Consider the following 56203-nt stretch of genomic DNA (forward strand, 5'->3'; position numbering starts at 1 on the left):
TCTCACCGAGCGGCAAAAGCACCGCTTAGAGATGTTGTGGGCCACCGATGATGACTACGTGGCCCTAGAAGTAACGTGGTTGGTCTACCAAGACATGATCGCAGCGTACGCGCATCCGAAGAAATCGGAAGGCAAAAAGCTCATGGAACGCATCATCCACACCCTGCGTAAAGGATTACCAAAAGGCTTAGAAGAGCTCGCCCAACTGGGGCGCACCCTGTGGCGTCGGCGCAAAGATGTGCTTGCCTACTTTGATATCGGTGCGTCCAACGGCCCCGTCGAGGCAATCAACGGCAGACTCGAACACCTACGCGGCATCGCCCTAGGATTTAAAAACCTCAACCACTACATCTTGCGATGCCTAATCCACTCCGGACAACTACAGGACAAAATCAACGCACTCTAAAACCGGAAGGGCCCGAAAAGCGCTAAGCCATGCACGTGGCTTAGCGCTTTGCTTCTTTAGCGTGGGTGCTACACGATCATGATTTCCGCGTTGTTACCGCCGGTGCAGCGGATGATCTCGCGGTCGTCGGTCCTGCATGCGAGGTCGTAGGACTGGGGGGAACCGGACTGGTGACCGAGATTTGTGGTGGGACGTATCCGCGTAGATCTTCCAAAGAGCTTATGGTGAGCCCCATGAGGTGGCCGGCAGTCGAGCGGGCAAAATCACAGCTGGTATTCGGCCCTGCGAGGATGTAGGTGATGTTGTAGCCATCACCTGTCTGGCATACCGTGGCAGGGGTGCCGAAGACATCGACCTTCGCGCCGTTAATCTGCTTCTCTGGCAGCTGCTCGTGGATGTGGTTGATCGAACCAATGCGCGCGGATTCAATTGTTTTCCGGCTTCCAGGTGGCATGACGTACTGTCCGGGCTCTACTCCCTGAAGGTGGGGAGGCGTCGTTTGTGGTGCCTGCCGTTGTGCAGCTTGCTGCTGTGCGCCTTGCTGCTGTGCGCCTGCTTGTCCTTCTGGAGCGGAGCCACCGGGAACGGTGGGCTCGGGGCCTGCAGGCACCTCGGCGTGGGAGTCGTCTTTAAGCGGCTGGAAAGCCGGATAGGTGTTTTTGAATGATGGCTCTGTTGCCTCAGAGGTGGCCGGGGCCGTGTCTGGGGCGGCGGTCTCGGTGGTGGTGGAGGAGCAACCAGCCGCGAGTAGACCCGCGGCGGCTACGGCGGTCAATGCCGTGAGGAATCGGCGTGCGGAGGAAGGGGTCTGCGGGGAAGTCATGACCCCACACTAACGCCCGCCTAGCCATATGGTGGGGGAAAACGGGGAAAGCTGCCCAACCCTCAGTGCAGAACACCGAGTAGGCGGGCAGCAAAAGTCTGTGCTAGCGAGTCTGTGCTAGCACGAGGAGCCTTAGTGGCAGTCCCAGTGACCGTCGTGGGCTGCGTGGCGGTGGCCATCGTGCAAGTAGTCCACGTGATCGCCGTGCGGGATGGCGACGTGACCGCAGCCCTCGCCGTGCTCGTGATCGTGGTCCTCGTGAATGTGGTGCTCGGACGTCTCGCACTCGTCCCAGTGGCCCTCGTGCTCACGGTGGATGTGACCGTCGTGCAGGTAGTCAGTGTGATCGTCGTGCGGGAAGGCAACGTGGCCGCAGCCCTCGCCGTGGGTGTGCGTGTGCTCGTCGTGGATGGTGTGGGTCATGATTCCTCCTCAAAGAATCGGGGATTTTCACTCCATTTTCAGTAGTTGATAGTTACAGTAAAGCGAATTTTCACTATGTTTTCAATAGTGGGGGTGGGTGGGGGTGCCCCACCCTGATGGCTGTGCACGAAGTGAAAGGTGATTCATATGTGAAAAGCGCTAGAGTAGGGAAATGATGAAAAAGTCTCTTCAGCACCGTTCTTCGCGCCTTCTGTCTGGCCTGGCTTCTGTCGTGGGCGCGTGCTCGCTGGCCATTGGGTTTGCTGCCCCCGCAATGGCTGGCGAGGGCGTGCCGGTTACCCAAGGCCAAAAGATTGTCGCCTCCGATGGTTCTCTGTGCAGCATCGGCTATGTTGAGGCCACTCGGGCATGGACCTCGGCGCACTGCGGTCTCAATGGCGAGCAGATGTATAACGACGCAGGTCAGCACGTAGGTACACTGCGCTGGTTCAAGCCCTCGGGTGCGGCGGGGCATGACCTGGCTTATATCCAGTTTGCCGGTGGGACCTACTCTGCGGGAAACCCGCTCACCGGAGATGGAATGGCACCCGTGCCTGGTGAGGGATCAACGGTGTGCTTCGACGGGCAGGCTACCGAGCGCCAGTGTGGCACCGCGGTGCGTGGCCCGGGGCTCTTCCCAGGAATGAACTACGTTGTGGACGTGGCGTTGGCGCCAGGGGACAGCGGTGGAGCAGTCTCCGTGCCGGGGCAGCCGGGTGTGGTGGGCATCTACCAGGGGATCACTCAGGCTAGCCGCGATGGGCAAACCATAACCTTCTCTAATTATGCTCGCATGCCGCGAGCAGACGAGCTGGCGCACTTGCCGCACCAAGGCTGGGTACCGCGTCGCCCCAACCGGGAGCCGGGAAACCCAGTGCGCCTGGTGCAGGAGAGGGGAGAGGCGCTGTCTTCGACGAGTAGCACGGGTCCGGAAGGGTTGCGCGGCCTAGCCATGTACTTCGGGCTGAGCATTTAAACAGCTGGCATCGAGACAGGTGGGAATTCGTGGGCGAGTTCTAGCGTCCCGCTTTTCCCGCAGCGTCGTGGGATAGCGCGGCGGTGAGGCGGGAGGAGGCGTCGACAAGCACGTCGGCGAACTTCTCCGCTGGGGAGGGGCGGAATCGTTCGGCGGAGCCGGAGACAGAGAGTACGGCGATAAAGTTGCCGGCGGCGTCGAAGACGGGGGCGGAAACGGAAGCGAGATTCGACTCGCGTTCCTCGATGGATTCGGAGTAGCCGTTAGTGCGTGCGAGCTCGACGTCGTGCTCGCTAAAGAGGGCATCGGGAACGTGTACATCCGCAAAAGCTGCGAAGATGCGGGCGGCTGAGCCGGACGTAAGGGGTAGCTGGCGGCCGACGGGTACGACGTTGTGCAGGCCAATCTCCGGCTCGCGTGTAGCAATGCACGTGCGGGTTGTTCCAGATAGCTCATAGAGCTGTACGGACTCACCGGTGGCCTCAAGGAGCTCTTCCATGATGGGCCCGGCGGTTTCAATGATGCGATCGCGGTTGCCGGGAAGGGCGGGGCCCGCACCCCACTTTCCGTCGGGTGTGCGGGTGAGGATCCGGTGTGCCTCGAGTGCTGTGGCGAGACGGTGTGCGGTTGCTCGGGGCAGGCCGGTGGTCTCACAAAGCTCGTTAAGCGTGGAGGGGCGGTTGGTCGCGGCCATCATGATGGCAACTGCGCGATCCAATACCTTTATTCCTGATACTGCGCTATACTCTCCCATATAATGAAATCTACGTCCCATTAATTGAGATTTCAAGTGGAGAGAAACATGACTGAGAAATTGACACTCGCAGAGAAGGTATGGCGCGACCATGTCGTGCGCAAGGGGGAGAACGGCGAGCCTGATCTCCTCTACATTGACTTCCAGCTCTTGCATGAAGTTACCAGCCCGCAGGCCTTCGACGGTCTGCGCCTGGCTGGACGGACGATGCGGCACCCTGAGTTGCACTTAGCCACGGAGGATCACAACGTTCCCACCGTGGGTATAAAGACCGGAAATCTCCTGGAGATTAAGGACGAAGTTTCCCGTACACAGGTGTCTACCCTTCGCAAGAACTGCGAGGAGTTCGGCGTACGCCTGCATTCGATGGGTGATGCCCAGCAGGGCATTGTCCACACCGTTGGTCCGCAGTTGGGTATCACCCAGCCCGGCATGACCATTGTGTGTGGTGACTCGCACACCTCGACGCACGGCGCCTTCGGCTCCATTGCCATGGGCATCGGTACCTCCGAGGTTGAGCACGTCATGGCCACTCAGACGCTTTCGCTCAAGCCTTTCAAGACGATGGCTATCGAGGTTAGCGGTGAGCTGGCGGAAGGTGTTTCCGCCAAGGACTTGATCTTGGCTATCATCGCCAAGATTGGCACTGGCGGCGGCCAGGGCCACATTATCGAGTACCGCGGCGAGGCCATTCGCAAGATGTCGATGGAAGCGCGCATGACGATCTGCAACATGTCCATCGAGGCTGGTGCCCGCGCTGGCATGGTTGCTCCGGATGAAACAACCTTTGAGTACGTCAAGGGCCGCGAGTTCGCCCCGCAGGGCGAAGACTGGGACGCAGCGGTCGAATACTGGAAGACGCTGCCGACCGACGAGGGGGCCGATTTCGATACCGTCGTCGAGATCGATGGCTCCGCCCTCACCCCGTTTGTCACCTGGGGCACCAACCCGGGCCAGGGTCTGCCGTTGAGCGCTGCGGTGCCCGACCCGGAGGAGTGCGGGGACGATGGCGAGAAGGCCGCAGTCGAGAAGGCCCTGGCGTACATGGACCTCACGCCGGGCACGCCGTTGCGCGATATCCAGATCGACACTGTCTTCCTGGGATCGTGCACGAACGCTCGCATCGAGGACCTGCGCGCCGCCGCCGAGGTGGTCAAGGGGCGCAGTATCGCGGCTGATACCCGCATGATGGTGGTCCCGTCATCGGCCGTGGTCAAGGCGCAGGCTGAGGAGGAAGGCTTGGACAAGATCTTCACCGATTTCGGCGCTGAATGGCGTACCGCGGGTTGCTCGATGTGCCTGGGTATGAACCCGGACCAGCTGAAGCCGGGGGAGAGGTCGGCGTCGACAAGCAACCGCAACTTTGAGGGCCGCCAAGGCCCCGGTGGCCGTACCCACTTGGTGTCCCCGGCCGTTGCCGCGGCGACAGCAGTCCTGGGCCACCTGGCCGCACCAGCTGATATCGACGATGCCGCCGTAGCCGGCGCCTAAGGAAAGGGAAAAGACAATGGAGAAGTTCGTAACTCATACTGGCGTCGGCGTTCCGCTGCGAGTTTCCAATGTGGATACCGACCAGATCATTCCTGCGCGCTATCTGAAGTCCGTCAAGCGCACTGGCTTTGCCGAAGGCCTGTTTTCTAACTGGCGCAGCGACGAGAACTTCATTCTCAACCAGGAACCGTTCAAGGAAGGCTCTGTGCTTTTCGCGGGTCCGGACTTTGGTACCGGTTCTTCTCGTGAGCACGCGGTGTGGGCGCTTGCTGAGTATGGATTCAAGGCGGTGTTTTCCTCCCGCTTCGCCGATATTTTCCGCGGCAACTCTGGTAAGGCCGGGCTGCTGACGGGGCTCATGGAGCAAGAAGACATCGAGCTCATCTGGAAGCAGTTGGAGTCCGGTGAAACCGAAACCACCGTGGATTTGGAAGCGCGCACGGTTACCGTCGGCGGCAACAGCTATACCTTTGAGATCGATGACTACACCCGTTGGCGCCTCATGGAGGGCCTCGACGACATTGGGCTGACCCTGCGCAATGAAGACGATATCGAGGCCTTTGAGGACAAGCGCCCGGGATTCAAGCCCCGCGTCGTGGCGTCTTAGCGTGGGCAATGGGGGTGTGGGAGTGTTCCCCGCCTCCTGTGGCACCGGCCACATATCGGCGTTAACATCCTCGGCATGAGCAATCCTTATCAAAGCTTTAGCGGGGACAGCGGCAATCAGTTCGGCGGTGCAGGCGGGCATAGTGGCTATGACTATCACGACGCCGCAGGTTATGGCTATCAGCAACCAGGCAGCTACGGCTACCAGCAGCCGGGAAGCTTTGGGTACCACCAGCCCGGCGCCGCGCCTGGCAATCCACAAGGCGGGGCTCCCGCGCAGCCCATCGACGCCATGGATATTGTGGGCCAAACCTTCAAGGGCTACCTGAAGCAGCCTGTGCCAGGGATGCTGGCCATGCTGGTGCATCTCATTATCTCTTTTGCTCTTCTTCTTGTGCCGGGAACCGTTTTAGGCGGCATCTCCGCAGCGATGGAAGAAAGCGGCAGGGACATTGAACCCCTGGTTCCTACCGTGGGGATACCTCTTATGGTGGTCATGGCGCTAGCCGCCTATGCTTATCTCTGCTGGATGATGGCGAACCTCTTCAATGGTTCCCGGAAGATCGCTGATGGGGAGAAGGTCACCTTCCGCGACTACTTTAGGTTTGCGCAGCTGAGTGGTTGCGCCGGTGTCTATGCTTGCTTCTTTATTTTGGTAACGCTCGGATCTATTGCGGGTGGCTTCCCCGGACTGATTCTCTATGCGCTCCTGTGGCCAGCGCCCGTGATCAAGGCTGATAACCCCGATAAGCCTCTCATGGACTGCTTCCGAGCGGCCCTCGACCAAATCATGGAGAATCTTGGGCAGTCGCTGCTCTTTATTCTGGTCTGTTCCCTCATCACGAGCTTTGTCGTATTTATCCCCATCGTCGGCTTCCTTGCCGCCTATCCGATCTGGGCGCTCGGGATGGTCCTTTTCACCCGCGCTATACAGCGCCGCCCTGCAGCACGGTTTGAATAAGGCAGCAGGGCGGCGTAGAAACTCCTGAGGGACGTGGGCGATGCCCTGCTCAGCGCACGGGAAGCGGGCTAGCTAGATAATCTGCGCCCGTAAGCTCACCGTCGTTGAAGGAAAGAACCCACACCGAAGCTTTCTTGAACTTGAGTTCTTCGATCGGCTCTTGAATGAACTTCGGTGCATAGGACTCGATGATGCCGGGGATTGTCAGCCCTTGGCTGACGATAACCGGAACGCCGCCGCCGTCGACAACGCGTTGGAAGGCGGCGCGGGCGGTCTCAGGTGATTCAGCAAAGACATCATCGCCGAATGCTTTATTCACGGCGATATCCATGCCGAGTTCATCGGCCAGCGGGGCAGCGGTGTGCTGGCAGCGCTGCGGCGGGGCGCTATAAATGGCGGTCGGATGGAAAGGCGTGAGCATCGGCACGAGCATCTCCGCCTGGCGGCGCCCCTTCTTATCCAGCGGGCGCAGGTCATCATCACCCTCCCAGGTGCGGCGCTGGTGCGCGCGGGCATGGCGCACGTAGAGAACGCGGGTCGTTGGTGCGAGGCGCAGGCGCTTCTTTGCCTTGGCCAAGACCTGTGCATCAACGTCATAAGAGAGCAGTGCGCAGGCATCATCGATCTTCATCCAGCGCAGCTCGTCGGTTTCCTGATTCGGGGTGTATTCGCCATCGAGCACCCGCGCCAGCCAGTAGTAGACCACCTTGGTGCGGCCTTGTACTGGGTAAGCTACCTTGCCGATGAGTTTGCCCAAGCGCACGGTATAACCGGTTTCCTCGAGGATCTCGCGCGCGGCGGTAACAGGAAGGGATTCGCCCGGATCCACCTTGCCCTTGGGCAGTGACCAATCGTCATAGTGCGGGCGATGAATGAGGGCGACTTCCGGATCGTGCGGGTCACCGCGCCAGAGAACCGCACCGGCGGCCAGGGTCGTGCGCTTAAACTCATCGGCCGGATCGACGGGCACTTCTTGGTGTCGGCCAGAAATAAAGACCTCGGATTTGATGTCTTTGTCCGTCTCGTGCATGTTCTTTGCCTTGGGCATGCTGCTCCTTTTGCGCCAGTAGCTTCTAACCTTTTTCCATTTTCCTCCACTCACTGCCGCGATGCAGCCTTACGCGCCGAGCGTGCTTTAATGCCGAGCGTGCTTTAATGGGGAAAGCCGATATACCGGGAATCTACAGTGAGGTGGCACATAGTGAACGTAGCAGTATTGGGTGCGGGCTCGTGGGGAACTACGCTGGCAAAGGTTTTTGCCGATGCCGGCAATGACGTCCGCTTGTGGGCGCGCCGTGAAGAGCTAGCCCAGGCCATCAATGCACGCCACGAGAACCCGGATTATCTTCCAGATCTTCCGTTGCCCGCCTCCATCCGCGCTACCACCGATCCAGCTGATGCGCTGGAGGGTGCGGACATCGTCATTTTCGGCGTCCCCTCGCAGACCTTGCGGTCCAACCTGGAAAAATGGGCGCCGTTGCTGCCGGAGGATGCAACTTTAGTATCGATTTCCAAGGGCGTGGAGAAGTCGACGCTCAGCCTGATGAGCGAGGTGATTGCCGATGCCGCCGGTGTTTCCCCCGACCGCATTGCGGTGCTCTCCGGGCCCAACTTGGCCAAGGAGGTGGCCCAGGAGCAGCCGGCAGCTACGGTTATTGCGTGCCGCGACGCCGACCGTGCCAAGGCTGTCCAGCATGCCGCCGCAGCACCCTATTTCCGGCCCTATACCAACACCGATGTCATCGGCGCGGAAATTGGCGGTGCTTGCAAGAACGTGATTGCACTTGCCTGCGGCATGGCTGCGGGTAAGGGGCTGGGAAACAACACCATGGCCAGCATCATTACTCGAGGTCTCGCGGAGATTACTCGTCTCGGCGTGAAGCTGGGAGCGGACCCGTTCACCTTCTCTGGTCTGGCTGGTATGGGTGACCTCGTGGCAACCTGTAGCTCGACGTTGTCCCGCAACCGCACCTTTGGCTACCGCCTCGGCCAGGGCGGCACCCTGGAGGAAGCCACAGCCGCCACCAATGGCCAGGTAGCGGAAGGCGTTATCTCTTCCGATTCCATCTTTAGGCTGGCGCAGCGCGCGGGCGTAGAGATGCCTATTACCCAAGCGGTCTTCGGTGTGTGCCACCGCGGCGTGACTGTCGACGACATGATCGTGGCTCTGATGGGTCGCACCAAGAAAGCTGAGTAAAGCCGAGTAAAGTTGCTCGGTATGACTGAAGCGAATCCTGTGCGCGTGGCCGTAGTGTACGGCGGGCGCAGCTCCGAGCATTCAGTGTCGTGCATCTCCGCCGGCGCAATCATGGAGCACCTTGACCCGGACAAGTATGAGGTTGTGCCGATCGGCATCACGCGAGAAGGTACCTGGACTCAGGGCAGTCGGGAGGGCCTCGGCATTGTCGATGGGCGCCTGCCCGAGGTAGAGCTGCACGATGAGCTGGCGCTTTCCCTCAACCCCGCCACGCGCGGACGCATCCACAACGTCACTCGCCATGAGCACTACACCGAAGTGGATGTCATTGTGCCGGTTCTCCATGGACCCTACGGTGAAGATGGGACGGTCCAGGGGCTTTTCGAGCTCTCCGGCATCCCTTACGTGGGCGCGGGCGTGCTGGCCTCGGCCGTGGGCATGGACAAGGAGTTCACCAAGAAGCTGCTGGTTGCGGAAGGTCTGCCTGTGGCGCCCCAAGAGGTGCTCACTGGGGAAGCCACGCTGAGCGACGCCCAAAAGGAGCGCCTCGGCCTTCCTGTCTTTGTGAAACCGGCGCGCGGTGGTTCCTCCATCGGTGTGTCCAAGGTTTCGGCGTGGGAGGATTTCGCGGACGCGCTGGCCCTAGCCTACGAGTCCGACGAGAAGGTCCTTGTCGAGCCGGAAATTCGCGGTGCAGAGGTGGAAGTGGGCGTCCTCGAGCACCCAGACGGTAGCCTCCAGGCTTCCGTTCCCGCCAAACTTTTGGGCACTACGGAGTCCGAAGAAGGCTTTTATGACTTCGATGCCAAGTACATCGACGAGGGCGTTTCGGCGGAAATCCCTGCGCCGTTGAGCGAAGAATTAACCGCTGAGCTCCGCCAGCGCGCTATCGAGGCTTTCCGTGCTCTGGGCGCTGCCGGCCTGTCCCGCGTGGATTTCTTCGTCAGCGAGGATTCCTACTGCATCAACGAGGTGAACACCTTCCCCGGCTTCACACCCATCTCGATGTACCCCCAGGTATTCGCCGCCGTGGGTGTGGGCTATGCCGAGCTGCTGGATACCCTCATCCAAACCGCGCTCGCGCGTTCCTAGTCCTTAGCCCGCCTAGTCCCTCAGCTGAGTGCGAAGGGCAGGCGGTAGAGGAGTAGGCCGCGGTTGCTACTGGGAAGGGGTGGCGGCCACGAGGGCGTCGCTCAGCCGCACCAGCGCGGAATTGGCTGCCTCCTGCGGAGCAGACAGCGCGAGATCCTCCGCCCGGCCGAGCGCGAACCACGTGCCGGCCGTGGTGCCCTCCGCCAGGGTGGTGTCCTCGAACCAGGGCACGTCATTGACCTGCTGAAGCTGGACACCTGCACGGTAGTTCTCCGGTGCAGCCGCACCACAACGCACGACGATCTCTTCCTGGCCCGGCGCGCTGTAGACCCAGGTGTTCTTGTCACCGACATCCTCGCGGCGCGAGTAGCCCTCCGCGAGGGTCTCCGGCAGGGCCTTTTCCAGCCGGCTGCACATGGAATCCGGGCCCGCCTTCAGCTGCGATAGCGGAGCGGCATTGGGCTGTTGCTGTTTCTGTTCCAAGTGGTCGAGAGCATCACCGAGACCCTCCGGGGCGTCGTCGCGCGCGTTGTCGGAGGTGGTGGTGACCGCGACGGCGGGAACGCGCTTGGTGCTGTACCACGTCGTGAGATTCGAGCCGGGAGTGGCGTCGACGACCTGCAGCCAGGATTCGCCGTCGGCCTCGACGGTCTGGGAATACTCAGTAAATTGCTGCGGCAAGTCAACACCGCAGCGCAGCGTTATCTTGTCCTCCGAGCTCTTCGCCCACGCCGCAGCACCCGCGGGAGCTGGCTCGACAAGATCGACGCGTGGGTACCCCAGTAGTTTGTCTGGCAGCGCATCGACCACGGCGGCGCACTCGGGGGAATCCGCCGCCTCAGATGGGGTGGGAGGCAGCGCCACCGGTTGCTGGGCAGCGGTGGTGAAGACGTATTTTGCCCCAAAAATCACCGCGAAGACCATCGCGATGGCGATCCCGAGTGAGACGTAGATTGCGGTGCGGTTAAATTGGGTATCCATAGGGGCTTATCCTATCGCTGATAGTCCAGGAAGAACGAACGTGGACGGTGCGCACGCGTATAGTGCGTGGCCCGCGCAACACAAAGGAGTCCGTGACGGTGGGTTTATCGCATACCCTCGACCAAGCCGGTGAGCGGCAAGTCATCCATGAGATTGTCACCGCCGCCCCGAGCGCGCTCAACGGTGACGATGCCGCGGTGCTGTACCCGGCAGCGCCCAATTCCCGCACGGTGGCAGCGACAGACATGATGGTGGAAGGCAGGCATTTCCGCCGGGATTGGTCGACTGCCGCAGAAATTGGGCAGAAGGCCATCGTGCGCAATTTCGCCGATATCGAGGCGATGGGTGCCCGGCCCACCGCAGCACTGCTGGCTATTGCCGCGCCAGGGGAAACCCCGGTGGATTTCGTGCGGGGGATTGCGCAGGGCATCGCTGAGCGCTGCGCGGTCTATAACGCAGAGCTGGTCGGCGGCGACCTTACCCGCAGCGACAGCTTGGTCATCAATGTCACGGCGATGGGTTCCTTGGGAGGAAGTGGGGCGCCGCTGACCCTGGATGGAGCACGCGCGGGCCAAAAGCTGGTGGCGCACGGCAAGATTGGGTACTCCGGAGCGGGCCTTGCTCTGCTTCAGCGCTTTGGCCGCGCGCTGCCCCCGGAACTAGAGGAGCTGTGGCCGCTGATCGACGCCCACTGTGCACCCACCCTGAGCCCTGGGCGTGGCGTTATCGCTCGGGCAACGGGTTCGACCGCGATGACAGATAATTCGGATGGCTTAGTGCGTGATGTGGGGCATTTGGCACAACGCTCCGGGGTGCGCATCGACCTCGACCGCGCAGCCATTGCCCCGGATCCGCTCCTAGCTGCTGCCGGCGCGGTGCTTGATATCGATCCGTGGGAATGGGTCCTAACGGGAGGGGAGGATCACACGCTGTTGGCCACCACGTACAAGGCCGCTCCCTCTGGGTTCCGGGAAGTAGGCCGGGTGATGCGCGGCAGGGGTGTCACCATCAGTGGAGAAGAGCCTCGCTATCGCGAGGGCTGGGAGGGATTTGCGTGAGCCACATCGATACCTCTCGCATTCACTATTCGTGGATGCCCCACATCCGGCAAGCGCTGGAGGAGAATCTGCCGCGCCTTGAGCAGCAGATCGGCCAAGACTTCCTGCCCCCGGCCGAGGACGTATTCGCTGCCTTGTCGCTGCCCCTCGATGACGTACGTGTCCTCATCGTGGGCCAGGATCCCTATCCCACCCCGGGCCATGCCATGGGCTTGTCCTTTTCTACGCGCCCCGGGGTGCCGGCTCCCCGCTCGTTGCAGAATATTTACGCCGAGCTTCACGACGACCTCGGGATCACCGGCCGCGCGGATGGGGACCTGCGGGCGTGGTTCGACCAGGGCGTGCTGCTGCTGAACAGGGTGCTTACCGTGGCCCCGGGCCAGGCCGGCTCGCACCGGCGGATGGGCTGGGAAGCGATTACGGAGGCCGCCATCAGAGCGTTGGCGGGGCGCGATATCGTGGCCATTTTGTGGGGGCGCGATGCCCAAACCTGCCAGGCCTTCCTGCCGGGTACGGAGTGCATCACCTCCCCGCATCCTTCACCCCTGTCAGCACGACGCGGCTTCTTCGGATCGCGTCCATTTTCCCGGGCGAATGCGGCCTTAGAGGCCCGTGGCGTCTCGACAGTGGACTGGCGCTTGTAGACTAACCAACATGTCTTATCCCGCCGAGTTGGATGCCCGTGGCCTGCACGAGTGGGCCGCGCGAACCGTTAAGGAGCTACAGCGCCGCCGCGCCGAGATTAACGCCCTCAACGTGTTCCCGGTGCCCGATTCTGACACGGGATCCAACATGGCGCACACCATGGAATCTGCCCTGGCGGAGGCCGATAAAGGCGAGATGGACGTGGCTGAAGCCCTGGCCATCGGTTCGGTACGCGGAGCGCGCGGCAACTCCGGGATGGTGCTGTCCCAGGTATTGCGCGGGGTGGCTGACGCCACGACGGATTCGCGGGTGGATGGTTCGGTCTTGGCGGATGCCCTCTCGCTGGCCGTCACGCTGGTCGACCGTGCTCTGGCCTCCCCAGTGGAAGGCACCATCATCACCGTGCTGCGTGCCTCGGCCGCCGCTGCTAGTAAGGCCGCCGAGGAGTCCGGCGCGCAACTGCACGGTATTGTGGTCGCGGCGGTCGACGCCGCCCGGCAAGCCTTAGCGGAGACTCCTTCCCAGCTGCCGGCGCTGCGCGAGGCCGGTGTCGTAGACGCCGGCGGAGCAGGCTTCGTCATCTTGTTGGAATGCTTGCTGGCCCAGCTCACCGGTGAAGACACCGTCCCCGAACCTGTGGCTATAGAGACTGTAGGGGCAGAGCCCACGCAGAGCGAATCGCTGCCGTCTCACGGAGAGAAATGTGCCGCGCCACAGCCTGGGGCCGGCCCGGAGATTGAAGTCATCTTCTTCTTCGAGGGAGACCTCGCCCAGATCGAGGAGGCCCTCAACCCGTTGGGCAATAGCCTCGTCATCGCGCGAGTCACGGAGGATTCTGCGAGCGTGCACATCCATAGCTCCCAAGCCGGTGCGGTCATCGAACAAGCCTATGGCCTCGGAAAAGTCAGTAACCTGCGCCTCGAGGTGCTTCCCTCCGCCGGAGATACAGCGGCCGGCGAAATGCAGGCCATCGATCGTGCCGGGCGGCGAATCTTCGCCGCAGTGCCCGAAGGAGCCGCCCGCGAGCTTTTTGAAAAGGCCGGGGCGGATACCGTTAAGCCCGGCGACGGCCCTCGCGCCGCGAAGGCGGGTGATCTCTTCTTGCCCAACGGCTACGGCGGTGCGCCCGGCACAGCCACGCTTATCCCGACTGATTCCCTCGTCTCCGGGCTCGCCGCGCTGTCGGTCTACTCACCGGGTTCCACCCACACCGCCGAGGCAGTGGCCACCATGGCGGATGCCGCACGCTCGATGCGGGTGGTGCATCCGGATACAGAATCCATCGACGGGATTGTGGCGTCGTGCTGCAGCCAATTGGCCTACGGCGGGGAGCAGATCACCGTGCTCACCGGACTAGAGATCGATGAGGACGAGCTGGCGCAGCTCTTGGGCGTCGACGTGGTGGTGCTGCGGGTTCCCGGGCTGCGTACCGAGATCGGGGTGGAGTAAGCCATGCTGGGGTGGCAGGATGACCGTGCGCTGACGGAGATTCTGGCAAAGAAGGATGCCTCAGCGATCAAGCGAGCCTTCGGGTACACCACGTGCGGTGAGCTGCTCAGCCACTATCCACGCGACTACATCCGCCACAACAAGGACGTCGGCCTCGGCGGTGCCGAGGACGGTGACCACGTCACCATCACCGGTGTCATTGAGGATGTTCGCGTCAAGCACACCTCCAAAGCCATGGTCTTTATTCTCTACATGGATAGTGGAGTCCAGGCTTCGTTCTTTAACGCGCACTACGTGCAGCGCGTGCTGGGGCGCGGCATGCGCGTCATGCTGTCTGGCAAGCTGAAGTACTTTCGGGGATATCCCAGCCTGCAGCACCCTGACTTCCTCATCCTCGACCCCGGCCGTTATCAGGAATCCTTGCTGGATAGCACGTCCGGGCAGGGGACGGGCTCGCTGAAGAAGCTCTCCCAATTCGGGTCGCTGGAGACCTTCCTGCAGCGCGAGTGGATCCCCGTGTACCCAGCCAGCGGGAAGGTGACGTCGTGGTACATCATGGGTGCTATCCACAAGGTGCTGGAACACACGCCTTCGATTCCGGAGCCACTGGACTACCGCATGATGGTGACGCTGGACCAAGCCGTCCGCGAGATTCACGAACCGGGTGAGCACGGGCCCGAACGCGCCATCCAACGTTTGAAATACAATGAGGCGCTGTCGATTGGGCTGGTTATGGCCCTGCGCCAGCGCGATGTCAAGGCGCGTACGGCAACCCCGATGCCAGCGATTTTGGAGGGCTACCGCGACGAACTGCTCAGCGAGCTGCCCTTTGAACTGACTGCGGGCCAGCGCCGCGTCATCGCGGAGATCGACGCGGACCTGTGTGGCACCGCGCCCATGATGCGTCTGCTGCAGGGCGAGGTGGGCTCGGGCAAGACCCTGGTGGCCACGTGTGCCATGCTGCAGGCGGTCGACGCCGGTAAGCAGGCCGCCCTTCTCGCGCCGACGGAGGTGCTGGCGGCGCAGCATGGGGCGTCGATTAGCGCCAGCGTTCCCGAAGGAGTCACCGTCACCGTGTTGACCGGCTCGATGAAGACGGCGGAGAAGCGGCAGGCGCTGCTGGAGATTGTCTCCGGCGAGGCCGATATCGTCATCGGAACGCATGCCATCATCCAAGACACGGTGGAGTTCTTTGACTTGGGCCTCGTCATCGTGGATGAGCAGCACCGTTTCGGCGTGGAGCAGCGCGATAGCCTGCGCACCAAGACCCGGGAGGGCACGAGTCCCCACCTGCTGGTCATGACGGCGACACCGATCCCGCGCACGATTGCCATGACCGTCTTCGGTGATTTGGCCGTGTCCACTCTCAAGGAGCTGCCTGGCGGGCGAAAGCCCATTTTGTCCGCGGTGGTGCCCGAATGGAAACCGGAATGGGTGCGCCGCGCTATCGAAAGAATCCGCGAAGAGGTAGAAAAGGGGCACCAGGCCTATATCGTCTGCCCGCGGATTGAAGGAGAGGGCGGCGTGGAAACGATGTCCGTACAGCTGCGCAACCTGCCGCTGCGGGGTCTGCGGGTGGAGATGCTCCACGGCAAAATGCCCGATAAGGATGAGGTCATGGAGCGCTTCGCCCGCGGGGAAATCGACGTCCTCGTGGCGACGACCGTCATCGAGGTTGGCGTCGACGTGCCCAACGCCACCGTGATGCTCATCCGCGAATCGGAGAATTTTGGCGTCTCGCAGTTGCACCAGTTGCGTGGGCGCGTGGGGCGCGGTGGTAACGACTCCGTGTGCTTGCTGCATACCACCGCCGAGCCCGACAGTAAGTCCTACCGGCGCATCCAGGCCATAGCTGATACGCCGTCCGGTTTTGATTTGGCGGAGCTGGATCTTCGGCAGCGCCACGAAGGGGACATCCTAGGAACGCTGCAATCTGGCACCAAGCGCACTCTGAAACTGCTCGATCTCAGCCATGATCGGGACATTGTTGAGCGCACGCATGCTGATGCTGCCGCATTGGTGGAGCGCAATCCCGAGCTAGCGGAGGAGTTGACACACAATTTGAGTGCGGATGAGCAGGAGTTTTTGGAGAAGAACTAGGCCAGTCACCGCGCGCAGCTGAGGGGAGATAGGGTAGAGGCCATGACCAGAATCATTGCTGGGGAGGCCCGGGGGCGCACCATCAAGGTGCCGGAAGCCGGGACTAGACCTACCTCTGACCGCGCCCGCGAGGGCCTTTTCTCATCGTTGAACGTGCGTTGGGGTTTCATCGACTCCCGGGTGCTGGACCTTTTTGCTGGGTCCGGTGCCTTAGGTCTGGAGGCAGCCAGCCGCGGCGCTGAGGAAGTGGTCTTGGTGGAAAACAATCCTGCGGCGGTGAAGATCATCCGCCACAACATAGGGGTGGTGAAGCACCCGCGCGTCGAGGTACGCGAGATGAAGGCCTCGTCCTATCTAGCGACCGCCCCGCGCGGGTATTTCGATATGGTGCTCGCGGATCCTCCCTATGAGTTCGATGATGTGGATGGGCTGTTGGCCGCGATCGAACCGGTGTTGGATGATGCCGCAATCGTCGTCATCGAACGCCATGTGGATTCCCCACAAACGCAGTGGCCGGAAGGCTTTGAGCCCACCGGCCAGAAGCTCAAGAAACGGACCTTCGGCATCGCGCGTTTTGATATGGCGATTTATCACCGCGCTGAGGACAGCGACTACAGCGACAACGCGGGTAGCGAAGACACCGCCATGACCGAAATCAAGGAGGATTAGCCATGCCCACCCACGCCGTCTGCCCGGGATCTTTCGACCCCATCACGCTAGGCCATGTTGACGTGTTCAACCGCGCCAGCGAATTGTTTGACAAGGTCACGGTGCTGGTGACGGGAAACCCCGATAAGCCATCCGGGCTATTTAGCGTGGAGGAGCGCGTGGATCTCATCCGCCGTACCGTCGCGCCAGAGATCCAGGTGGACTGGTGGGGCGGCCTGCTCGTGGACTACACCAGTGCCCATGGCATCGACACCATTGTCAAAGGCCTGCGCTCCTCCTTGGACTATGAGTATGAGCTGCCGATGGCACAGATGAACCGGCGCCTTTCCGGAATCGATACGGTCTTCTTGCTCACTGATGAAAAGTACGGCTATATCTCCTCCTCCCTGTGTAAGCAGGTGGCACAGTACGGCGGTGATGTCACGGGCATGTTCCCAGAGCACGTTGCGGCCGCCGTGATGGAACGCTACCGAGGCTAAGGAGACATGTCTGTACTGGCAATACCTTTCGTCGTCCTCGTTACCGTCATAGTGGGCTCCTGCCTGCAGCGAGTCTCCGGCATGGGGTTGGGCCTCATTGGCGGGCCCATCTTGACGCTCTTCCTCGGCCCCGTGGAAGGCATCATGGTCATCAACGTTTTGGCCTGCATTAACGCCATCCTCACGACCTATTCGATGCGCGAGAATGTGGCGTGGGATAAGTGGCTGCGCATCGGCCCCTTCATGGTCCTCGGCTCAATCCCGGCGGCGCTGCTTATCGCGCGCATCGATACCTCGGCGTTATTGGTGCTCGTGGGCGCCGCCTTGTTGATCGCGCTGGGCGTGGTGGTCTTCGGCCGCAAATTCGTCCCAGAGATGCGGGGGACGGGGCCCGCGATCTCCGCGGGTATCTTGGGCGGTTTTACCAATACCCTGGCCGGCGTCGCCGGCCCCGTCATCACCGTGTACGCCCAGGCTGCGCGGTGGCCTAAGTCAATCCTCGCCGCGACCCTGCAACCCTGCTTTGTCATCGGCGGATTGTCCTCTGTTCTGACGAAGTACTTCCTGGGCTCCGGCGGTTTCGAGGGCCTGCACTGGCTGGTGTGGCCTTGCGGAATAATCGGCATGTGCGTCGGCATCCTTGTAGGCAAGAAGATCGCCGGGCACGTCTCGCGGGAGAAAGCCCACACGCTGTCGCTGGCGCTGGCTAGCCTGGGAGCGCTGAGTGCTCTGCTGCGCGGTCTTTCCACGCTGGGCGCTTAAAACACTGCCTGGGTAAGGTGGACCCATGGCGAAGTTCAAGATTGAAGACGCGCTCTCCCTGCGCGCAGGCAAGAATTTTCAGATCGACTCGGTCGATGCCTCCGCAACCCCCGGCTTCGACGGTGACAAGGACGAGCTCGATGCCCGTTTCACCAAGTACGATGACGAGCTCTATGAACTGCAGGAGCGGCTCTTTGCCAACGGTCGCAGCTATGGTGAGGACGCCCCAGCGGTGCTCATTGTGTTGCAGGGAATGGATACCTCGGGCAAGGGCGGTGCTATTCGCCACGTGCTCAGCACCTTCGACCCGCAGGGAACCACCACGGTTGGTTTCGGAAAGCCCACCGAGGAAGAGCTGGAACATGACTTCTTGTGGCGCATCCGCAAGCACGACCCGCAGCCGGGACAGATTGTGGCCTTTGACCGCTCCCACTACGAAGACGTCCTCATTCAGCGCGTGCACGAGTGGGTCGACGAAGAAGAAGTGGACCGCCGCATCGAGGCTATCCGGGATTATGAGCTCGACCTGACAGCGAAGGGTGTCAAGGTCATCAAGATCTTCCTACACCTGTCCAAGGAAGCCCAGAAGGAGAATCTGCTGGAGCGCACGGAGCGGGAAGACAAGTTCTGGAAATACGATCCCGCCGATGTGGAGGAGCGCGCCTATTGGGATAAGTACATGGCGGCCTACCAGGACGCCATCCAGCGCACGGATGAAAACTATGCGCCCTGGTATGTCATTCCTACCGATAACAAGAAATACGCCCGCATGGCGCTGAAGTTCCTCATCGTGGATCTCCTACGCCATCTTGACCTCGAATGGCCGGCGCCCGACTTCGACCCGGAGGTGGAGCGCCAGCGCATCGAGGACGCCGACTAAGAACTAGTCGCTCTGTGCCTCATCGACGTCGCTGGCGAGCTCACGGGCGGCGGCGTTGAAACTATCGAGGACGGACAACAGCGCTTCCTGGGCATTGATAATTCCCAGGTTGAGGGCGTGGAAGAGCTGGTCCTCGTTCAGACCCGCCGTGGTGACGAAGCAGGCATCACCACGCAGCTCCACCTCATCCTCAACGAGGCCAACGATCGCGCGCCCATCGAAGGCACTGGAATTGAACTCGTTGCACAAGACGTGGAAGATCGGGAGCATGTCCGCGTCGAGCTGCGTCGGCAGCACGCATTCCATGCGCACGAGGCCATCGTCGACGGTGATAACCCAATCAAGGTCATTGAGGCGGGCAACCGCCGCAGTGGGGTCCTCCGGGTGCGCGGTGGCCGCCATATCTAGTTCCGTACCGTTGAGCACGCTCAGCACGCTGTCCCGGCTGACGGCGGGCAGCGGAGACCCAGACAGGATGTCGAAAGGATCGGTGCCTTCGCTAGCGTTGTGGTTCATGCTTGCTCCTCCTCGTTCCAGGTGACCGCCTGGGGAAAACGCTGCGCCACGACGTCGAAAATCTCCGCGAAGCTGGCGAGCGAGCTCAGCAGGAAATGCCCCAGCTGGGCCAAGGACAAACCTTCGCCCACGGCCATGGCGCGGTTGGCGCCTAGGTGGATCTCCGCGTTGCCCTTCGCGTCCTCTTCGACGAGGAAGTTCAAGGTGGGCGCCACGCTGGCCCAGTTCAGCTCCGCCACGGCAGCAGCAACGTCGTGTTCGAGGTGCGCGGGAAGCGTGCCTTCCCAGGAGGCGAAGGCGCTCAATACGTCGCCTTCCGCGTCGAGGTCACAGTGCACCGCGATATGCGGCACACCGGTCTGCAGGACGCGGCGCGCGGGGGCGTTGTCGTCGCCGGCACCAGGAGCGTCGCCTTCCTCGGGGGCAGCTTCGATGAGCGCGTAGTCGGCATCGATAAGCTCGCTCAACTGCGCCAGCCGGTCAATGGTGACCGGCTCAACCACGTGGAGATCGGTCACTGCTGCTCACCCTGCGCGCCCTCAGCTCCCTCGCCCGCCTGTGCAGCAGATTCGGAACCGAGCTTGGCCATTTCCTCGGCGGCGGCGACCATGGCGTTCTGGGCGTTGATGACACCATCCACGGAGGCGCGCAGCGCGGCCGCGAGTTGTTCGTCGGTCATGCCGGCCGCGCACGGAATATCGGCCTCGGTGCGCACGAGCAACATGCCGTCGAAGTCAGCAATGACGGCGCGGGCCCCCATAGCCACGGAATTGATCTGGTTAGCCGCGAGGAAAAGGCCGGCGTCGGCCTTGGCGTAGTTGACGTCCGTTGGCACATCGCAGCGCACGATGGCAACGCTTTCCAGCACAGCGAACATGCACGGCAGGCCGTTGAGGTTGGCGGTGGCGGCGTCGTCGCGGCCGGTGACCGGCTCGAGTTCGATGTCGAAGGTCTTCATTGCCTCAATGATGCGGTCGAGGGTGACCTCCGGCAGTGCGTGCGGATCCTCGGCGGGGGTAGTCGCAGGATTAGTCATGGTTGTGCTCCTTCCAGGTGACGAGCTGCGGGTACTGCTGTTCAATCCACTCGAAGGACTGCAACACGGCATCCAGGGTGGACATGACGAACGCGCCTAACTGGTTGCGGGAAGCGCCGTGGGTCAGGTCGAGATCGCGCGCACCGGAGACTGCCAAGGCGTTGTCCGGAGCCTCAAAGAAGCGGAACGTCGGCGTGAAGTGATCCTGGTTCCAGGCGTTGATGTGCATGAGGAGCGCCGGGCCCTCGGAGGCGGGCACAGAACCGCGCCACACGGAATCAACGATGAGGGAGGAGCCAACCAGCTGGAAGGCAATGGCGGCGTTCGAGAAGCCGGTGCGCAAAAGGTTGACCGTCTGGCCGTCCTGCGTCTTTTGCTCTTCGATGCGGTATTCCAAGCCTTCTGACTTAAAGATCTCCGCAATGCGCTCGAGTGTGACCTCCTCAATCGGAGTATCGGGCTGCAGCTGGCGCTGCTGCGCTTCGTCGTGATTAGTGGTGTCAGTCAATTCTTCTACTCACTTCGCTACATTCTTCTTAATCTTTTCCGGCCCCGACACTACCGGAGCCGTCTTCCTGGGGTGCGCAGGTGGGGTCCTCGAAGAGTTTTTCCCCGCCCAGCTCGTGGGCAAGCGCTGGAGCGATCTCGGGATATCGGAAAGTATGGCCGAGCGCTTCCGCGCGCGTGGGCAGAACCTTTTGGTTAGCCAGTGCAAGCTCACGCGCACCTTCCTTGCCTAGCAGCAGCGCCGGACCGACGCTGGGAATCGGAATGATGGTGGGGCGGTGGAGCAAGGAACCAAGGGCATCAACATAATCGCGGTTGAGCACCGGAGTGGGGGAGACCGCGTTGATGACGCCGTGCCAGGCCGGGTCGAGCGCGGCGCGGACAAACATGTCAGAAAGATCATCTTGTGCAATCCAGCTATTCCACATGGTGCCTTTGCCGAAAGCGCCGCCAAGACCAGTGGAAAACAGCCCGCGTAGCAGCGGCAGGATCCCTGCATTGGCTGATTGCACAATACCGGTACGCAGGTTAACCACGCGCTTTCCAGCCTCCCGCGCCGGCTCACACGCCGCCTCCCAGTCGGCGACGACGTCAGCGAGAAAACCCTCGCCGCGCTCCGATTCCTCGGTCAGTTCCGTCTCACCCCTGTCCGGGCCGTAGATTCCAATGGCGGAGGCGCACACCATGGCGGTCAGGGACGGGGTCTCAGCAGCCAGCTGGGCCAGTAGGCGAGTAGGCTCGACGCGGGAATCGCGAATGGCCTCTTTATGCGCGGAATTAAAACGCCCAAAGATAGGTTCGCCGGCCAAGTGGATGAGAACGTCAACGCCCTCCAGCAGGTCCTTCGCTGGCAACTGTGGGCGCCAGAGGCGCTCGCCAGGCCCGGGGTTGGAGCGCACCAAAGGGATGACGGTGTGGCCCAGGGTGCCCAATTGCGCAGCCACAGCCGCGCCCACCGTCCCGTGCGTTCCGGTTATCGCTATCGTGCGGGGCTCGGCGTTGAGTGCGCCGAGCCTGTGGGCAAAGCGAAAGTCTTCGATGAGCTGCTGCTGGCGGTAAGCGAAGATCGATTCCAGGGCTCCGGCGGGGATGCGGGTCTCCACCTTGTCCGTGATGAGCGTGCCCTCCGGGTGATCCTCAAAGAAGTGCTCGTGGCGCCAATTCGCCAAGGAGCGGAAGGGGGCGTTGATACAGACATCCGCGAAGGACCGCCGCGGTTGGTAGCGGCTGAGGTCGTGGCGGGCAACCCATTTCAGGCCGCCGGGAAAGCCCAATATTGAGGTTCCATCGGCCAAGGACTCGGCTTGCTGAAGCGGGGTCATAAAACCGAAAGGTGGGGTGAGGCGAGCAAACGCCCCCTGGCGGGTATGCCACTGCCATACGTCTTCGCGCGGGGCGGGGACAACGTGCTGGGTAGTGAAACTCACTGTCTATAGACCTGCCTCAGGAGATTCGGGGGTGCGAGGGCGTACCAAGCACGCGTGAAGAGTGCTATGGTTAGTGCTGGCTTTCAAGCATAGACAAGTCCACTGAACCATTGTCCGACATCCTTTAAAGACCGCACCGTGAGGCGGGGAAGGAGGTCACGATGAGTGAATCCGGCACCCACGCGGAGTCCAACGAGCTGCTGAGCTCCTCAGACGTCGCGCGTACTGTCGCACGCATCGCGCACCAGATCATTGAAAAGACGGCGCTAGATTCGAGTGATTCTTCTCGAGTCCTGCTCTTAGGCATTCCCTCTGGTGGCGTGCCTTTGGCGCAGCGCCTTGCCGAAAAGATTGAGGAATTCTCCGGGGTGGAGATTCCCTGGGGCTCCCTCGACATCACTTTGTACCGAGACGATTTATATGCCCGCCCGCACCGTGCCTTGCAGCCCACGACGGTGCCTGACGGCGGGATCGATGGCGCCACCGTCATTCTTGTCGACGACGTCCTTTACTCCGGCCGCACCATCCGTGCCGCCCTCGATGCCCTCGCGGACATCGGCCGCCCCGACATCATCCAGCTCGCCGTCCTCGTGGACCGCGGACACCGCCAGGTACCCATCCGCGCCGACTACGTGGGCAAAAACATCCCCACCGCGCGGGATGAGGATGTCACCGTGTACAACGCCGACATTGATGGGCGCGATGCCGTCGTTCTCACCCGCTTCACTGCACAGCCCGGCAAGGAGGCATAAATGAAGCACCTCATTAACATCGCCGACCACAGCGCCGAGGAGATTCTCGGTCTGATGGATGAGGCCGACCGCTTCCGGGAGGCCCTGGAAGGCCGCGAGGTCAAGAAGTTGCCCACGCTGCGCGGGCGCACCGTTTTCACCTTGTTCTACGAGAATTCCACGCGCACTCGTTCCTCTTTCGAGACGGCGGGCAAGTGGATGTCGGCGGATGTCATTAACCTCTCCGCTTCGACGTCCTCGGTCAAGAAGGGCGAGTCCCTCAAGGACACCGGGTTGACCTTGGCGTCCATCGGGGCGGACGCCATCATCATGCGCCATCCTTCCTCCGGTGCGGCACAGCAGCTAGCTAGCTGGGTAGCGCCCGGCGGCCAGGGCCCGAGCGTGATTAACGCCGGCGATGGCTCCCACCAGCACCCCACGCAGGCGCTTCTCGACGCCGTCACGATGCGCCAGCGCCTGCACCTGGGCGCGGATCGCTCGGCAGCCGGCACCGGTTTTGAAGGTCTAAACGTGGCTATCGTCGGTGACTGCCTGCATTCTCGCGTGGTGCGCTCCAACGTGGACCTGCTCTCCACGCTGGGCGCTGAAGTCACGCTCGTCGCCCCGCCGACGCTGCTGCCTTTCGGCGTCGACACCTGGCCGGTGCGCGTCTCCCACGATTTCGATGCAGAGGTTGCCAAGGCAGACGTCGTCATGATGCTGCGCGTGCAAGCAGAGCGCATGAACGGCGGTTTCTTCCCCTCGCACCGCGAGTACGCCACTCTCTACGGGCTGTCCAAGGACCGCGCAGCGGCCATGAAGAAGGACGCCATCATCATGCACCCAGGCCCCATGGTCCGCGGCATGGAGATCAACTACGCCGTGGCTGACTATGACAACACCGCGGTACTCCAGCAGGTTAACAACGGTGTCCACGTGCGCATGGCGGCTTTGTTTACGCTGCTCACTAACGGCGAGAACGCCGGTATCTAAATCGATATGTCCCACTTAGCAACGAGGAGAGCTGAAGAATCCATGACTACTTATCCAGACACCGGCGTGCTCTCTGCTCCCGCGGCCGGCACTCTGCTCATCACCAACGTTCGCCCCTATGGCGAGGGTGAGCCCACCAGCATCCTGATCAAGGATGGCGTCATCGAAGCCATCGGTGCTGCCGCTGACGCCGGTGACGCCAGGGACGCCGGGGGCGTGACCCCGGCGGTCAAGGCGGACCGCACTATTGATGGTGGCGGCAACGTGCTGCTGCCAGGGCTGGTGGACATGCACGTTCACCTGCGTGAGCCGGGCCGCGAGGACACCGAGACCATCGAAACCGGCTCGCGCGCTGCCGCCAAGGGCGGCTTTACCGCAGTGTTCACCATGGCTAACACGTCACCGGTGACGGATCAGCCGATCATCGCCGAGTCCGTCTGGGCCAAGGGCCAGGCACGCGGCCTGTGCGATGTCCACCCGGTTGGCTCCATCACGAAGGGCCTCGAGGGCAAGACTCTGACCGAGTTTGGCATGATGGCCCGCTCGGATGCCAAGGTGCGCATGTTCTCTGACGACGGCAAGTGCGTCCAGGACCCGCAGCTCATGCGCCGTGCCTTGGAGTACGCGAAGGGCCTTGACGTTCTGCTGGCTCAGCACGCAGAAGATCACCGCATGACCGAAGGCGCTAGCGCCCACGAGGGTGAGGTCGCCGCCCGCCTCGGCCTGCGCGGCTGGCCGCGCGTCGCCGAGGAATCCATCGTCGCCCGCGATGCACTGCTCGCGCGTGACTACGGCAACCGCATGCACATCTGCCACGCTTCGACGAAGGGCACCGTGGAGCTTCTTAAGTGGGCCAAGGAACAGGGCATCCCGCTGACCGCCGAGGTGACCCCGCACCACCTGCTGTTGACCGATGACAAGCTGGTGACCTACGACGGCGTCTACCGCGTCAACCCGCCGTTGCGCGAGGAATCTGACACCCTGGCCCTGCGCCAGGCATTGCTCGACGGGCTTATCGACGTCGTGGCGACCGACCACGCCCCGCACGGCAGCGAAGACAAGTGCGTCGAGTTCGAGCACGCCAAGCCGGGCATGCTGGGGCTGGAGTCCTCCCTGGCGGTCATCGCCAAGCTTTTCGTCGCCACCGGTCTGGCCGACTGGCGCTTCGTTGCCCGCGTCATGTCGGAACGCCCGGCAGAGATCACCCGCCTGCCTGGCCATGGCCGCCCGATTGCCGTGGGAGAGCCAGCGAACCTCACCATCGTTGATCCGGAGCACCAGTGGGTATCCGATTCCACGCGCCTGGCATCGAAGTCGGAGAACAACCCATACGAGGGGGAGGAATTCGGCGCACGCGTGGCCTACACCATCCTGCGCGGTGCGGTGACCTACGACCTAGCGGCTGAAAGCGGCAGCGAGGCGGCCGAGTAATCGGGATAATCGACAATCAGAGTTGCTCACCACTTAAGTAGTCAACGCACACCAACGCACGTCCCCAACACAATCACCCTTCACCGAGAAAATTCACTGAAAGGTTCAACACACAGTGACTTCCACTACCACCACCCCCGCCATCCTGGTCCTCGCTGATGGCCGCACCTTCCGTGGCTTTGGCTTTGGCGCCACGGGTACGACCCTGGGCGAGGCCGTCTTTACCACCGCCATGACGGGCTACCAGGAGACCATGACGGATCCGTCGTACCACCGCCAGATCGTCGTGGCCTCCGCGCCGCAGATTGGTAATACAGGCTGGAATGATGAGGACAATGAGTCCCACGGCGACAAGATCTGGGTTGCCGGTCTGGTCATCCGCGACCTTGCCCGCCGCGTCTCCAACTGGCGCGCCGAGCGCTCACTGCCGGAGGAGATGGAAAAGCAGGGCATCATCGGTGTCAGCGGCATCGATACCCGCACCCTGGTGCGCCACCTGCGCAACCACGGCTCCATCAAGGCCGGTATCTTCTCCGGTGCCGATGCTGAGCGGGACGTCGATGAGCTCATCGCTGAGGTGAAGAACCAGCCCTCCATGGCCGGACTCGACCTGTCGGCAGAGGTCTCGACTGATGAGGTTTATACCTTCCCGGCCGTAGGGGAGAAGCGCTTCACCGTCGTGGCCTACGACATGGGAGTCAAGACCGCCACACCGAAGAACTTCGCCGAGCGCGGCATCGAGACCATCGTGGTTCCCGCCAACACCCCGTTCGAGGAGATTAAGCAGTACAAGCCGGATGGTGTGTTTGTCTCCAACGGCCCGGGCGACCCGGCTACTGCGGACACCATGGTTGGCATTGTCCGAGACATCCTCGCCGCCAAGTACCCGTTCTTCGGTATCTGCTTCGGCAATCAAATCCTCGGCCGTGCGCTGGGCATGGATACCTACAAGCTGAAGTTCGGCCACCGCGGCATCAACGTGCCGGTGCGCAACCAACTGACCGGAAAGATCGACATCACCTCTCAGAACCACGGCTTCGCCCTGGCCAGCCCCTCGGGCAAGGAAGACCCGGCCGGTGAGGAATTCGAGACCGACTTCGGCCCGGCAGTGGTGTCTCACACCTGCCTCAACGACAACACCATTGAAGGTGTTGCGCTCAAGGATGGCATGGCGTACTCCGTGCAGTACCACCCTGAGTCCGCGGCTGGCCCGCACGATGCTAACCCGCTCTTTGATCAGTTCATCGAGCTCATGACTGAAAAGTCCCCGAACAAGTAGAACGCAACCAGGAAAAGGAAGAAGAAACACATGCCAAAGCGCAACGACATCAATCACGTCCTGGTTATCGGCTCCGGTCCGATTGTTATTGGCCAGGCCTGCGAGTTCGACTACTCCGGTACCCAGGCCTGCCGCGTGCTCAAGGAGGAAGGCCTGCGCGTTACGCTGGTCAACTCCAACCCGGCAACGATCATGACGGACCCGGAGTTCGCCGACCACACCTATGTGGAGCCCATCGAGCCCGAGTTCATTGAGAAGATCTTCCAGAAGGAAAAGGAAGAGGGCAACCCCATCGACGCCGTGCTGGCAACCCTGGGCGGCCAGACCGCTCTGAACGCCGCGGTGCAGCTGGACCGCCTGGGTATCCTGAAGAAGTACGATATCGAGCTCATCGGTGCCGATATCGATGCGATTGAGCGCGGCGAGGACCGCCAGAAGTTCAAGGATATTGTCGCCTCCATCGGCGGCGAATCCGCGCGCTCCCGCGTCTGCCACACGATGGAGGAGGTCCACGAGACTGTCGCCGAGCTCGGCCTGCCGGTTGTCGTTCGCCCGTCGTTTACCATGGGCGGCCTCGGTTCGGGCCTGGCCTTCAACGAGGAGGACCTTGAGCGCATTGCCGGCGGCGGCTTGGCTGCATCCCCAGAGGCGAACGTCCTCATCGAGGAGTCCATCCTGGGCTGGAAGGAGTTCGAGCTCGAGCTCATGCGTGACGGCGACGATAACGTGGTGGTCATCGCGTCCATCGAGAACGTCGATGCCCTCGGCGTCCACACCGGTGACTCCGTCACCGTGGCGCCGGCCCTGACTCTGACGGATCGCGAGTACCAGAAGATGCGCGACCAGGGTATCGCCATCATTCGCGAGGTGGGCGTCGACACCGGCGGGTGCAACATCCAGTTCGCAGTGAACCCGGATGATGGCCGCATCATCACCATTGAGATGAACCCGCGCGTATCCCGCTCCTCGGCGCTGGCCTCCAAGGCCACCGGTTTCCCGATTGCCAAGCTGGCCGCCAAGCTGGCCATTGGCTACACCCTCGATGAGGTGCGCAATGACATCACCGGTGTTACCCCGGCTGCTTTCGAGCCGACTCTGGACTATGTCATCGTCAAGGCTCCACGCTTTGCTTTTGAGAAGTTCCCGGGCGCCGATGACACCCTGACCACCACCATGAAGTCTGTGGGCGAGGCCATGGGTATCGGCCGCAACTACATTTCCGGCCTGAATAAGGTCATGCGTTCCCTGGAATCCAAGCCCGCAGGTTTCTGGACCCAGCCAGATGAGTACTTTGCCGGGGAGCGCGGTACGGATCTCGAGGCCGTTCTCAAGGACCTGGAGCGCCCGACAGAGGGCCGCATGTACGACGTCGAGCTGGCCCTGCGCCTCGGTGCGACCATCGAGCAGCTGCACGAGCACTCCCACTTGGACCCGTGGTTCCTCGCTGAGTTGGAGGCGCTGGTCCAGTTCCGCGAGGAGCTCGTGAGTGCGCCGGTTCTGGACGCTGATTTGCTGCGCCGCGCCAAGGTCCTCGGCCTGTCCGATGCCCAGATCGCGGCTCTTCGCCCAGAGTTCGCTGGCGAGGATGGCGTGCGCTCCCTGCGCTGGTCCTTGGGTATTCGCCCGGTGTACAAGACCGTCGATACTTGCGCTGGTGAGTTCGAGGCGCAGACCCCGTACCACTACAGCACTTATGAGCTGGATCCGAACGCTGAGTCCGAGGTCCGCGCAAGCGACGAGAAGACGAAGGGCAAGGTCATCATCCTGGGCTCTGGCCCGAACCGCATCGGTCAGGGTATCGAGTTTGATTACTCCTGCGTGCATGCCGCCCTGGAGCTTTCCCGTGAGGGCTACGAGACGGTCATGGTCAACTGCAACCCGGAGACGGTGTCGACTGACTATGACACGGCAGACCGCCTCTACTTCGAGCCGCTGACTTTCGAGGACGTCATGGAGGTCTACCACGCGGAGGCCGCGTGCGGTGAGGTTGCCGGCGTCATCGTCCAGCTGGGTGGACAGACCCCGCTGGGCCTGGCTGAGCGCCTGACCGCTGCCGGCGTTCCGGTCGTGGGTACGTCTGCCGCTGCCATCGACTTGGCGGAGGACCGCGGTGAGTTCGGCAAGGTGCTTGCTGAAGCCGAGCTTCCCGCACCGGCCTTCGGCACCGCGACCTCCTTCGAGGAGGCCCGCCAGGTCGCCTCGAATATCGGCTACCCGGTATTGGTCCGCCCGTCCTACGTGCTGGGTGGCCGCGGCATGGAGATCGTCTACGACGAGGATTCGCTGCGCAACTACATCGAGCGCGCTACCGAGATCACCTCGGATCACCCGGTCCTCGTCGACCGCTTCCTGGATAACGCCATCGAGATTGACGTCGACGCGCTGTGCGACGGCGAGGAGGTCTACCTCGGCGGCGTGATGGAGCACATCGAGGAGGCCGGTATTCACTCCGGTGACTCCTCCTGCGCTCTGCCGCCGATGACGCTGGGACCTGAGGATATTGAGAAGGTGCGGGAGTCGACGCGTCGCCTAGCGCATGGCATCGGCGTCAAGGGCTTGATGAACGTTCAGTACGCCTTGAAGGATGACACCCTCTACGTCATCGAAGCCAACCCGCGTGCCTCCCGCACCGTGCCTTTCGTCTCCAAGGCCACCGGCGTCCCGCTGGCCAAGGCCGCCGCGCGTGTCATGCTGGGGGCATCCATCGCCGAGCTGCGCGAGGAGGGCATCATCCCGTCTACCTACGACGGTGGTTCCCTGCCGCTGGAGCACCCGATTGCGGTCAAAGAAGCCGTGCTGCCGTTTAACCGCTTCCGTCGCCCCGATGGCCAGCTGCTGGATACTTTGCTGTCCCCGGAGATGAAGTCCACCGGTGAGGTGATGGGCTTGGCCGATAACTTCGGCGCCGCCTACGCCAAGGGTGAGATGGCCGCCTTCGGCGAGCTGCCCACTGAGGGAACCGTGTTTGTCTCCGTAGCCAACCGCGATAAGCGCACGCTCATCTTCCCGATTCAGCGCCTGGCCTACATGGGTTACACCATCGTGGCTACCGCTGGGACCGCGCAAATGCTGCGCCGCAACGGTGTCGAGTGCGAGGTCGCCCGGAAGGTATCGGAGGCCACGGAGGGCGAGGAGTCCATCGTGGACCAGATTCTTGCTGGAAAGGTTGATCTCATCCTTAACACCCCGGCAGGCTCCGCCGGTGCCCGCCACGACGGCTATGACATCCGCGCTGCTGCGGTATCCGTGGGCATTCCGTTGGTGACGACCGTCCAGGGCGTGACCGCCGCCGTGCAGGGTATTGAGGCTCTGCGTCGCGGGGATCTCAAGGTGCGCGCGCTGCAGGAGCTTGAGCATGACCCAGCCAACTAGGAAGTTGCCGTCTTTTGGTGAGCGCCTCGTAGCAGCTGGTGCGGAGCGCGGGCGCCTGTGCGTAGGCATCGACCCGCACCCGCATCTGCTCGAAGCCTGGGGCCTGTCGGTTGATGTGGATGGTCTGCGCACGTTTACGCTGCGCTGTGTAGAGGCCTTCGGCGAGACCGCCGCGGTGGTGAAGCCACAGGTGGCTTTCTTTGAGCGTTTCGGTTCGCGCGGCTTCGCAGTTCTTGAGGAGGCCCTCGCGGGGCTCCGCGAGCAGGGCTGTCTGAGCCTAGCGGACGCGAAGCGCGGAGACATCGGTTCCACCATGGCGGGCTACGCACAAGCCTGGTTGGGGGAGGACTCGCCGCTGCGTTCCGATGCTGTGACGGTCTCGCCCTACCTTGGTGTGGGCGCTTTGAGCCCAGTCTTCGACCTAGCGGAGCATACTGGACGCGGGGTCTTTGTCCTTGCGGCGACCTCCAACCCGGAGGCCGTGGCGTTGCAGTCGTTGAGCGTCGACGGCCGCAGCGTGGCACAGCGCGTCGTCGATGAGCTTGCACAGCGCAATGCGTCCGCGGCTGGGCCAAACACCACCGTGGGTGCCCTTGGTGTTGTCGTTGGCGCGACATTGGAGGCTCCGCCTGCACTAGACCAATTAAACGGTCCGGTGCTGCTGCCGGGTGTGGGCGCCCAGGGCGCCACGCCCGCCGATGTAAGGGAACTCACCGCAGCGGCGCCCGAGCTCGGCTTTGCCAACGTTTCCCGGGCCATTCTTTCGCAGGGGCCGAATGTCTCTGACCTGCGGAAAGCCGTAGTGGATGCGGCGGCGGAGTTCCGGGACTAATAATCAGACCAGGTAGCGGCGTGCTGGATTAACGGGCGCGCCGTTTACCTGGTATTTTGTTTAAGGCATGTGCGTTGACGTGCGGGAACCTTTAAAAGAAGGGGGCCGCGTTACGTCATCGCGTACAGACCAGTGCTAGGATTGCCAGAAGTCGGTTCGTGGAGGTAGCAAAAGCTATCCCGCGCTGGGGAAACCTTCCCACCGTGAGCCGAGATTCTGGTGCTAGCCATCAGATGACAATGTTCGAACTAATGAAATCGGAGGAAACCCGTGGCCCTTCCCAAGTTGACAGATGAGCAGCGCAAAGAAGCTCTCGCAAAGGCCGCTGAGGCCCGCAAGGCTCGCGCTGAGCTCAAGGCTGCGCTGAAGCGCGGCGAGACCAACCTGCAGGAAGTTCTAGAGAAGGCCGAGACCGATGAGATCATCGGCAAGACCAAGGTCTCCGCTCTCCTCGAGGCCCTGCCGAAGGTTGGCAAGGTCAAGGCTAAGGAAATCATGGAGGACCTGGAGATTGCTCAGACCCGCCGTCTGCGTGGCCTGGGTGACCGTCAGCGTCGCGCCCTTCTCGAGCGTTTCGGCTACGGCGAGTAATTAGCGCAATGGCTGACGAAACTGCACGCGGGCGCCTGGTCGTTCTGGCCGGGCCGTCTGCTGTGGGTAAGTCCACTGTGGTTTCGCGCCTGCGCGACGATGTCGACAACCTCTACTTCAGCGTCTCCATGACGACGCGCCAACCCCGTCCCGGAGAGACTGATGGGGTGGACTACTTCTTCGTCTCCCCAGAGACCTTCCAACAGCATATCGACGCCGGTGACATGCTCGAATGGGCAGAGATCCACGGCGGTTTGCAGCGTTCCGGGACGCCCGCTCAGCCGGTCCAAGAAGCGATGACGGCTGGACGCCCGGTGTTGGTAGAGGTTGATCTTGCAGGCGCCCGCAACGTGAAGGCGGCGATGCCGGAGGCGGAAACCGTGTTTCTCGCCCCACCATCTTGGGAAGTTTTGGTCGAGCGCCTGACAGGGCGTGGGACCGAACCGCAGGATGTCATCGATCGCAGGTTGCAGACCGCTGAGTCGGAGCTTGCCGCGCAAAAGGAGTTCGACCACATCGTTGTCAATGAAGATCTCGATGAGGCCGTTGCTGCTATTAGTGCTATCCTGCGTGGATAGACCACGATTTTGACCATCTACCAACAGTAAAGGTGCATGTGACCAACGTGACCACACCTGCTAATTCTGAGGCCGTTAAGCCGGAACCAGTATTCGATCCGCCGACGGGCATTACCGATCCGCCGATCGATGAGCTGCTGGGCAAGGTCTCGTCCAAGTACGCTCTGGTGATCTTTGCCGCTAAGCGCGCACGCCAGATCAACAGCTACTACCAAGAACAGGATGAAGGCGTCTTCGAGTTTGTCGGACCGCTGGTGACCCCGGAACCGGGGGAGAAGCCGCTGTCCATCGCTTTGCGCGAAATCGAAGCCGGCCTGCTGGACCACGAGGAAGGCAACTAAGCTTTTCCGTGCCGGTAGCTGCCTACAGCACATTCTGAACTGAACCCACCCACGTGTCTGCCAAGATACTGGGTGGGTTCAGTGCGTCTTGGGTAACATCGTCCGAGTGAAGGACGTACAGCATTTCCAAGAAGCTCAAGAAAGTAGCGCCGTGAATCATCCAGAGTCCGCAGGGGCGGGGTCGGCTCAACGGCGGCGCATCCTCATCGGAGTGGCGGGAGGAATTGCCGCCTACAAGGCGTGCCATCTTATCCGCGATTTCACTGAGCATGGCGATGATGTTCGCGTGATTCCTACCGAGGCTGCGCTGAACTTCGTTGGGGCAGCGACCTTTGAGGCCTTGTCGGGGCATCCGGTGTCGACCACGGTCTTTGATGCGGTGGATGAAGTCCAGCACGTCTCCCTAGGCCAGCAAGCGGATGCCATCGTTATTGCCCCGGCAACCGCGGACCTGATCGCGCGTTTGGCTGGTGGTCGCGCCGACGATCTTCTCAGCGCATCCGTCCTTGTTGCGACGTGTCCGGTGATTATCGCCCCAGCGATGCACACGGAGATGTGGCTTAACCCGGCAACCCAAGACAACGTGGCTACGCTGCGCCGTCGCGGAGTTACTGTCATGGAGCCCGCCCACGGCCGCTTGACCGGTACCGATACGGGCGCAGGCCGGTTGCCGGATCCGGAGCAGATTGCGGAATTTGCTCGCACCATCATTGCCGGCCACCGCGTGGACCATGATTGGCAGGGCCGGAAGGTCGTGATCTCCGCTGGCGGCACGCAAGAGAACCTTGACCCAGTGCGCTACCTTGGCAACCGCTCGTCCGGACGACAAGGCTTTGCGTTGGCTGAGATTGCCGCACAGCGGGGTGCCGATGTCACCATCGTTGCCGGTAATACGGAGGCGCTTCCGGTTCCCTCCGGTGCCACGGTCGTGCGGGTGACCTCAACCCGCGATATGCAGGAGGCAATGAATACAGAGTCCGCCGACGCGGACATCGTCATCATGGCCGCGGCCGTTGCGGACTATCGCCCAGCCTCCGTGGCTGATTCAAAGATGAAGAAGGGTACCGCGGACGCTGATTTGGCGCATCTGGAACTGGTGGAAAATCCGGATATCCTCAAGGGCCTCGTCGAGCGTCGCGACAGTGGCTCCCTCAACCCCGATGCCATCATCGTCGGCTTCGCCGCAGAAACCGGTGATGAGACGACGACTGTCCTGGAGTACGCCCAGCGGAAGTTCGCAAAGAAGGGCTGCGATGTACTCATGGCCAATGAGGTCGGGGAGGGAAAGGTCTTTGGCCAGCCCACGAGCGCTGGGTGGATCCTGCGGCGTGATGCCGAGCCAGTGGTGGTTGAGCCTGGCTCGAAACAGGTCGTGGCCGCGCAGATACTTGAAGCTGTGAATGAAATCCTGAAAAAGTAGTGGTCGTTCTTGCAGCTGTAGACCGCTTGGTCTACGATGGGGCGGTGTTATCAGCCGAGGCGTGGGCAAGGCGCTGTCCCACCCACGACGCGCAGAACTAGCTTAAGGAAAACTTGTGACTGACAAAGCTGCACAGGCGGTACGCCTCTTTACCAGCGAATCCGTAACTGAAGGCCACCCGGATAAAATTTGTGACGCGATCTCGGACGCCATTCTTGACGCCCTCCTCGAAGAAGACCCCAACGCCCACGTCGCCGTAGAAACCCTCGTGACTACGGGGCAGGTGCACGTCGTCGGCGAGGTGCGCACCACTGGTTATGTAGAGATCCCCCAGATCGTTCGCAAGACCCTCGTGGAGATTGGCTTTACCTCCTCCGATGTTGGTTTCGACGGCCATACCTGTGGCGTCAACGTCGCCATCGGTGAGCAGTCCCAGGAGATCGGGGCTGGCGTGGATGCCTCCACCGAGGTTCGTTCCGGCACCTTCGAAGACGATGACCAGTACGGTGCGGGTGACCAGGGCCTCATGTTTGGCTATGCCACCAATGAGACCCCGGAGTTTATGCCTTTGCCGATTTCCACGGCGCACCATCTATCGCGCCGTCTCACCCAGGTGCGCAAGGAGGGCATCGTGCCTTCCCTACGCCCCGATGGCAAGACCCAGGTCACCTACGCCTACGACGAGAATGATGTACCCACGCGGCTGGAGACGATCGTCATCTCTACCCAGCACGATCCGGACGTCACCCAGGAGTGGTTGGCCGAGCAGCTGCGCACGCACGTCGTCGAATGGGTCGTCAACGACGCCGACTTGGGCAAGTACTACACCGAGGACACCGAGCTGCTCATCAATCCTTCTGGCTCCTTCATCCTCGGCGGACCCATGGGTGATGCCGGGTTGACCGGCCGCAAGATCATCGTGGATACCTATGGTGGCATGGCCCGCCACGGCGGCGGTGCCTTCTCCGGTAAGGATCCGAGCAAGGTGGACCGCTCCGCTGCCTACGCCATGCGCTGGGTGGCCAAGAACATTGTGGCCGCCGAGCTTGCCGACCGCGCCGAGGTACAGGTGGCGTATGCCATCGGCCGCGCCAAGCCAGTTGGCCTCTACGTCGAGACCTTCGGTACTGCGCACGGCGGGCTGAGCGACGCCGACATCCAGGCCGCAGTGGACAAGGTCTTCGATCTGCGCCCGGCCGCCATCATTCGCGAGCTCGACCTCCAGCGCCCGATCTATCGCCAAACCGCGGCCTACGGTCACTTCGGTCGCACCGATGTTGACCTTCCGTGGGAGGACACCTCGCGGGCCGTCGACCTGCGCCGTGCCGCCGGCCTGTAGAATCGGGCGCTATGCCCAAGAAGACACCCGCCGCCCAGCAACCGGTCGCGCGGGTGTTGCCCTTGCTAGGGGTAGCGCACCTCGACCGCGGCTTCGATTACCTCATTGAGGAGGCGGATTCCGACGCCGCGCAACCGGGCGTCCGGGTGCGTATTCGCTTCAACGGCAGGTTGGTTGACGCCATCTTGCTCTCGCGCAGCAGCGACTCTGATTTTTCCGGTTCGCTCCGCTATATCGAACGCGTCATTTCCCCCTATGCGGTGTACACACCGACCATGGCGGCGCTCATCGAATCCCTTGCAGCCCGCTACGGCGGCGTGCGCTCCGATATCATCCGCACCGCCATCCCGGCGCGCCATGCCAAGGCCGAAGAAGCGGATATCACCACTCCCTGGGAAGAGCTCGGCACGGCAGAGCACCCGGATCTCTCTGCGTGGTCGAGCTACCAGCATGGCGAGTCTTTCGTGGATTCGGTGCTGACGGGGAACATTGCGCGGGCAGCGTGGCAGATCGCACCGGGGTCAGATTGGGCTGGCGCGCTTGCGGCCTTGGGCGCTAGCGTGGCGCTGCAAGGCGGCGGGGTGCTCATGGTTGTGCCGGATCAGCGTGACCTTGACCTGTTGGAAGCGGCGTTTCGTCGCCACCTCTCCGCCAAGCAGATCACGGTGCTCGCGCACAGTACTGGCCCGCAGGCTCGCTACCGCCGCTATCTGTCCGCACTGACGGGGCAGGCACGCATCGTTATCGGCACGCGCTCCGCGGCCTTCGCCCCAGTAAAGAACCTGAAGCTGGCCGTTGTCCTCAATGACGGTGACGATAGCCTGGTGGATAACCTCAAGCCCTACGTCCACACGCGAGAGGTATTGAGCACGCGCTCCGCGCAGGAAGAATGCAGCCTTATCCTTGCTGGCCACGCGCGCACGGCCGAAGCGCAGCTGCTCGTTGAGTCGGGATGGGCACACGATCTTCTCCCAACTCCGGAAGCCCTGGAAGCGGCGCGCCCCGATATTGTTGCGGTGGGTGCGTTCGGTATCAATCTGGCGCGGCACATGCAGGGCGGGACGACGTCGGTCAGCGGCCCAGCTTTTCAAGCCACTCGGGCGGCGCTCGACCGCGGTGAACCCGTCCTTGTCCAAGTCCCGCGCAAGGGCTACGCCCCAATTCTGGCTTGTGGGCAGTGTTCGTCCCCGGCACGGTGTCGACACTGCAACGGGCCACTAGGTTTGCCCTCTGTCCGTGGCGCGGCGGATGGGGCGCAGGATTCCGCCGCGCTTCCCACGTGTCGCTGGTGCGGGCGTGTCGACGCCCATTACCGCTGTTCCGAGTGTGGTTCCCCACGGCTGCGGGCCATTGTGCTGGGCTCCGAGCGCACCGCCGAGGAGATGGGGCGCGCCTTTCCCAACACGCGCGTTATCCAATCAGGTGGCTCCACAGTCGTCGACGAGGTCCCTGCCGGCCCCGCGCTGGTGATTGCCACGCCTGGCGCGGAGCCACGCGTTGCCGAGGGAGGGCACTATGGTGCTGCGCTCCTGGTGGAAACCGGGGCGTTGCTGGGCCGTCAGGATCTCCGAGCAACGGAGGATACCTTGACCACATGGGCCGCCGCAGCCACCCTCGTGGCCCCGGCTGCTCAGGGCGGAGCGGTGATCGTGGCAGCAGATGAGCAGCTCCCGCTCGTGGGCTTCTTTAGCCGGTGGGACATGGTGGGAGCTGCGGCGGCCGAGTTGCAGGCACGCCGCGAGGTACGCTTCCCGCCCGCGGTGCACATGGCGGCCGTCGACGGTGCCGATGCCTCGCTCGACGCTTTCCTGGAGCTGGCAGAACTACCGGAGCACGCGGAGCTTCTTGGCCCGGTCCCGCTACCGCCCGGGGTGAGCTTGCCGGGCGAATATGACCACGAACGTGGCGGCGAGCCCCAGCGCCTGCTGATCCGCACGCCATTGGGGCCGCGCTCGGAGCTTGGGCAGGCGCTGCGAACGGCCAATTCGCTGCGCAGCGCACGCAAGGACGTGTTGCCTCTGCGCATCGCCGTGGACCCGATCAACATCGGATAGACAGAGCAGCCGACCCCACCCCTGGAGGGCACGCACTGCTTACTGTGAACTATTCTCGGTGCAGGAGCACTACGGATGGCAATTCCTGCTTACCGTGAAAGACCGCAAACCACGAGGAGTTCATATTATGACCGTGCGCGAGGTTCGCCTCTATGGCGATCCCGTCCTGAGCACCCGGGCTGAGGAGGTCACCGAATTCGGGCCATCGCTCGAGCGTCTAGCTCAGGACATGCTGGAGACCATGGAAGACGCCGGGGGAGTGGGCCTAGCGGCTAACCAGATCGGCGTGACCAAGCGCATCTTCGTTTTTGACTGCTCTCACTATCAGCACGGCCTGCGCGGTGCCATCATCAACCCCGAGTGGGAAGCAGTGGGAGAAGACACTCAGCTGGGACCAGAGGGCTGCCTGTCCATCCCCGGTATTTCCCAGCCCACCGAAAGGTTCAATACCGTACGCCTTACAGGCTTCGATCCCCAAGGCCGCCCGGTGTCTATGCTCGCGTCCGGACTGATGGCACGCTGCATCCAACACGAAACGGATCACCTCGACGGTATCTTGTTCCTCAAGCGTCTGAGCGATGAGTTGCGAAAGGAATCCATGAAGATCATCCGCCAGTCGGAGTGGTTCAACGCATAGGCGTCAGACTTTAATAAACAATCAACCTCACGAGAGAAAGGCATGCACCCACTGTGCGCATCGTTTTCGCCGGAACCCCCGAGCCCGCCGTCGTGGCTTTGGAGAAGCTCATTGCCTCACACCACGAGATAGCCGCTGTCATCACCCGTCCTGATGCACGCCGCGGCCGCGGGCGCACCCTGCACCCCAGCCCGGTGAAGGCGCTGGCCCAGGAACATGGAATCGAGGTTCTCACGCCATCCACGCTCAAGCCAGGCACCGAGGACGGCGATGCTCTGCGCGCGCGGTTGGCGGAGATTGCTCCGGAGGTTATTCCGGTGGTGGCCTACGGAAACCTGATTACCGAGGATCTGCTGGGCCTCCCAACGCACGGCTGGGTCAACCTGCACTTCTCCCTGCTTCCAGCGTGGCGCGGCGCCGCACCGGTCCAGGCCGCCATTGCGGCCGGTGATGAGCGCACTGGCGCCACGACCTTCCGCATCGATCAGGGCCTGGATACCGGGGACATCCTGGCCACCATCGAGGAAACAATCCTGCCCACCGATACCGCTGATGACCTGCTCACGCGACTGGCGTATGCAGGTGGTGATCTCCTTGTTCAGACCATGAATGGCCTGGAGGATGGCAGCATTACGCCGCAGCCGCAGGAAGGAGAGGCCACCTATGCGCACAAGATCGCAACCGACGACGCCCGCATTGACTGGACCCTGGCTGCTGACGTCATCGATCGCCACATCCGCGCCCATACCCCGGGGCCGGGCGCCTGGACCTTAATGGGGGAATCCCGGCTGAAGGTAGGGCCTGTAAGCAGCGTGGCACCCGCCGAACTCGAGGCGCTGCCAGAGGCTGGCACAGTGCGCGCACTCCAGCCAGGAGAAGTGCACGTGGCCAAGAATTCGGTCATGGTCGGCACCGGTAGCTCCCCGGTACGTTTGGGCAAGATTCAACCGTCCGGTAAGAAGATGATGAACGCCGCTGATTGGGGCCGAGGTCTTGCTAGCCAAGGCTCTCGCGGCACGGATGGCACAGACGAGGTGAAGTTCTCATGACCGGAGGGTTTAGGTCCCGCAGCAAGTCTGGTGACCCGGCGCAGCGCGCAGGGAAGGGCACACAGAAGGGAAAGCAGCAAAGGGGCAGCCAACAACGTGGAAACTCGCGCAGTGGACGCGACCACAAGGGACGCCGAGGCGGACAGCGCCAGACTGCTCACCACGATCGCCAGAACCCGTCGCTGATTTCCGCGGCACGGCGCAGCGGGGTCGACGTGCCGCGCGCGGTCGCCTTCGAGGTACTGCAGCGGGTTGCGGCGGATGACGCTTTTGCCAACCTCACACTGCCGAAGGCCGTGAGCGCGAACAAGCTCAGCGGCCGCGACGCCGCCTTTGCCACGGAACTGACCTATGGCACGCTGCGCACCGAGGGCGTTCTCGATGCGGTCATCGCTGAATGCTCGTCGCGCGGGCTCGACGCCATTGCGCCCGAGGTGCTCACGGCCCTGCGACTGGGAACCTACCAGGTGCTCTACACCCGGGTGGAGGCGCACGCGGCGGTCGATACCACCGTTCGCCTCGTGGAGGCGGCCGGCCACGAGAAAGCCAAGGGCTTTGCCAACGGCATCATGCGGACTATCACCCGCACACCTGCGCAAGAGTGGCTGGACAAGCTAGCTCCGAGCGGAGAGGTCGCGGCTTTGGCCTTCCGCCACGCTCACCCCGAGTGGATCGCCCGCTCCTTCGGCCGCGGGTTGGGGCTCCTCGACACCGCTGACGATAACGCGCTCAGCGCCGAGCAAACAGCGGAGCTGGAGCGCGCACTCGAGGCGGACTCTGAGCGGCCCCTCGTGCACCTCGTAGCGCGACCGGGCGAGATATCCGCCGAAGAACTCGCGCTCATTACCGGCTGCGAAGAGGGACGCTATTCCCCCTATGCGGTCTACCTTGAGCAGGGTGACCCGGGCTCCCTCGAGCCTGTCCGCCAAAAATTGGCAGCGGTGCAAGACGAAGGCTCCCAGCTCATCGCACGCGCGGTGACGGAAGCTGAACTTATTGGCGAGGACAGCGGACGCTGGTTGGACCTGTGCGCCGGCCCCGGTGGCAAGGCCGCCCTGATGGGGGCTATCGCTCGCGTTGAGGGGGCGGAGGTCGATGCCGTAGAAGTCTCCCCGCACCGCGCTACCTTGGTGGAAAAAACAGTGGGTGACCTACCCGTGCGCGTGCACCGTGCGGACGGTCGTGCGCCGGGGCTCGACGCAGGCTTCGACCGGGTGCTTGTCGACGCCCCCTGTTCCGGCCTCGGTGCACTCCGTCGCCGCCCCGAAGCCCGCTGGCGCAAAGCCGAGTCCGATATCGCGGAGCTCAACACACTGCAGACCGAGCTCCTCGAGTCCGCGTTGGCCCTCGTACGCCCAGGTGGCGTCGTGGTGTACTCCACCTGTTCGCCCGACCTGCGCGAGACCCGGGGCATCGTGGACGCTGCCGTGGAGCGCCATGGCGCTGGGGCAGAGATCCGCGTCGAGGAGCTGGATACGCGCGACGTGCTTCCGGACATGGGGGATCTCGGCAGCGAGCTCTCTGCCCAGATGTGGCCGCACCGTCACGGCACCGACGCGATGTTTTTCGCCGTCCTCCGCCGAGTGGCGGACTAGCGGCGCGTAAAGGACTAGGCTGAGTGTCATGTCTGCACACTCGTCTGGTCCCATTATCTCCCCATCCATTCTGGCCGCCGACTTCACCCGCTTGGGCGAAGAGGTCAAAGCAGTGGCCAACGCGGATTGGATCCACGTTGACATCATGGATGGTCACTTCGTGCCGAACCTGTCCTTCGGCCCGGATATTACCGCGACGGTGGACGGGATTACCTCGCAGACCCTCGACGTTCACCTCATGATCGAGGAGCCGGAGAAATGGGTGGAAACCTACGCCAAGGCGGGCGCTGATTGCATCATCTTCCACGTCGAGGCCGTGGCCGACAAGGACGCGGCCATCGCCTTGGCCCGCAGGATTCGGGACCTAGGGCTGCGCGCGGGCTTCTCGATCAAGCCGGGCACCCCGATTGAGCCCTGGCTGGATGCCCTGGAGCACTTCGACGAAGTCCTCGTCATGTCTGTCGAACCCGGCTTTGGTGGTCAGAGCTTCATGCCGGATCAGCTGGATAAGGTGCGCACCTTGCGCGCAGCCATCGATGAGCGCGGCCTCGATGTGCTCATCGAAATCGATGGCGGTATCTCTGCCGAGACGATCCGCTCCGCCGCCGAGGCGGGCTGTGATGCCTTTGTCGCGGGTTCGGCCATTTACAAGCAAGCAGATAAGGCGGCCGCCGTCGAGGAGCTACGCCGACTGGCCACGCTGTGATCCCACGCCACGATTCTGCTGTCCTATCGCAAGCATTGCGCGTAGCCATGGAGGCCGGCGAGCGGGTTCGCGGTACGACGAGTCCGAACCCGCCGGTCGGCGCGGTGATTCTCGATGCTGCCGGCCAGGTCGCCGGCGTCGGCGCCACCCAGCCCCCGGGCGGGCCGCATGCTGAAGTCATGGCGCTGCGCGATGCAGGGGACAAGGCCCGCGGTGGAACCGCCGTGGTGACCTTGGAGCCCTGCAATCACACGGGTCGTACGGGCCCGTGCGCGCAGGCGCTTATCGATGCCTCCGTGGCCGCCGTGTACTACCTCCACCCGGACCCCACCCCACAAGCCGGGGGCGGATCAGCAACACTGCGCCGCGCCGGAGTCACGGTGGGACAGCTCGCGCCGGCGGAGGGCGTGGACGATGCGCTCGAACCGTGGTTGAGCGCGGTGAGTCTCGGCCGCCCGCACGTCACGCTCAAATTTGCACAGAGCCTGGATGGTTTCACCGCTGCCGCGGATGGCAGTAGCCAGTGGATTACCGGAGAGCGGGCCCGCGAGCACGTGCATCGTGATAGAGCTCAGCGCGATGCCATCCTTATCGGAACGGCCACGGCGTTAGCGGATAATCCATCGCTGACCGCGCGCTACCCCGATGGTTCATTGCGTGAGCGGCAACCGCGGCGCGTTGTCATCGGTTCCCGCGATGTTAGCCGGGGCGGGGCTAGTAACCTGGTCGAGCTAGGCTTCGAGCACTATTCCACGCCGCAGGAGGCACTAGATCAGCTGTACGCCAGCGGCGCGCGAGACATCCTTGTCGAAGGCGGCGCAGGGCTAGCCACCAGCTTCATGGAGTTGGGCTACATCGAGCGTATTCAGGCCTACCTGGGCAACGTCATTCTCGGCGAGGGCAGAGGAGTTCTCACCCGTGCACTGTCCCAGAATCTGGCCCAGGCTGAGAGGTGGCAGCGCGTGGCGGTTACCGAGCTAGGCGAGGACCTGCTCGTGGAATATAGAAAGCTCAAAGGTTAAAAGATAGGGAAGGGGAGTGCTGGCTATGTTTACTGGACTCGTTGAAGAAATTGGCCACGTCGATAGCGTGGAGCCGCAGGGTGATGCCGTGCGCCTCGGCATCGCCGCAACCATCGTGCTGGGGGACGCCCAACTGGGAGATTCCATCGCGGTCAACGGCGTGTGCCTGACCGTTGCTGAGTTGGGAGAAGGAACCTTCACCGCAGATGTCATGAAGGAGTCTTTGAACCGGAGTTCCCTCGGCGAACTCGAAGTGGGCGCGCCGGTCAACCTCGAGCGTGCGGTGCTCCCGACGACGCGCTTGGGTGGCCACATTGTGCAAGGGCACGTCGATGGCACCGGGACCTTGCTGAGCCGCACGCCGTCGGAGCACTGGGAGGTGCTGCGCTTTAGCCTGCCGGCCGAGCTGGAGCGCTACGTGGTGGAGAAGGGTTCCATCGCGGTGCAGGGAACCTCCCTGACGGTATCGGCCTTGTCAGACGGGCAGGGAGAGCCCGACGCGGAGAGCTATTTCGAAGTCTCTCTCATTCCCACCACGCTGCGCGATACCGTGTTTGGTTTGATGGCGCCAGGCGCTCGCGTCAACCTCGAGGTAGACGTGGTTGCAAAGTATGTGGAGAAAATGGTTCACCCCAACGCCTCCGCCAGTGGCACGGAGGGATAGAGTAAGTCCTTATGAGCGCTGCAGATTCAGCTTTTAGTTTAGATAGCGTCGACCAAGCCATCGCGGACATCGCGGCCGGCAAGGCGGTCGTCGTCGTGGACAATGAGGACCGCGAGAACGAAGGTGACCTCATTTTTGCCGCTGAGCTCGCCACCCCGGAGCTCGTGGCCTTTATGGTGCGCTATAGCTCCGGCTACATTTGCGCACCCCTGCCCCCAGAAGACTGCGAGCGTTTGAACTTACCCCCGATGTTCGCGGTGAACCAGGACGTACGGCAGACCGCCTACACCGTCACGGTGGACCTGGCTAATGGTTCCACTGGTATCTCTGCCACCTCACGTTGCGAAACTATCCGCAGGTTGGCCGATCCCTCCTCTAAGCCCTCGGAATTTACCCGCCCCGGACACGTGGTCCCGCTCGCCGCGCGCCCGAATGGCGTGCTCGAACGTGACGGGCACACGGAAGCCGCCATCGATCTGGCTCGCTTGGCAGGCCTTCGCCCAGCTGGCGTGCTCTGTGAGATCGTCTCTGAAGAGGATCCCACGGACATGGCGCGTTCGCCGGAGCTGCGCCGCTTTGCCGACGCCCACGGGCTGACGATGATCTCCATCGAGCAGCTCATCGAGTGGCGTCGCCACAACGAACAGCAGGTTCACCGCCAAGTAGAAACTCGCCTGCCCACCGAGTACGGCGAGTTTCGCGCGGTAGGTTATTCGAATGACGTCGACAAGCGCGAGCACATCGCCCTTTTCGTTGGTGACGTGGAAAGCTATTCCGGTGCCGAGGATGTACCCGTTCGCGTACACTCTGAGTGCCTTACAGGTGACGTCTTTTCCTCCCAGCGCTGTGATTGCGGTCCGCAGCTGCAGGAATCCCTCCGTGCGGTGCAAGAAGCGGGACGCGGCATCGTCATCTACCTGCGTGGACAGGAAGGGCGCGGAATTGGCCTGGTCAACAAGCTCAAGGCTTACCGTCTGCAGGACGAAGGCCTCGATACCGTTGATGCCAACGTGGAGCAGGGCCTGCCGGAGGATGCACGCGAATACTCCGTGGCCGGACAAATCCTGCGCGACGTCGGCGTGAAGTCCGTGAACCTCTTGACCAATAACCCGCACAAGGGCGAGGGGCTGCAAGGCTTCGGCATTGATGCCACCGCGCGCACAGCGCTGGCTACCCCCGCCACAGCGGAGAACATCAGCTATCTGCGCACCAAGCGTGACCGAATGGGGCATGATCTGCCCCAGGTAGCCGAATGGGATCAGAAACACTCCTAGAGTTGGGATGAAGCGCTTCAGCGCCCCTAACCATCACGCATTGAGTATCAAGCTTTGAGCACAAGGAGCACACTATGAGCAAGGAAGGCCTGCCCACCCCGAACAATGTCTCCGGGGAAGGTATCCGCGTCGCCGTCGTTACCGCAACGTGGAACGCAGAGATCTGTGATCAGCTGCATCGTCGAGCGCTCGAGACTGCCGAAGCCGCCGGCGCCGCGGTCACGCCCCTGCGCGTGGTCGGGGCCCTCGAACTGCCCGTCGTGGCCCAAGCCGCCGCGCGCACCCATGATGCCGTGGTTGCGTTGGGCTGCGTTGTTCGTGGTGGCACCCCGCACTTTGATTACGTCTGCGATTCCGTGACGCAGGGCCTGACGCGCATCGCGCTCGATGAGTCGACCCCGGTGGCCAATGGAGTGCTGACGGTCAACGACTACGAGCAAGCCGTCGATCGCGCCGGCTTTGCGGACTCTGAAGAGGATAAAGGTGCCGAGGCCATGCACGCAGCTTTAGAAACCGTGCACACGTTGCGTACACTGAACGAGTCAAACCAAAAGTAGGCTGCCAAGTGCAACCACGCCGCCTGGCGTATCCGGCAGGGGGAGTGGCCTGCCTCAGCGGAGTGATGAGGAGATGGAAAACTCGATGACGGACTCACAGGTGCCTTCCGGGCACGAAGAGCGGGCACAGTCGGCCCATGCCAACCAGTCCTCCGCCTCTTCGCAGCCGGCTGCGTCGATGGCGGCCGGGGGACCAGGACGCGGCATGAGCGATGAGCAAATGCTGGCCTATACCAGCGCGGATCCTTTCGCCCAGACGTCGTCCAAGCCCTGGGAGTATGAAGTTACCTCTCCCTACCTGCGCAAGGTGGCCATCATCTGGATCATTCTCGTTATGGCCGCGCACCTTTTCATGGGCTTTACGGTGGGTCTGTCCTTTACCGGCGCGACGGTGACGACGATTGATAAGTTCGCTTTTCCCGGCGTCGGCGTGGTAATTTCCATTTTGTCTTGGCTGGCGCTGACTCGCCCGCGGCTGCGCGCGAACTCCGACGGGGTGGAGGTCCGCAATATCGTGGGAACCCGTTTCTACCCGTGGCAGGTCATCTACGGCTTGTCCTTCCCCGAAGGCTCCCGCATGGCGCGCATCGAGCTTCCGGACTTTGAATACGTGCCGGTCTGGGCCCTGCAGTCGGGCGATAAGGACGACGTGATCACCAATGTCCGCTCTTTCCGCGACCTAGAAGCCCGTTACATGCCGCAGGATGACTAGTGGCTGATCCCTCTCAGTACCGTCCCGCGCCCGGAAGCATCCCTACAGATCCGGGCGTTTATAAGTTCCGTGATGAGAACCGCCGGGTCGTCTATGTGGGCAAGGCAAAGAACCTGCGGGCGCGGTTATCCAATTACTTCCAGGACATCACTCAACTACACCCGCGCACTCGCCAGATGGTGCTGACGGCGGCCTCGGTGGAATGGACCGTGGTGGCCAGCGAGGTGGAAGCGCTGCAGCTGGAGTACACGTGGATTAAGCGCTTCGATCCGCGCTTTAACGTGATGTACCGCGATGATAAGACTTATCCCATGCTCGCGGTATCCGTTGGGGAGACCATTCCGCGTGCGTTTTTCTACCGGGGCCCACGCCGCAAAGGCGTGCGCTATTTCGGTCCCTATTCCCATGCCTGGGCGGTGCGTGAATCCCTGGATCTTCTCACTCGCATCTTTCCCATGCGTACCTGCGCCAAGGGTGTGTTCAACCGCCACGAGCGCTTGGGGCGGCCCTGTTTGCTGGGGTATATCGGCAAGTGCGATGCCCCCTGCATCGGCCGCGTTAGCCCGGAAGAACATCGCGATACGGTTAACCAACTCATCAGCTTCATGAACGGTAACACCGCACCCGTTCGCAAGCGGGTCACGCAGCGCATGGAGGAGGCCGCGGAGAACCTGGAGTTTGAGTTGGCGGCCCGCCTGCGCGATGACTTGGGTGCCATCGACAAGTTGATGGAGCAGCAGGCAGTGGTGTTGCCTGATGGCACGGATGCGGACCTCATTGCGTTTAGCTCGGATGAATTGGAAGCTGCAGTTCAGATCTTCCATGTGCGTTCGGGACGCATCCGCGGGCAGCGCGGCTGGGTTGTGGAGCGTTCCGGAGATCAGGCAACGACTGACGCGGTGCGCGAAGGCGAGCCAGATCCTGGTCTGCCGGCTTTGATCCAAAACTTCCTCATTCAGTTCTATTCTGACGCGGCAGAACGCCAGCGCCTAGAGGCTGAAGAAGACGCGAAGTTGGAGCGTAGGGGAGTGGACCAGGAATCCCATGCCGAGGAGCATCGTGGAAACGCTATTCCGCGGGAGATTTTGGTCCAGGAACTGCCCGACGACGCCGATGAGGTCAAGATCGTTTTGGAGGAGCTGCGTGGCGCCCAGATCGATCTGCGCGTTCCGCAGCGAGGGGATAAGCGCGCGTTGATGGAGACCGTCGAGCGCAATGCCAAAGAGCAACTGAAACAGCACAAACTCAAGCGCGTTGGCGACCTCACTGCGCGCTCCGCCGCACTCCAGGAGCTGCAGGAAGCACTGGGCATGGATTCCGCGCCGTTGCGCATCGAGTGCACGGATATCTCCCACATTCAGGGCACCGATGTTGTGGCCTCCCTGGTGGTTTTCGAGGATGGGCTGCCCCGTAAGTCCGACTACCGGCGTTATCGCATCAAGGAAGCGGCGGGCGATGGCCGCTCGGACGATGTCGGTTCCATCGCCGAAGTCACCCGCCGCCGGTTTAAGCATCACCATGACGATAAGCGGGCGGTGCCTGACGAAGAGCTAGAGAACACCACCTTCGCTGAGGAGTTGGTGCGCGAAGAGGCGGCGAGCCAGACCAAACGCAGCTCTTATCCGCCTCAGCTCTTCATCGTTGATGGCGGCGCGCCGCAGGTGGCAGCCGCGCAAGCTGTGTTTGATGAGCTCGGCATCGTCGATGTGACACTCATCGGTCTGGCCAAGCGCCTAGAGGAGGTGTGGGTGCCTGGTGATGACGAACCGGTGATTCTACCGCGCAATTCGCAGGCGCTGTTTCTACTGCAGCACCTGCGCGACGAGGCCCATCGCGTAGCTATCTCTTATCACCGCCAGCAGCGTTCAAAGCGGATGCGCTCCTCCGTCCTCGACGCGGTCCCGGGCTTGGGGCCGCAGCGTCGCACGGACCTAGTGAAGCACTTCGGCTCGGTAAAGAAGCTCAAGGAAGCAAGCGTGGAGGACATTGCTGAGGTGAAGGGATTCGGCCCCAAACTAGCTCAGACCGTCTTTGATCACCTTCACGACTCTTAGGAGGGATTCCCACCGTATTCCTAGACAGGATTCCTACCGTGGCAACCACTTAAGTGGTAAGAATGGAGGCCATGACGTTGTTTGATTCTCCGCCCATTTTGATTACCGGCATGTCGGGCGGCGGCCTGACGTCGGCGGCAAAAGTGTTGGAGGATAAGGGCTACTACGTCGCCCACAACATCCCGCCGAAGGCCATCGTTGACCTCTTGAAGCTGTGTGCGCGTCCGGATTCTCCAGTTACGAAGATCGCCGCGGTCACCGACGTACGCTCCCGCATGTTCCCTGGTTCTTTGGCAGAAACCTTGGACGAACTAGAGCAGCTGGATATGAAGCCGACCCTGCTTTTCCTCGATGCGCGCGATGACGTGCTGATTCGCCGCTTCGATTCGGTGCGTCGCACGCACCCGCTGCAGGACGGTGAAACACTGAAGGCCGGCATCCAACGCGAGCGCGCCGCCGTGCAATCCATTCGTGAGCGTGCGGACATTATCATCGACACGACGAACCTGTCCGTTCATGACCTACGCCGTGCCATCGAGGCTGCCTTCGGTGACATGCGTGGGGAGCGCCAGCACGTCACGCTCCAGTCCTTTGGCTTCAAGCATGGTTCTCCGCGGGACGCTGACCTTGTCGTCGACGTCCGTTTTCTTCCCAATCCTTATTGGGTACCGGAACTGCGGGGCTACCGGGGCACCGATGAGCCGGTGTCGGATTATGTTCTGTCTCAGGACGCCGCTGAGCCTTTTATCGAGCGCTTCATCGAGATGTTGGACTCGATGCTCACGGGGTATCGCCACGAGGGGAAGAATTTCATCACCGTAGGCATTGGTTGCACGGGTGGGCACCACCGTTCCGTGGCCGTCACGGAAGAGATTGCCCGCCGCCTTAGCGAGCGCGGAGACTTGGATGTGAGCACCCTGCACCGAGACATCGCCCGCGACTAGGCGCGATACGTATCGAGAAGATTCGTATTCATTCCTTTTATTACATGACTGAAAGCTAGTACTTACGTGACGACTCTCCCACTCCACATGGCTAGCCTGGGCGGCGGCCATGGTCTTTATCAAACCTTGCTCGCTGCTCGCCGCACGGGCGCGGAGGCAATCTCCGCCATCGTCACCGTGGCCGATGACGGCGGTTCATCCGGCCGGTTGCGCCGCGAGATGGACATTATTCCGCCGGGTGATTTGCGCATGGCGCTCGCCGCTTTATCCAGTGATACGGAGGATGGCCAGCTGTGGGCTGAGACGCTTCAGCATCGCTTCCAGAGCACCGGAGCGATGGCCGGCCACGCCGTGGGCAACCTCCTCATCGCTGGACTCACTGAGGTGTTGGGGGATTTCCAGGCGGCTCTCGATGCCGTTGCCCGCTTAACGGAGTCGGCCGGCCGGGTACTGCCAGCCGTGAACTTACCTCTGGAGATTGAGGCGGATGTTTCTGGGCTTGACGACGACCCCCGTATCATTCGCTCGGTCCGCGGCCAGGTGGCTGTTGCATCGACCGTGGGGCAGGTGCGCCGGGTGCGCATCATTCCGGAGAAGCCTCGGGCCAACCCGGAAACCATTAGCGCGCTGCACGACGCGGACCTGATCACCCTAGGTCCTGGTTCCTGGTTTAGTTCCGTTCTCCCACACGTCCTGGTGCCGGATATCGTCGACGCGATTACCTCGTCGGATGCTCTCCGCGTGGTGGTGCTCAATCTTTCTGCTGAGCCGGGTGAGACCCAAGGTTTTTCTGCCGAGCGCCACCTGCATGTCCTAGCGCAGCACGCCCCGAGCCTGCGGGTAGACCGCGTTATCGTCGACGCATCCGGGCTTCCGAACGAGTCGGAGCGAGTCTTTGTCCAGCGCGCCGCCAGTGTTCTGGGCGCTACGGCAGTCTTCCGAGACGTGTGCCAATACGACGAGGACGGAAGGTCGATTAATAAGCACTGCCCAGACAAGCTGGCGCAGGTGCTCACCGAGCTTTACGCCGAGTATGCCGCCGATCGCGATGGCACAGCGGGAGCCCCAGACGCTCATCGCGGTTAAGCGCGCGATAGACTATGGGGCATTCATCGTTCACCGCCGCGTCTCGCCCACGCCAATCTGCGCGGTGCGCTACGTCCACGAGTTGAAAGGGGAGGCACGAGGTGTCTGCGTCATTGACCGATCAGGTCAAGGAGGAACTTACGGCGGTGTCCGTGCCGCGCCAGTCCGCCCGCGCGGCGGAGGTTGCCGCGATCCTCAGGTTCGCTGGCGAACTCCACATCACCGGGGACCGCGTGATGTACGAGGTGGAACTGGAGTCGCAGAGCGTAGCGAACCGCCTCGTCACCGCACTCGATGAGCTCTATTCGATTTCCGCCAGCACCCACGTCGCTGGGCCTGCGGCTTCGTCCAAGAAGAGTCGCGTGCAAGTGCGCATCACCACCGGTGCCAAGGAACTGACCAGACGCCTTGGTTTGGTAACCCGCTCCGGCCACCCCGTGGTGGGTTTGCCCCCACAAGTCATCTCCGGTTCTGTAGCCGATAATGAAGCAGCCTGGCGCGGCGCCTTCTTGGCGCAAGGTTCCTTGACCGAACCGGGCCGCTCCTCAGCGCTTGAGGTGACCTGCCCATGCCAGGAGGCTGCACTCGCTCTTGTCGGCTGCGCGCGCCGTTTGGGCGTGGCGGCGAAGACAAAGGAAACGCGCGGCGCGGACCGCGTCGTCGTGCGCGACGGCGACGCCATTGGCGCGCTGCTGACCCGTATGGGCGCCCAAGAGACGCGCCTGACATGGGAAAAGAAGCGGATCCAGAGAGAAGCCCACGATACGTCTCGCCGTCTCGATAATTTCGATGATGCCAACTTGCGCCGCTCTGCCCGCGCGGCCGTGACGGCTGCAGCACGCGTCGAACGCGCGATGGTCATCTTGGGCGATGACGTTCCGGAGCATCTCGCGGATGCCGGCCGCTTGCGCGTGCAGCATCGTGAGGCCTCTTTGGAAGAGCTCGGCCGCCTGGCTGATCCGCCAATGACTAAGGATGCGGTGGCCGGGCGTATTCGGCGCCTTTTGTCTATGGCGGACAAGCGTGCCAAGGAGCTTGGGGTCCCAGATACGACGAAGGCCGTCACTGAGGATCTTTTCGAAGAGTCCTAGTTACTCGTGCCCGTTCGGGCATTAGACCGGGTATCACGCCCGATTTCCGTGCGGCTGTTGCCGCATTTCTTTTTGGATTAATCCGCTCTTTTTTGCTTTAGTGAGATATCCCACCCCGCAGTGAAAGTCCCCAACATAATCCCACACAAACGGGCATATCTGCAGGTGTATAGCTCGAGGGTTGTCTCAAATTCTCTGCGACGGCCCAACCACTATACGCCTCTTTTTGGCCTCGTGCGACCACTCGCGTTGGGGACGGGCAGGAGCACTGCGGGATGCACAAACCGTGGGTACTATCGGCCGTGTTGGGAAAACCACCGAGCACGTCACGGAAGTGGCAGGGCAACGGTGCCGCAAGAACGGTCCACCGCACTGCCTATAAAGACAAAGTCTCGGAAGCCCCCACGATAGAACTTCACTCGATTATTTGAGGAGACATTACAGTGACCATTCGCGTAGGTATCAACGGATTTGGCCGCATCGGCCGCAACTTCTTCCGTGCAGTCGCACAGGGCAACAATGACCTCGAGGTCGTCGCAGTCAACGACCTGACCGACAACGCAACCCTGGCCAACCTGCTCAAGTACGACTCGGTGCTGGGCCGCTTCGACGGTGAGATCGAGCACGACGACGAGTCCATCACCGTCAACGGTCACAAGATTGCAGTCTCCGCAGAGCGCGATCCGAAGAACCTGAACTGGGGCGAGCACAACGTCGACATCGTCATCGAATCCACCGGTTTCTTCACCGATGGTGAGGCCGCCAAGGCTCACATCGAGGCCGGCGCCAAGAAGGTCATCATCTCTGCTCCTGGTAAGAACGTCGACGCAACCTTCGTCTACGGCGTTAACTCCGATGAGTACGACGCTGAGAAGCACAACGTCATCTCCGCCGCATCCTGCACCACCAACTGCCTGGCCCCGATGGCCAAGGTCCTGCACGAGAAGTTCGGTATCGAGAAGGGACTGATGACCACCATCCACGCCTACACCGGTGACCAGCGCATCCAGGATGCTCCGCACCGCGACCTGCGCCGCGCCCGCGCCGCAGCCGTCAACATGGTTCCGACCTCCACTGGTGCAGCAAAGGCCGTCTCCCTGGTTCTCCCGGAGCTGGAGGGCAAGCTCGACGGCTACGCAATGCGCGTTCCGACCATCACCGGTTCCGCCACGGACCTGACCTTCCAGGCATCCCGCGACGTCACCGCTGAGGAAATCAACGCTGCTATCAAGGAAGCCGCCACCGGCGAGTTCGGCGAGACCCTGGGCTACACCGAGGATCCGATTGTCTCCACCGACATCATCACCGACTCCCACGGCTGCATCTTCGATGCGGGCATGACCAAGGTTTCCAACGGCAACTTCGTCAAGGTCCTTGGCTGGTACGACAACGAGTGGGGTTACACCAGCCAGCTCGTGCGCACCACCTCCCTGGTTGCCTCCAAGCTCTAAAGCTGACTCTTTAGAATGACCACAGTGAACCAAGCTGTGATCGCCTGTGACAGCTCCACAGGCTAGACACCGGCCCATGCGCCACGCCTCACCCTCCATAATTTCGTGGCGTGCGCTGGGCCGATAGTCGTTTATAAGGAACCAGCACACTTTCCCATTGAATAGCATTAACCTTTAGCTTGAGTACCTACTTTTAAGGAGAACATCATGGCTTTCAAGACTCTGGACGACCTGCTCGCAGAAGGCGTCTCCGGCCGCCACGTCCTCGTCCGTTCTGACTTCAACGTCCCACTTGATGATGAAGGAAACATCACCGACTCCGGCCGCATCACCGCTTCCTTGCCGACAATCAAGGCCTTGATTGAAGGCGGTGCGAAGGTCATCCTGTCGGCGCACTTGGGCCGCCCGAAGGGCGAGATCAACCCGAAGTACTCGCTGGCCCCAGTAGCAGAAGCTCTGTCTGAGGCACTGGATCAGTATGTCGCCCTCGCCGGGGATGTCAGCGGCGAGGACGCCCACGAGCGCGCTAACGGTCTCAACGAGGGCGATGTCCTGTTGCTGGAGAATGTCCGCTTCGATCCACGCGAGACCTCGAAGGACGAGGCAGAGCGCGGCGCCTTCGCTGACGAACTCGTCGCTCTGGCTGCAGACAACGGTGCTTTCGTCTCCGATGGTTTCGGTGTCGTTCACCGCGCACAGGCGTCCGTGTACGACGTGGCTAAGCGCCTGCCTGCTTACGCCGGCAAGCTCGTGCAGAAGGAAGTGGAAACCCTGGCGGCGGTAGCAGAGAAGCCAGAGCACCCGTACGTTGTCGTTCTTGGCGGCGCCAAGGTATCCGACAAGCTTGGTGTGATTGAGGCGCTTGCCGGTAAGGCCGACAACGTCATCATCGGCGGCGGAATGTGCTACACCCTCCTGGCAGCACAGGGCTACAACGTCCAGAACTCCCTGCTGCAGGAAGACCAGATCGACAACTGCAAGGAGCTGCTGGAGCGCTTCGGCGACAAGATCGTCCTGCCGGTCGACCTCGTCGCTGCCACCGAGTTCAATGCCGATGCAGAAAATAAGGTTGTGGGCCTCGACGGTATCCCGGAGGGATGGATGTCCCTCGATATCGGACCGGAATCGGTGAAGAAGTTCGATGAGGTCATCGCTTCCTCCAAGACCGTCTTCTGGAACGGCCCGATGGGTGTCTTCGAGATGGAAGCCTTCTCCAAGGGCACCGCAGGTGTGGCGCAGTCCATCATCGATGCCACGGCCAAGAATGGTTCCTTCACCGTCGTGGGCGGCGGTGACTCCGCAGCTTCCGTCCGACTGCTCGGTCTCGACGAGGACGGCTTCTCCCACATCTCCACCGGTGGTGGCGCTTCCCTGGAGTTCCTGGAAGGCAAGGAGCTGCCGGGCGTCAAGGTCCTGGAATCCTAATCAACCATCCTCCCAACACAGTCTGACTTCGAGAAAGGTAATCATGGCACGTACCCCGCTTATCGCTGGTAACTGGAAGATGAACCTCGACCACAAGGAAGCTATCGGCTCCCTCCAGAAGTTCGCTTTCTCCTTGCCGAAGGAATACTACGAAAAGGTCGACGTGGCTTTCATGGTCCCGTTCACCGACATCCGCACGGTCCAGACGCTTGTCGACGGCGACGACCTGCAGTTCACCTACGGCGCGCAGGACATCTCCAAGCACGAGTCCGGCGCCTACACCGGTGAGGTATCCGGCAAGATGCTCTCCGCCCTGGGCTGCTCCTGGGCAGTAGTGGGCCACTCCGAGCGCCGCGAGTACCACGGCGAAACCGATAAGCTCGTCGCAGAAAAGGCTGCCGCAGCGTTGGCCAACGGCATCAGCCCCATCGTGTGCGTCGGCGAGCCCCTGGATGTCCGCGAGAAGGGCACTCACATCGATTCCGTGGTGACCCAGACCCGCAACTCCCTGGAGGGCCTGTCCGCTGAGGATCTGGCAAAGACCGTCATCGCTTATGAACCTGTCTGGGCTATCGGCACCGGCAAGGTTGCTTCTGCCGAGGATGCGCAGGAAGTGTGCGCAGCTATTCGTCAGCTCGTCCGCGAGCTCGGCGGCGACGAGGTTGCCGAAGGCATCCGCATCCTCTACGGCGGCTCCGTCAAGGTGGACTCTATCGCGGAGATCGTGGGCAAGCCCGACGTTGACGGTGGTCTCGTCGGCGGCGCCTCCCTCAAGGGCGAAGAGTTCGCAAAGCTGGCGGCTAACGCCGCCCAGGGCGCCTAATCTCCCCGCATCCTGCCGTGGCGGGTCGGAATAGTTTCTGGCCCGCCACGTGGTGTATCATCGAGGATTATTGCGCGCGCTGACTTCGCGCCCTTTTCCCACGCGTGACGGTGGCTCACCACGGTGATTCACTAACGCGCGTCATACTCACTGTACATACGCGTAAACAAGGAACTACTTCATGATCTTGGCACTGGAAATCCTCCTCGTGATTGCCGCAATCTTGATGACTATCTTCGTGCTGCTGCACAAAGGTAAAGGTGGTGGCCTGTCGAGCCTTTTCGGCGGCGGCGTACAGTCCAACCTCTCTGGTTCCACCGTGGTAGAGAAGAACCTTGACCGCTACACCGTGGTCATGGTGGTTATCTGGCTTGCCTGCATCGTGGCTCTGAACCTGCTGCAGGCTTATAGCTAAAAGGTCCCGCCGCACACATACGCCAAACGCCGCGTCCCTTCTCCAACAAAGGTGAAGGACGCGGCGTTGTAGTTTTCGTCGGAGCCCTAGAGAAGCCGCCGGGGAGTTGTTGTTAGAGACGCTGCGCGGCATCCTCGCTTAAGAACAGCAGCGTTTCCTCAGTGCCCTGAGCACCTGCGGCCGGCCAGTCCTCAGCCGCAGCGCCAGCCACGAGGTGGCAGACAGCCTCGGCCTTCTCCTCACCAGAAACCAGGAACCAAATGCGCTGGGAGCGGTTGATGGCCGGGTAAGTCAACGTCACGCGCTCAGAAGGCGGCTTGGGGGAGTCGTGGACCGCGAAAGCATAGTCGGTGTCTTCATAGACTGCTTCTGAATGCGGGAACAGGGAGTTAATGTGGCCTTCGTGACCCATGCCCAGCAGGTGAATATCGAAGCCTTCCGGCGCAAAGTCACGGATCTCGCCCTCATAGGCTTGTGCTGCGTGCTCCATGGATACGGCTCCCAGGTCATAGCCGTGAATGTGGCGCTCCGGGATATCCACGTGTGCCAAGAGAGCCTCACGGGCTTGGCCCTCGTTAGAGTCCGGATCGCTCACCGGCACGTTGCGCTCATCGCCAAAGAAAACATGGATGCGCGTCCAGTCCACCGCCAATGCTGGGTAGTCGCTGCCTTGCTGTTGTGCGGCGTCGTGAAGCCGCGCCAGCTCGCGCAACATACCTATTCCTGCTCCGCCACCGGTGAGCACGACGCGGGCGACACCATCCTTGTGGAGGCCGCCGCCTGGGGCTTGAATCGCCGCAACCGTCTCAATAAAGGCGAGTGCGGCGGAGGATATGAGCTCGTCGATGTCGCTAACGCGGCGAAGCGTGACCATGGTGCAGAAAGATCCTTCTGAATGATGAGACTAGGAAACGATGAAATGATTATGCCTACACACTGTAGTCCACGCGGGCTAAGGCGCGGAGAGCGTGAGCGTATGTCTTATCCGCATCGAGATGGCGGAGTTCTTCCGAGAGCACTTCTGCTTCGGAACGCACCGCGAGGCTAACGAGTGATTCCGGGGAGCCCGGAACACTGACCTCCACTGTCGCAGGGTCAACGACAGTGACGCTAACATCGGCAGTGGGACGTTGGAAAACCACCGAGGTAATCGGGAAGGTACCCTCCGCGCAGTCCGACACGGTACGGGTAACGGGGACGGAGAGGGCGTCGAGAAGCCAGCCGGCAGCAAAGTCGACGGCGGCGTGGTGCTCGGCACCGGAGATCTTCACAGAGGTGATCGGCTCGTGCGGGAACCTGTCGAGGGCCGAAGCGACGATACCGCGCCAGAGGGTGATGGCACCCCACGACATGTCGGAATCTCCGGGCTTATAGCCAGAGGAGAGCACGTGGAGGTCATACTGATCGACGCCACTGCCGAAGGCAACGTTGGTAATACGGCGCTGGGCCAGCGCACCGATCGGAACAGAGGACGGGGACGGCGGGCATGCCGTAGGCCA

General features: G+C 62.1%; 56 protein-coding genes (1 of these 56 cut by a window edge). 44 read left to right on the top strand and 12 right to left on the bottom strand.

The window, feature by feature from the left end; all coding sequences use genetic code 11:
- Window positions 1–406, top strand: a 406-nt coding sequence (locus tag HMPREF2565_RS06540) for a transposase (RefSeq protein WP_141745892.1), incomplete at its 5' end; no start/stop codon positions are given.
- Window positions 407–482: 76 nt separating this feature from the next.
- Here HMPREF2565_RS06540 and HMPREF2565_RS13410 read toward each other — a convergent pair.
- Window positions 483–1229, bottom strand: a complete 747-nt coding sequence (locus tag HMPREF2565_RS13410) for a hypothetical protein (RefSeq protein ID WP_246819127.1) — start codon at window positions 1227–1229, stop codon at window positions 483–485.
- A gap of 132 nt (window positions 1230–1361) precedes the next feature.
- Complete coding sequence (locus HMPREF2565_RS06550) at window positions 1362–1652, bottom strand: hypothetical protein (RefSeq protein WP_070681158.1); 291 nt, start codon at window positions 1650–1652, stop codon at window positions 1362–1364.
- A gap of 172 nt (window positions 1653–1824) precedes the next feature.
- On the opposite strand from HMPREF2565_RS06550, the gene HMPREF2565_RS06555 reads away from it, so the two are divergent.
- A complete protein-coding gene (locus HMPREF2565_RS06555; protein ID WP_049154912.1) occupies window positions 1825–2628 on the top strand; it encodes a chymotrypsin family serine protease in 804 nt (267 codons plus the stop codon).
- A 40-nt stretch (window positions 2629–2668) separates the two neighbouring features.
- On the opposite strand, the gene HMPREF2565_RS06560 is transcribed toward HMPREF2565_RS06555, so the two are convergent.
- On the bottom strand, window positions 2669–3382 hold the full coding sequence (locus HMPREF2565_RS06560) for an IclR family transcriptional regulator (RefSeq protein WP_070754730.1): 714 nt from the start codon (window positions 3380–3382) through the stop codon (window positions 2669–2671).
- Between the two features lie 48 nt (window positions 3383–3430).
- Here HMPREF2565_RS06560 and leuC point away from each other — a divergent pair, with 48 nt between their 5' ends.
- The 3 genes from leuC to HMPREF2565_RS06575 all read left to right on the top strand — a co-directional run bounded on the left by leuC (window position 3431) and on the right by HMPREF2565_RS06575 (window position 6440).
- A complete protein-coding gene (gene leuC, locus HMPREF2565_RS06565) occupies window positions 3431–4873 on the top strand; it encodes a 3-isopropylmalate dehydratase large subunit (RefSeq protein ID WP_049154909.1) in 1443 nt (480 codons plus the stop codon).
- A 16-nt stretch (window positions 4874–4889) separates the two neighbouring features.
- Window positions 4890–5480, top strand: coding sequence for a 3-isopropylmalate dehydratase small subunit (gene leuD / locus HMPREF2565_RS06570; protein ID WP_070511687.1), 591 nt, complete (start codon window positions 4890–4892; stop codon window positions 5478–5480).
- A gap of 75 nt (window positions 5481–5555) precedes the next feature.
- Entirely contained in the window at window positions 5556–6440 is an 885-nt protein-coding gene (locus tag HMPREF2565_RS06575; protein WP_071407048.1) for a hypothetical protein, read from the top strand.
- A 49-nt stretch (window positions 6441–6489) separates the two neighbouring features.
- Here HMPREF2565_RS06575 and HMPREF2565_RS06580 read toward each other — a convergent pair whose 3' ends face one another.
- Window positions 6490–7488, bottom strand: coding sequence for an NUDIX hydrolase (locus HMPREF2565_RS06580; RefSeq protein ID WP_046649070.1), 999 nt, complete (start codon window positions 7486–7488; stop codon window positions 6490–6492).
- 150 nt (window positions 7489–7638) lie between these two features.
- Here HMPREF2565_RS06580 and HMPREF2565_RS06585 point away from each other — a divergent pair, with 150 nt between their 5' ends.
- Together HMPREF2565_RS06585 and HMPREF2565_RS06590 are read left to right on the top strand one after the other, a co-directional pair.
- The gene (locus HMPREF2565_RS06585; protein ID WP_070681350.1) at window positions 7639–8637 is read left to right on the top strand and encodes an NAD(P)H-dependent glycerol-3-phosphate dehydrogenase; all 999 of its coding nucleotides are present in this window, start codon (window positions 7639–7641) and stop codon (window positions 8635–8637) included.
- A 21-nt stretch (window positions 8638–8658) separates the two neighbouring features.
- Complete coding sequence (locus tag HMPREF2565_RS06590; protein WP_071407049.1) at window positions 8659–9729, top strand: D-alanine--D-alanine ligase family protein; 1071 nt, start codon at window positions 8659–8661, stop codon at window positions 9727–9729.
- A gap of 66 nt (window positions 9730–9795) precedes the next feature.
- Here the strand turns inward: HMPREF2565_RS06590 and HMPREF2565_RS06595 are convergent, their stop codons facing one another.
- On the bottom strand, window positions 9796–10710 hold the full coding sequence (locus HMPREF2565_RS06595) for a DUF3515 domain-containing protein (protein ID WP_070681161.1): 915 nt from the start codon (window positions 10708–10710) through the stop codon (window positions 9796–9798).
- A 92-nt stretch (window positions 10711–10802) separates the two neighbouring features.
- On the opposite strand from HMPREF2565_RS06595, the gene HMPREF2565_RS06600 reads away from it, so the two are divergent.
- Genes HMPREF2565_RS06600 through HMPREF2565_RS06635 form a run of 8 tightly spaced genes read left to right on the top strand, consistent with a single transcriptional unit; the run spans window position 10803 to window position 18752 of the window.
- Window positions 10803–11768 (top strand): thiamine-phosphate kinase, encoded by a 966-nt coding sequence (locus HMPREF2565_RS06600; protein ID WP_118779500.1) that lies wholly within the window; start codon window positions 10803–10805, stop codon window positions 11766–11768.
- A 35-nt stretch (window positions 11769–11803) separates the two neighbouring features.
- Window positions 11804–12412 carry a uracil-DNA glycosylase gene (locus tag HMPREF2565_RS06605; RefSeq protein ID WP_210385887.1) on the top strand — a complete coding sequence of 203 codons (609 nt, stop codon included), beginning with the start codon at window positions 11804–11806 and terminating at the stop codon, window positions 12410–12412.
- Between the two features lie 10 nt (window positions 12413–12422).
- Window positions 12423–13862: a DAK2 domain-containing protein gene (locus HMPREF2565_RS06610; protein WP_071407051.1), complete on the top strand. Its 1440-nt coding sequence runs from the start codon at window positions 12423–12425 to the stop codon at window positions 13860–13862.
- A gap of 3 nt (window positions 13863–13865) precedes the next feature.
- Window positions 13866–15962 carry an ATP-dependent DNA helicase RecG gene (locus tag HMPREF2565_RS06615; protein WP_070511698.1) on the top strand — a complete coding sequence of 699 codons (2097 nt, stop codon included), beginning with the start codon at window positions 13866–13868 and terminating at the stop codon, window positions 15960–15962.
- 42 nt (window positions 15963–16004) lie between these two features.
- A complete protein-coding gene (gene rsmD / locus HMPREF2565_RS06620) occupies window positions 16005–16631 on the top strand; it encodes a 16S rRNA (guanine(966)-N(2))-methyltransferase RsmD (protein ID WP_046649076.1) in 627 nt (208 codons plus the stop codon).
- 2 nt (window positions 16632–16633) lie between these two features.
- Complete coding sequence (gene coaD, locus HMPREF2565_RS06625; RefSeq protein WP_046649077.1) at window positions 16634–17110, top strand: pantetheine-phosphate adenylyltransferase; 477 nt, start codon at window positions 16634–16636, stop codon at window positions 17108–17110.
- Between the two features lie 6 nt (window positions 17111–17116).
- Complete coding sequence (locus HMPREF2565_RS06630; RefSeq protein WP_049156553.1) at window positions 17117–17872, top strand: sulfite exporter TauE/SafE family protein; 756 nt, start codon at window positions 17117–17119, stop codon at window positions 17870–17872.
- Between the two features lie 25 nt (window positions 17873–17897).
- The gene (locus HMPREF2565_RS06635; protein WP_049156556.1) at window positions 17898–18752 is read left to right on the top strand and encodes a PPK2 family polyphosphate kinase; all 855 of its coding nucleotides are present in this window, start codon (window positions 17898–17900) and stop codon (window positions 18750–18752) included.
- 3 nt (window positions 18753–18755) lie between these two features.
- On the opposite strand, the gene HMPREF2565_RS06640 is transcribed toward HMPREF2565_RS06635, so the two are convergent.
- Genes HMPREF2565_RS06640 through HMPREF2565_RS06660 form a run of 5 tightly spaced genes read right to left on the bottom strand, consistent with a single transcriptional unit; the run spans window position 18756 to window position 22238 of the window.
- Window positions 18756–19268 carry a hypothetical protein gene (locus HMPREF2565_RS06640; RefSeq protein WP_070516565.1) on the bottom strand — a complete coding sequence of 171 codons (513 nt, stop codon included), beginning with the start codon at window positions 19266–19268 and terminating at the stop codon, window positions 18756–18758.
- Window positions 19265–19786 (bottom strand): hypothetical protein, encoded by a 522-nt coding sequence (locus HMPREF2565_RS06645; protein WP_071407052.1) that lies wholly within the window; start codon window positions 19784–19786, stop codon window positions 19265–19267. The genes HMPREF2565_RS06640 and HMPREF2565_RS06645 overlap by 4 nt, the downstream gene beginning before the upstream one ends.
- Window positions 19783–20304, bottom strand: coding sequence for a YbjN domain-containing protein (locus tag HMPREF2565_RS06650; RefSeq protein WP_070516569.1), 522 nt, complete (start codon window positions 20302–20304; stop codon window positions 19783–19785). Before HMPREF2565_RS06650 ends, HMPREF2565_RS06645 begins: the two co-directional genes overlap by 4 nt.
- Complete coding sequence (locus tag HMPREF2565_RS06655) at window positions 20297–20812, bottom strand: YbjN domain-containing protein (protein ID WP_046649083.1); 516 nt, start codon at window positions 20810–20812, stop codon at window positions 20297–20299. The genes HMPREF2565_RS06650 and HMPREF2565_RS06655 overlap by 8 nt, the downstream gene beginning before the upstream one ends.
- A gap of 28 nt (window positions 20813–20840) precedes the next feature.
- The gene (locus HMPREF2565_RS06660; RefSeq protein WP_070701929.1) at window positions 20841–22238 is read right to left on the bottom strand and encodes a TIGR01777 family oxidoreductase; all 1398 of its coding nucleotides are present in this window, start codon (window positions 22236–22238) and stop codon (window positions 20841–20843) included.
- A 161-nt stretch (window positions 22239–22399) separates the two neighbouring features.
- Between HMPREF2565_RS06660 and pyrR the strand changes: the two genes are divergently transcribed.
- The 29 genes from pyrR to secG all read left to right on the top strand — a co-directional run bounded on the left by pyrR (window position 22400) and on the right by secG (window position 54704).
- Complete coding sequence (pyrR, locus tag HMPREF2565_RS06665) at window positions 22400–22990, top strand: bifunctional pyr operon transcriptional regulator/uracil phosphoribosyltransferase PyrR (protein WP_046649084.1); 591 nt, start codon at window positions 22400–22402, stop codon at window positions 22988–22990.
- Window positions 22991–23962: an aspartate carbamoyltransferase catalytic subunit gene (locus HMPREF2565_RS06670; protein WP_046649085.1), complete on the top strand. Its 972-nt coding sequence runs from the start codon at window positions 22991–22993 to the stop codon at window positions 23960–23962. It begins immediately after the preceding gene.
- A gap of 42 nt (window positions 23963–24004) precedes the next feature.
- On the top strand, window positions 24005–25393 hold the full coding sequence (locus HMPREF2565_RS06675) for a dihydroorotase (RefSeq protein ID WP_070516573.1): 1389 nt from the start codon (window positions 24005–24007) through the stop codon (window positions 25391–25393).
- 115 nt (window positions 25394–25508) lie between these two features.
- The gene (gene carA / locus HMPREF2565_RS06680; RefSeq protein WP_046649087.1) at window positions 25509–26672 is read left to right on the top strand and encodes a glutamine-hydrolyzing carbamoyl-phosphate synthase small subunit; all 1164 of its coding nucleotides are present in this window, start codon (window positions 25509–25511) and stop codon (window positions 26670–26672) included.
- A 30-nt stretch (window positions 26673–26702) separates the two neighbouring features.
- Window positions 26703–30044 carry a carbamoyl-phosphate synthase large subunit gene (gene carB / locus HMPREF2565_RS06685; RefSeq protein WP_071407053.1) on the top strand — a complete coding sequence of 1114 codons (3342 nt, stop codon included), beginning with the start codon at window positions 26703–26705 and terminating at the stop codon, window positions 30042–30044.
- Entirely contained in the window at window positions 30028–30876 is an 849-nt protein-coding gene (pyrF, locus tag HMPREF2565_RS06690; protein WP_071407054.1) for an orotidine-5'-phosphate decarboxylase, read from the top strand. The genes carB and pyrF overlap by 17 nt, the downstream gene beginning before the upstream one ends.
- A gap of 270 nt (window positions 30877–31146) precedes the next feature.
- Window positions 31147–31467 carry an integration host factor, actinobacterial type gene (mihF, locus tag HMPREF2565_RS06695; protein ID WP_010186801.1) on the top strand — a complete coding sequence of 107 codons (321 nt, stop codon included), beginning with the start codon at window positions 31147–31149 and terminating at the stop codon, window positions 31465–31467.
- Window positions 31468–31475: 8 nt separating this feature from the next.
- On the top strand, window positions 31476–32045 hold the full coding sequence (gene gmk, locus HMPREF2565_RS06700) for a guanylate kinase (RefSeq protein ID WP_070516581.1): 570 nt from the start codon (window positions 31476–31478) through the stop codon (window positions 32043–32045).
- A 38-nt stretch (window positions 32046–32083) separates the two neighbouring features.
- Complete coding sequence (gene rpoZ / locus HMPREF2565_RS06705; protein WP_046649090.1) at window positions 32084–32386, top strand: DNA-directed RNA polymerase subunit omega; 303 nt, start codon at window positions 32084–32086, stop codon at window positions 32384–32386.
- Window positions 32387–32537: 151 nt separating this feature from the next.
- Window positions 32538–33806: a bifunctional phosphopantothenoylcysteine decarboxylase/phosphopantothenate--cysteine ligase CoaBC gene (gene coaBC, locus HMPREF2565_RS06710; RefSeq protein WP_070516583.1), complete on the top strand. Its 1269-nt coding sequence runs from the start codon at window positions 32538–32540 to the stop codon at window positions 33804–33806.
- A 115-nt stretch (window positions 33807–33921) separates the two neighbouring features.
- Window positions 33922–35145 carry a methionine adenosyltransferase gene (metK, locus tag HMPREF2565_RS06715; RefSeq protein WP_070516585.1) on the top strand — a complete coding sequence of 408 codons (1224 nt, stop codon included), beginning with the start codon at window positions 33922–33924 and terminating at the stop codon, window positions 35143–35145.
- An 11-nt stretch (window positions 35146–35156) separates the two neighbouring features.
- A complete protein-coding gene (locus HMPREF2565_RS06720) occupies window positions 35157–37199 on the top strand; it encodes a primosomal protein N' (RefSeq protein ID WP_049157475.1) in 2043 nt (680 codons plus the stop codon).
- Window positions 37200–37326: 127 nt separating this feature from the next.
- On the top strand, window positions 37327–37836 hold the full coding sequence (def, locus tag HMPREF2565_RS06725) for a peptide deformylase (protein ID WP_070516586.1): 510 nt from the start codon (window positions 37327–37329) through the stop codon (window positions 37834–37836).
- 53 nt (window positions 37837–37889) lie between these two features.
- The gene (gene fmt, locus HMPREF2565_RS06730) at window positions 37890–38885 is read left to right on the top strand and encodes a methionyl-tRNA formyltransferase (RefSeq protein ID WP_070516588.1); all 996 of its coding nucleotides are present in this window, start codon (window positions 37890–37892) and stop codon (window positions 38883–38885) included.
- Complete coding sequence (locus tag HMPREF2565_RS06735) at window positions 38882–40480, top strand: RsmB/NOP family class I SAM-dependent RNA methyltransferase (protein WP_070516590.1); 1599 nt, start codon at window positions 38882–38884, stop codon at window positions 40478–40480. The genes fmt and HMPREF2565_RS06735 overlap by 4 nt, the downstream gene beginning before the upstream one ends.
- A 28-nt stretch (window positions 40481–40508) precedes the next feature.
- Window positions 40509–41186, top strand: a complete 678-nt coding sequence (rpe, locus tag HMPREF2565_RS06740) for a ribulose-phosphate 3-epimerase (RefSeq protein ID WP_070516592.1) — start codon at window positions 40509–40511, stop codon at window positions 41184–41186.
- A complete protein-coding gene (ribD, locus tag HMPREF2565_RS06745; protein WP_083306514.1) occupies window positions 41183–42208 on the top strand; it encodes a bifunctional diaminohydroxyphosphoribosylaminopyrimidine deaminase/5-amino-6-(5-phosphoribosylamino)uracil reductase RibD in 1026 nt (341 codons plus the stop codon). Before rpe ends, ribD begins: the two co-directional genes overlap by 4 nt.
- A 25-nt stretch (window positions 42209–42233) precedes the next feature.
- Window positions 42234–42872 carry a riboflavin synthase gene (locus tag HMPREF2565_RS06750; RefSeq protein ID WP_049157465.1) on the top strand — a complete coding sequence of 213 codons (639 nt, stop codon included), beginning with the start codon at window positions 42234–42236 and terminating at the stop codon, window positions 42870–42872.
- Between the two features lie 11 nt (window positions 42873–42883).
- A complete protein-coding gene (locus HMPREF2565_RS06755) occupies window positions 42884–44146 on the top strand; it encodes a bifunctional 3,4-dihydroxy-2-butanone-4-phosphate synthase/GTP cyclohydrolase II (RefSeq protein ID WP_071407055.1) in 1263 nt (420 codons plus the stop codon).
- Window positions 44147–44220: 74 nt separating this feature from the next.
- A complete protein-coding gene (gene ribH / locus HMPREF2565_RS06760; RefSeq protein WP_046649097.1) occupies window positions 44221–44703 on the top strand; it encodes a 6,7-dimethyl-8-ribityllumazine synthase in 483 nt (160 codons plus the stop codon).
- Between the two features lie 85 nt (window positions 44704–44788).
- On the top strand, window positions 44789–45415 hold the full coding sequence (locus tag HMPREF2565_RS06765; RefSeq protein ID WP_046649098.1) for a PH domain-containing protein: 627 nt from the start codon (window positions 44789–44791) through the stop codon (window positions 45413–45415).
- On the top strand, window positions 45415–47469 hold the full coding sequence (uvrC, locus tag HMPREF2565_RS06770) for an excinuclease ABC subunit UvrC (protein WP_071407056.1): 2055 nt from the start codon (window positions 45415–45417) through the stop codon (window positions 47467–47469). Before HMPREF2565_RS06765 ends, uvrC begins: the two co-directional genes overlap by 1 nt.
- A gap of 62 nt (window positions 47470–47531) precedes the next feature.
- Window positions 47532–48413 carry an RNase adapter RapZ gene (gene rapZ, locus HMPREF2565_RS06775; protein ID WP_046649100.1) on the top strand — a complete coding sequence of 294 codons (882 nt, stop codon included), beginning with the start codon at window positions 47532–47534 and terminating at the stop codon, window positions 48411–48413.
- Between the two features lie 87 nt (window positions 48414–48500).
- Window positions 48501–49499, top strand: a complete 999-nt coding sequence (yvcK, locus tag HMPREF2565_RS06780) for a gluconeogenesis factor YvcK family protein (RefSeq protein WP_049157461.1) — start codon at window positions 48501–48503, stop codon at window positions 49497–49499.
- A gap of 101 nt (window positions 49500–49600) precedes the next feature.
- Window positions 49601–50590, top strand: coding sequence for a DNA-binding protein WhiA (gene whiA / locus HMPREF2565_RS06785; RefSeq protein ID WP_046649102.1), 990 nt, complete (start codon window positions 49601–49603; stop codon window positions 50588–50590).
- 443 nt (window positions 50591–51033) lie between these two features.
- Window positions 51034–52041, top strand: coding sequence for a type I glyceraldehyde-3-phosphate dehydrogenase (gene gap, locus HMPREF2565_RS06790; RefSeq protein WP_070511751.1), 1008 nt, complete (start codon window positions 51034–51036; stop codon window positions 52039–52041).
- 207 nt (window positions 52042–52248) lie between these two features.
- A complete protein-coding gene (gene pgk / locus HMPREF2565_RS06795; RefSeq protein WP_071407057.1) occupies window positions 52249–53466 on the top strand; it encodes a phosphoglycerate kinase in 1218 nt (405 codons plus the stop codon).
- A gap of 43 nt (window positions 53467–53509) precedes the next feature.
- A complete protein-coding gene (gene tpiA, locus HMPREF2565_RS06800; RefSeq protein WP_071407058.1) occupies window positions 53510–54289 on the top strand; it encodes a triose-phosphate isomerase in 780 nt (259 codons plus the stop codon).
- Window positions 54290–54470: 181 nt separating this feature from the next.
- Window positions 54471–54704 carry a preprotein translocase subunit SecG gene (secG, locus tag HMPREF2565_RS06805; protein ID WP_046649106.1) on the top strand — a complete coding sequence of 78 codons (234 nt, stop codon included), beginning with the start codon at window positions 54471–54473 and terminating at the stop codon, window positions 54702–54704.
- Between the two features lie 112 nt (window positions 54705–54816).
- Here the strand turns inward: secG and pgl are convergent, their stop codons facing one another.
- Window positions 54817–55578 (bottom strand): 6-phosphogluconolactonase, encoded by a 762-nt coding sequence (pgl, locus tag HMPREF2565_RS06810; protein WP_070547342.1) that lies wholly within the window; start codon window positions 55576–55578, stop codon window positions 54817–54819.
- 55 nt (window positions 55579–55633) lie between these two features.
- Window positions 55634–56203, bottom strand: partial view of a glucose-6-phosphate dehydrogenase assembly protein OpcA gene (locus HMPREF2565_RS06815; RefSeq protein ID WP_070681225.1) — the 3' portion only. It continues 363 nt past the right edge of the window; the window shows 570 of its 933 coding nt (coding positions 364–933); its start codon lies off the right edge, out of view; it ends in the stop codon at window positions 55634–55636.

The organism is Corynebacterium sp. HMSC072A04, from assembly GCF_001809235.1.
Classification (GTDB): domain Bacteria; phylum Actinomycetota; class Actinomycetes; order Mycobacteriales; family Mycobacteriaceae; genus Corynebacterium; species Corynebacterium hiratae.

What these genes read in the sequence shown, in the direction of transcription:
- HMPREF2565_RS06550 (WP_070681158.1), bottom strand. Translation starts at nt 1,652, where the DNA reads ATGACCCACACCATCCACGACGAGCACACGCACACCCACGGCGAGGGC.
- HMPREF2565_RS06605 (WP_210385887.1), top strand. Translation starts at nt 11,804, where the DNA reads ATGCCCCACATCCGGCAAGCGCTGGAGGAGAATCTGCCGCGCCTTGAG.
- HMPREF2565_RS06580 (WP_046649070.1), bottom strand. Translation starts at nt 7,488, where the DNA reads ATGCCCAAGGCAAAGAACATGCACGAGACGGACAAAGACATCAAATCC.
- HMPREF2565_RS06595 (WP_070681161.1), bottom strand. Translation starts at nt 10,710, where the DNA reads ATGGATACCCAATTTAACCGCACCGCAATCTACGTCTCACTCGGGATC.
- coaD (WP_046649077.1), top strand. Translation starts at nt 16,634, where the DNA reads ATGCCCACCCACGCCGTCTGCCCGGGATCTTTCGACCCCATCACGCTA.
- HMPREF2565_RS06670 (WP_046649085.1), top strand. Translation starts at nt 22,991, where the DNA reads ATGAAGCACCTCATTAACATCGCCGACCACAGCGCCGAGGAGATTCTC.
- HMPREF2565_RS06735 (WP_070516590.1), top strand. Translation starts at nt 38,882, where the DNA reads ATGACCGGAGGGTTTAGGTCCCGCAGCAAGTCTGGTGACCCGGCGCAG.
- HMPREF2565_RS06720 (WP_049157475.1), top strand. Translation starts at nt 35,157, where the DNA reads ATGCCCAAGAAGACACCCGCCGCCCAGCAACCGGTCGCGCGGGTGTTG.
- HMPREF2565_RS06750 (WP_049157465.1), top strand. Translation starts at nt 42,234, where the DNA reads ATGTTTACTGGACTCGTTGAAGAAATTGGCCACGTCGATAGCGTGGAG.
- carB (WP_071407053.1), top strand. Translation starts at nt 26,703, where the DNA reads ATGCCAAAGCGCAACGACATCAATCACGTCCTGGTTATCGGCTCCGGT.
- ribH (WP_046649097.1), top strand. Translation starts at nt 44,221, where the DNA reads ATGAGCAAGGAAGGCCTGCCCACCCCGAACAATGTCTCCGGGGAAGGT.
- secG (WP_046649106.1), top strand. Translation starts at nt 54,471, where the DNA reads ATGATCTTGGCACTGGAAATCCTCCTCGTGATTGCCGCAATCTTGATG.
- HMPREF2565_RS06650 (WP_070516569.1), bottom strand. Translation starts at nt 20,304, where the DNA reads ATGACTAATCCTGCGACTACCCCCGCCGAGGATCCGCACGCACTGCCG.
- HMPREF2565_RS06640 (WP_070516565.1), bottom strand. Translation starts at nt 19,268, where the DNA reads ATGAACCACAACGCTAGCGAAGGCACCGATCCTTTCGACATCCTGTCT.
- HMPREF2565_RS06755 (WP_071407055.1), top strand. Translation starts at nt 42,884, where the DNA reads ATGAGCGCTGCAGATTCAGCTTTTAGTTTAGATAGCGTCGACCAAGCC.
- yvcK (WP_049157461.1), top strand. Translation starts at nt 48,501, where the DNA reads ATGGCTAGCCTGGGCGGCGGCCATGGTCTTTATCAAACCTTGCTCGCT.
- HMPREF2565_RS13410 (WP_246819127.1), bottom strand. Translation starts at nt 1,229, where the DNA reads ATGACTTCCCCGCAGACCCCTTCCTCCGCACGCCGATTCCTCACGGCA.
- HMPREF2565_RS06610 (WP_071407051.1), top strand. Translation starts at nt 12,423, where the DNA reads ATGTCTTATCCCGCCGAGTTGGATGCCCGTGGCCTGCACGAGTGGGCC.
- gmk (WP_070516581.1), top strand. Translation starts at nt 31,476, where the DNA reads ATGGCTGACGAAACTGCACGCGGGCGCCTGGTCGTTCTGGCCGGGCCG.
- HMPREF2565_RS06575 (WP_071407048.1), top strand. Translation starts at nt 5,556, where the DNA reads ATGAGCAATCCTTATCAAAGCTTTAGCGGGGACAGCGGCAATCAGTTC.
- tpiA (WP_071407058.1), top strand. Translation starts at nt 53,510, where the DNA reads ATGGCACGTACCCCGCTTATCGCTGGTAACTGGAAGATGAACCTCGAC.
- HMPREF2565_RS06630 (WP_049156553.1), top strand. Translation starts at nt 17,117, where the DNA reads ATGTCTGTACTGGCAATACCTTTCGTCGTCCTCGTTACCGTCATAGTG.
- HMPREF2565_RS06555 (WP_049154912.1), top strand. Translation starts at nt 1,825, where the DNA reads ATGATGAAAAAGTCTCTTCAGCACCGTTCTTCGCGCCTTCTGTCTGGC.
- leuD (WP_070511687.1), top strand. Translation starts at nt 4,890, where the DNA reads ATGGAGAAGTTCGTAACTCATACTGGCGTCGGCGTTCCGCTGCGAGTT.
- rapZ (WP_046649100.1), top strand. Translation starts at nt 47,532, where the DNA reads ATGGAGGCCATGACGTTGTTTGATTCTCCGCCCATTTTGATTACCGGC.
- pgk (WP_071407057.1), top strand. Translation starts at nt 52,249, where the DNA reads ATGGCTTTCAAGACTCTGGACGACCTGCTCGCAGAAGGCGTCTCCGGC.
- pyrF (WP_071407054.1), top strand. Translation starts at nt 30,028, where the DNA reads ATGACCCAGCCAACTAGGAAGTTGCCGTCTTTTGGTGAGCGCCTCGTA.
- rpe (WP_070516592.1), top strand. Translation starts at nt 40,509, where the DNA reads ATGTCTGCACACTCGTCTGGTCCCATTATCTCCCCATCCATTCTGGCC.
- pyrR (WP_046649084.1), top strand. Translation starts at nt 22,400, where the DNA reads ATGAGTGAATCCGGCACCCACGCGGAGTCCAACGAGCTGCTGAGCTCC.
- leuC (WP_049154909.1), top strand. Translation starts at nt 3,431, where the DNA reads ATGACTGAGAAATTGACACTCGCAGAGAAGGTATGGCGCGACCATGTC.
- HMPREF2565_RS06615 (WP_070511698.1), top strand. Translation starts at nt 13,866, where the DNA reads ATGCTGGGGTGGCAGGATGACCGTGCGCTGACGGAGATTCTGGCAAAG.
- HMPREF2565_RS06765 (WP_046649098.1), top strand. Translation starts at nt 44,789, where the DNA reads ATGACGGACTCACAGGTGCCTTCCGGGCACGAAGAGCGGGCACAGTCG.
- HMPREF2565_RS06635 (WP_049156556.1), top strand. Translation starts at nt 17,898, where the DNA reads ATGGCGAAGTTCAAGATTGAAGACGCGCTCTCCCTGCGCGCAGGCAAG.
- def (WP_070516586.1), top strand. Translation starts at nt 37,327, where the DNA reads ATGACCGTGCGCGAGGTTCGCCTCTATGGCGATCCCGTCCTGAGCACC.
- HMPREF2565_RS06560 (WP_070754730.1), bottom strand. Translation starts at nt 3,382, where the DNA reads ATGGGAGAGTATAGCGCAGTATCAGGAATAAAGGTATTGGATCGCGCA.
- pgl (WP_070547342.1), bottom strand. Translation starts at nt 55,578, where the DNA reads ATGGTCACGCTTCGCCGCGTTAGCGACATCGACGAGCTCATATCCTCC.
- HMPREF2565_RS06590 (WP_071407049.1), top strand. Translation starts at nt 8,659, where the DNA reads ATGACTGAAGCGAATCCTGTGCGCGTGGCCGTAGTGTACGGCGGGCGC.
- rsmD (WP_046649076.1), top strand. Translation starts at nt 16,005, where the DNA reads ATGACCAGAATCATTGCTGGGGAGGCCCGGGGGCGCACCATCAAGGTG.
- HMPREF2565_RS06675 (WP_070516573.1), top strand. Translation starts at nt 24,005, where the DNA reads ATGACTACTTATCCAGACACCGGCGTGCTCTCTGCTCCCGCGGCCGGC.